This window comes from Streptomyces sp. ME19-01-6, assembly GCF_033793745.1.
GTDB lineage: Bacteria > Actinomycetota > Actinomycetes > Streptomycetales > Streptomycetaceae > Streptomyces.
The window spans coordinates 1-44,680 of the sequence record NZ_JARAXF010000051.1; the positions used below are offsets into that span (position 1 = coordinate 1).

Sequence of the window (44,680 nt, forward strand, 5' to 3'; positions counted from 1 at the left end):
TCACCGGAGCGTCACGCTCGCCGAGCCACCGCAGCAGGCCCTCCGACTGCGCGATCGTGAAGAGCGGATCCACCAGCAGCGCCTCTCCCCCGTTCGAGATGAGGATGCTCGACGTCGGCGACCAGGAACGCTCGCCCAGATCGGGCGGCACGTCGGAGTTGGTGGTCGGCATGCCGTCCGCGACGTGTACGGCGTAAGCCAAAGCGTTCGACGTCATTGGTGGACTCCTCGGTCACAAAGCGATGACATTGACGCAAGCATAGACCCTATGCTTACGTCATACTGCTCGCGTCGGCCAAGAATCTCGAGAGCCACTGGCTCCGATTCGTCGCCGCAGGAGAGCGATCGTCAAAGGAGACACGAGATGAACAGCCCAGCGACGAAGGCGCCGACCGCGGTGCTCGTCCACGGATACCTGGACGACGGCGCCATCTGGAACAGCGTCCGCGCCGTCCTCGACGAGCGGTCGATCCCCTCGATCGCGTTCGAACTCGCCGGCATGGGTGCGCGCGCCTCGGATCAGGGGCCGTTCACGCTCGCCCGCTGGGCCGATGACCTCGAGAGCCTCGTGCGCGCGGCGGAGGGCCCCGTCGTGCTCGTCGGCCACAGCATGGGAAGCCAGATCGCCGAGCTCGTCGCCGCCCGCCTGGCCGAGCAGGTGCGTTCGCTGGTCCTGGTCAATCCGATCCCGCTGGCGGGCACTCACCTGCCCCCGGAGCAGATCGCCCCCTTCCAGGCGCCGGATCTCGGACTCGACGCGCAGCACGCCTTCCGTGGTGCGCTCGCCACCGCGTTCCCGGCCGAGGAGAGTGACCGGCTCGCCCACGTGGCGCTGCACGTCGACCCGTCGACGATCTCCGACACGGCGACGGCATGGAACAACGGCCACCCGGACGGACAGCAGCCCAGCAAGTTCCACGGGAGCGTCACCGTCCTGCGCGGCGCGAACGACCCCTTCGTCACGGAAGAGATCGTCTCCGCGTATGTCGCGCCCCGCTTCCCCGGCGCCGCCTCGCAGACGGTCTCCGGCGCGGGTCACTGGGCGCACGTCGAGAACCCGGCGGCGGTCGCCGCCGTCATCGGCTCGGTCGTCGAGGCGACCGCGTCGGCCTCCGCCGACGGCCGCCCGGCCAAGGCCTGGACGGCCGCGTTCGAGCACCGCACCCAGGACTCCTTCGCGGCGGCGCTCTCGCCGAACGTGCGGATGGAGGCGAGCGCGCTCGCCAAGCCGCTGGAGCGCAAGGAGCAGGTCGAGGCCCTCATGGCCGGGGTGAGCTCCGTGTACGAGCGGCTCGAGTTCGTCCGGAAGGTGCAGGACGGCCCGCGGACGTATCTGGAGTGGGAGGCCGCCGCGTTCGGCGGCTTCGAGATGAAGGGGATCACGATCCTCACGCGTGATGACGAGGGGCTCATCACGGAGATCGCCATCCACCACCGCCCCCTCGGCGCCGTGGTGCAGATCAACGCGAAGGTCGGGGCAGCCATGACCGCGGCCGGCCTCATCCCCGCCGAGTACTTCAACTTCACGGAAGGCGAATGACCATGACAGAACGCATCGACGTAGAGTTCACGGCGGACGGGGGCGTGACTCTGCGCGGCTGGCTCTACCTGCCGGACGCCGAGGGTCCGCGCCCCGCGATCACGATGGCGCACGGATTCGGCGGCAACCGCGAGATGGGCCTCGACCCGTACGCGCGCAAGTTCGCCGACGCCGGCTTCGTGGTGCTCGTCCACGATCACCGTACGTTCGGCGCCAGCGACGGCGAGCCCCGCAACGACGTCGACCCGTGGCGTCAGATCGCGGACTGGCGCCGCGCGATCAGCTTCCTGGAGGCCCGGCCGGAGGTCGACGCGAACCGCATCGGGGTGTGGGGTACGAGCTTCGCGGGCGGTCACGCGATCGTGCTCGGCGCGACCGACGTGCGGATCAAGTGTGTGGTGTCGCAGGTGCCCACCATCAGCGGATTCGAGCAGTGGCAGCGCAAGGTTCCGCCGGAGCGCATCGCCGCCTTCGAGCTCGCCCAGGCCGACGACGAACGCGCCCAGGCCGCCGGCGGTGAACTGCGGTACCAGACCTCCATCGGCGACGATCCGGCCGACCCGGCCCTGTACCCCAGCCCGGACGCGCTGCGGTTCTACCGTGACCTGGTTCCGCCGGGCCGCGAGAACAACACGGTGACGGCGCGCTCCGGCCGGGCCGCGCGGCTGTACGAGCCGGGCGTATGGATCACTCGGGTCTCGCCCAAGCCGCTCATGATGATCGTCGGGACCGGCGAAACGGTGATCCCGGCCGACATCCAGATCGCCGCCTTCGAACGAGCGCTGTCCCCCAAGAAGCTGGTCCTGGTGCCCGGCGGGCACTTCGACGCCTACAAGGTGCACTTCGAGGAAACCAGCGGCGCCGCGCTGTCCTGGTTCCGCGCCCACCTCGACCCGGACGCGGCCTCGACCGGCTCGTGAAACGGAGGCGGTTCCGGCTGCTGCTGGAACCGCCTCCCCCAGGCGGGTGACCGCCACCTCTCTCCTTGGCGGAGCGCTTCCGGAACGTGGCAGCCAGGTTCACGCGCGACCTGGCACGGCCGGTCATACTCTCGGGCACCGCTCAACGAGGAGAGGGGACGTCCGATGCGACACGTCGACGAATCAGGCACGTCGGGACGAGTGGATACGCTGCCCGTTCCCGGTCCCGACGCCGCCGAGTGCCGCAGCCTGGACGCGGTGCCCGCCGTCGACCGGCAGGAGGTCTGGCAGGACATCCTCTCAACCATGCTGCTTCCCATGTCGGTTCGGCTGGCGCCGGAGACCCGGCCCGGCTTCCGGGGCCGGGTACGGCGGCACTGGCTCGATGACATGGCCCTCGTCGAATGCCGTACCGACCCGTTCACCGGCCGCCGTGGGCGTGCCGAGATCGCACCGGGTGACGACGAGTTCATCGCCGTGCTGCTGTACACCGCCGGGCACGAGTACATCAGCCAGCGGGACACCACGCTCGACGTCCGCTCGGGCGGTGGCGTCGTGCTCAGCAGCTCGTCCGAATTTCGCTTCGCGGTGCCCGTGCCCTACTACAAGCGGTGCCTCGTGATTCCTACCGCGGCTCTCGCCGAGGTCTCCGACCTGCCCAGGAGCGGCTGCGTCGAGCTGAACCATCGCGTTCCGGCGGTCAGCCTCCTGGACGGATACGTGGACACACTGGTTCGCACACTTCCAGCACTGTCGGACGAAATCCGCACAGCCGCCCGCAACGCCACGCTCGAGCTGGTGGCCGCCGTGCTGCGTGACGGTGGCATGGACACCAAGTGCGCCACGCCCGCCTTGCGAGCCAGCATGGATGCCTGGATCGAACGGCACCTGTGTGATCCCCGCCTGTGCCCGGACGCGCTGGCTGCGGCACATGCGGTGTCCGTACGCACCGTCCACCGGCTCTACGGCTCGGACGGCGACACATTCGGAGCCGTTGTCCGTCGGCGGCGGTTGGAGCGTGCTCGCCAGGAACTGATCAGCGGCGACCGGTCGGTCTCGTCCCTTGCCGCGCAGTGGGGCTTTGCCGACGCGAGTCACTTTTCGCGTAGCTTCAAGACCGCGTTCGGCATGTCGCCAAGGGATTACCGGGCCTCTGTGTCCGCCGGGCCGGCCTCATAACGCAACGCCCTCAGCGTTCAGCAGTGTCAACTGCGACGGTTGGGCACGCCATCCCACGATGACGCCGCTGCGGCTTGCTCGGTCCGTCCCGCTGCCCCAACGCGGCACCGTACGCCTGGTTGGCGTCGTCGACTTCGTACGGCCGACTTGCTCCCGATCTCCTGCCGCGGCGCATCCTGCTCAACGCCTGATGACGCCATGTGTGCCAGAGCTTGAATGTGCCCCTTTTCCGACCGGCACGGAGCTTCCAGAACCGGACAGTCAGATTCATGCCGCGACACGCACTGCCGCGGGATGGTCCTCCTGGCGGGTGCCCCATGGCACCGACGCCGTCATCGGGGATTGGAGGATGAGTGACTCGTCGTGAAGTTGCCTTCGACGCCGAGGGTGTGACGCTGCGCGGATGGTTCTACCCGGCGGAGGGGGCTTCCGGCCCGGCTCCCGCGATCGTCATGGCTCATGGCTTCTCCGCCGTGAAGGAGATGTACCTGGACCGCTTCGCCGAGGTGTTCGCCAGAGCCGGTCTGAACGCGCTTGTGTTCGACAACCGGAACTTCGGCGCAAGCGATGGGGAACCACGCCAGGAGATCGATCCGGTCGCACAGATACGCGACTATCGGCACGCCATCACCTGGGCCGGCGACCTGCCCGAAGTCGATCCGCTGCGGATCGGTGTCTGGGGCAGCAGCTACTCGGGCGCTCATGTGCTGGTCGTCGCAGCGATCGATCGCCGGGTGAAGGCGGTGGTCAGTCAGGTGCCGCTGGTCAGCGGGTCCGCCAACGTACGGGCCCTGGTGCGTGCCGACCTGATAGCCGGTCTGCGCGCCCTTTTCGACACCGATCGCGCGGCGCGGCTTCGCGGTGAAGCGCCGGCGATGGTGCCCGTCGTCACCGAGGAGTTGTTCGGTTCGGCGGCCCTGCCGACTCCGGACTCGTGGACGTGGTTCACCGAGACCGCCAAGCTCCGCGCGCCGGCCTGGCGCAACGAGGTGACGCTGCGCAGCGTCGAGATGTTCACGGAATACGAGCCGATCACGCACATCCCGCTGATCAGCCCGACGCCGCTGTTGCTCATGCCCGCGCGGGAGGACCACCTGACCCCGGCGCATCTGGCCATCGACGCGTTCGAGCAGGCCAGGGAGCCGAAGAAGCTGGTCATCCTGCCGGGCGGGCACTTCGACGCCTACGTCGACGGATTCGAGATCGCCAGCCGCGCCGCCCGTGACTGGTTCGTCGAGCACCTTGCCGGCTGACCCAACCCAGTTCTGTCACACACCGATGAGGAAGGACGGTCATTGCCATGCCCATGGTCGAGATCACCTGCGCTGAAGGCGCGCTGGACGCCGCCGCCAAGAAGGAGCTGCTGGGAACCCTCTCAGCGAAGTGCATGAGCTGGGAGGGCATCGAGATCAACGAGGACTCCCAGTCCATCGCCTGGGTGTTCCTGGACGAGCGGCCGAGGAACAGCATCTCGGTGGGCGGACAGCCACTGAGCCAGAACATCTACCTGGTCAACGTCAGTGTGATGGTCGGCTTCATGGACTACAAGCGGATCGAGGGAATGGTCAAGGAGGTCACCGAGGCCGTCCTCGCCGCTGACGGCACGGAGGGGACCGGGGTTCCCCGCGTCTACGTGATCATCAAGGAGGTGCCCAGCGGCACCTGGGGCGTCGAAGGGAAGGTCTGGCCCACGGTGTTCACCGCGGAGACACTCGGACTGGATCCCGAGCGGATCAAGCGGATGGACTCGGCGATCCAGGCCAACCCGCGAATCGACGTTCCGCTGGTCTAGGCATTTCACGCCACGGACGTTGCGCGTCGGCGGGATCGGCCGGAAGCGGCCTGATCCCGCCGGCGCGCCGTATCAGTCGTCGGGACAGGGGATGGCGGGCGGAGTCCGGTCCTGTGCGTAGCTCGATGGCCCGTGGCCGGTACGCCGTGTCGAGCAGGAGCGCCGCGATCAACGCTCCTCGGTCACTACGGCCAAGCTCTCCGCGCCGGCGACGTGAAACCCGACGTCGGTCGGCTTGCGTAAGCACATACCCGTCTCGCGTAACTCATCGACGCATGCGGATGCGTACGAACTCGCCCAGGCCACCCACCTGCGTCAAGCCCAACGTGCACACACACCGCTGGAGGCAACATGATTTCGCAGGATGCCGGCGACCGTTCGGTACCTCTGCTGAACGAGACCATCGGCTCCAACCTGGAGCGCACAGTCGCCGCTCATGCAGACCGCGAGGCGCTGATCGAGGTCGCAACCGGCCGTCGGTGGACGTGGAGCGAACTCAACCGGGAGGTCGACGACATTGCGCGTGGCCTCATCGCCTACGGCATCGAGAAGGGCGACCGCGTCGGTATTTGGGCACCGAACTGCGCCGAGTGGACGATAACCCAGTTCGCAAGCGCCAAGATCGGCGCGATCCTGGTCAACGTCAACCCTGCATACCGGGCCCGCGAGTTCGCCTACGCGGTCAACCAGTCCGGCATGAGGCTGCTTCTCGCGGCAAGCGGCTTCAAGGCCGGCGATTACCGGGCCATGGCCGAGGAGACCCGCCCAGGCTGCCCCGCACTGGAGCGAGTCGTGTACATCGACACCGACGACTGGGCCGATCTGGCCGCCGCCGGCAAGACACAACCGGTAAACGTCCTGGAGCAGCGTCAGCGCGCCCTCGACCCGCATGACGCCATCAACATCCAGTACACCTCGGGCACCACGGGAAACCCCAAGGGCGCGACCCTGAGTCACCTCAACATCCTCAACAACGCATACTTCGTCACCGAGACGATCGCACTCAGCCCTCAAGACCGGCTGTGCATCGCTGTCCCGCTCTACCACTGCTTCGGCATGGTGCTGGGCACCCTCGGCTGTGCCACGCACGGCGCAACGATGGTCCTTCCGGCCCCGGGGTTCGACACCGAAGCCACTCTGCAGTCGCTCCAGCACGAGCACTGCACGGCCGTCTACGGCGTACCGACGATGTTCATCTCGATGCAGAACCACCCGGACTTCGCCTCGTACGACTTGTCCTCCCTGCGCACCGGCATCATGGCCGGCGCGGTCTGCCCGGTCGAGGTAATGAAGCGCTGCGTCAGCGACATGCACATGAGTGAAGTGTCGATCGCCTACGGCATGACCGAGACCTCACCGATCAGCTGCCAGACCCTTATCGACGACGACCTCGAGAGGCGTACCACCACCATCGGCCGAGCCGCGCCACACGTCGAGATCAAGATCGTCGACCCCGAAACCGGCAAGACCGTGCCGCGCGGTGCGACCGGTGAATTCTGCACCCGCGGCTACTCGGTGATGCTCGGCTACTGGAACGACCCCGAGAAGACCGTCGAGGCGGTCGACCCCGACGGGTGGATGCACACCGGCGACCTCGCCGTGATGCGAGAGGACGGCTACTGCAACATCGTCGGTCGCATCAAGGACATGGTCATCCGTGGCGGCGAGAACATCTACCCGCGCGAGATCGAGGAGTTCCTCTACACCCACCCTGACATCGAGGACGTCCAGGTCATCGGGGTTCCCGACGAGAAGTACGGTGAGGAGCTGTGCGCCTGGATCAAGATGCGCGCCGGTGCCGAACCGCTCCACGTCCAGCAGGTGCGCGAATTCGCGGCCGCGGAGCTCGCCCACTACAAGATCCCGCGCTACGTCATGGTCGTCGAGGAGTTCCCCATGACGGTGACCGGCAAGATCCGCAAGGCGCAGATGCGGAAGGACTCCCAAAGGGCGCTCGGTCTGTAGCTCCGCGGTCACACCCGCAGGCGAGCTCCGCAGCGAGCCGCCAGATCCAGGATCATCCGTGGCTGCCCAGCCGCGCCCTGGCGCACCATGCCGGGATCCTGCTCACCCAGTAACCGTCATGACCCTGCCGCCCCAGGTTCGGCGGCAGTACTCCAAAGAAGGATCTTGATGGCCCGCTACGTCGACTACGCCCAGGCCAACGGCGCAGCCCGGATCACTCTGGTCGCCGACAACGACTCAGGGAACCCGATCAACACGACCTCCGCGCGCGAACTGCTCGACGCCGTACTCCGCGCGAAAGCGGATGACGCCCGTGTCATCGTTCTCGGCGCAAAGGGGCGGTTTTTCTCCGTCGGAGGCGACCTGTCCAGCATTGCCGCTGCCGAGCATCCCGACGCGATGTTGCTCGAACTTGCCGAACTCGCGCATCGCACGGTCACCGAACTGGTTCGCAGCGCTGCGATCGTCGTCAGCGCAGTTCAGGGCACCGCTGCGGGGATCGGTTTCCCCCTCGCCGCCGCGGCCGACATCATCCTCGCCGCCGACACCGCAAGGTTCAGCCTCGCCTACACCAAGGTCGGGCTCAGCCCCGACGGTGGCGGCAGTCTGCTGGTCAACACCCTCGGCCTCCACCGAGTGCTCCGCCTCGTCCTGGTCGGCGACCTCCTCACCGCACTCGAGGCCTACGAAGCAGGCCTTGTCGCTCGGGTTGTCCCCGTCGAGGGACTCGACACGGCCGTCGACGAGATGGTCTCCGCACTGCTCGCCGGGCCGCGCCTGTCTCTCGCAACGGCGAAGAGGCTGGTACGTGATGCCGCCGAGCCCTCCCCTGAGTCCGCCATGCGCAGGGAGGCCGAAGCGATCAGCCGCCTTGGCGGATCGGTCGATGGCCGCGAGGGCGTTGCCGCCTTCCTCGCCAAGCGGCGTCCCGAATTCAGCTGACCAGCGCCGGCCTGGCCGGAGCATCGGGCTGTCTTTCCCTCCAGGGCCTTTCCGCCGTCCCGCCCGTTCCGTACCGCCTCGTCACCCCTGTTTGCCGGGCCCGTTCCTGATCGGCGGCGGCTTCCCGGCTCCTGTAACAGCTGCCCCAGGAAGACGCGAACCATCGCCGAGCAGGTGCGTCAGGGGGCACCCCTTGCCTGCCCGCGACATGAAGCCAACGAGGCCAGTGACCGTGCCTCGATGCGGCATCGGCTCACCTGTGCAGGGACGCCGTGGGTCGCACGACGTACTGGCGCAGATACAGGTCGCGGTAGGTGACGGGGCCGCGGGGGCCGGGGACGCGGTCGATGTTGATGCCGGTTTCCGGCAGGCGCAGGAGTTTGAAGCCGTCGAGGAGGCGTGTGGTGGAGTTCCAGAAGACGCCTGAGCCACCGTAGGCGTCCATGAACCGGTCCGCGGTGTCCGGGTCGTGGGTGGCGATGGCGGCGGCCAGTTGGGAGGTCTCCTCGTTGGCGATCCGTGCGGCTTGGATGGGGCCGTCCGCCTCGTCGATCGTCACCGTTGCCGCATGCTCGGAGTCCAGGGACCACTCGTAACCGCGCGCGTGGGTGTGCGGCGGCAGCGATGCCGAAATGCCCAGCTCTTCGAGGGTCTTCAAAATACCCGGCAGCAGCTTGTCGTGGACAGCTCGGTCGATGAGGAGCAGATTGAGCCGGTTGCAGACGCCCAGCCGGTCCAGGCTGCTGGTGATCAGTTCGTGCACCAGCTTCTCGTCGGCGTCCGGGGCCACGTACAGCACTCCGCCGCCGTCCGCGTGGGCCAGCGTGCGCACACCGTGGCGGGCGGCCTCGCGGCCGAGGTCCCGGGTGCTGTCGCCGCTGCCGCGCAGGATGACCAGGGGGACGGTCTCGGGCAGCGACACCAGCGCGTATGCCGCCGCTCGGTCCTCGCTCGGCACCAGCTGGATGGCGTCCGGGTTCAGTCCCGCGTCGGTGAGAGCGGGCGTGATCACGTGAGTGACCAAGGCCTGGGAGGAGCGCAGGGCCGCCGAACCGGTGCGCAGCACGCCGCCGTTGCGGGACTTGAGGAACTGGGAGGCGACGTCGAGTGTCACATTCGGACGCGCCTCGAAGTTCGCGCCGATGACCCCCACCGGGCGGCGGCGCTCCAGCAGGACCAGGCCGTCGGGACGCTCCTCGAGGACGGTGTCCCGCGGCTCGTGCGGCACGTCCGCCAGCGTACGCAACGCCACGGCCATGTCCTCAAGGCGTGGGCCGGTCAGCCGCAGGCGATCCTGCAGTGCCGCCGACATCCCGCTTGCGGCGGCCGATCGCAGGTCGTCCTGATTCGCCGCTGTCAGGACGTCGCGTGCCATGTGCAGCCGCTCCGCCATGGCCCGCAGCCCGGTGTCGATCTCCACGTCCGACGCCCGGGCCAAGTCCGCCGAGCCCTGCGCCGCCCGGACTGCGCAGGCCTGAACCGCCTCCTGGACGGAGCGGGGCACACTCATCTCGTTCCTGCTCACATGGGTCCCTTCATGATCCAGGCGACACTACGCGTCGGGTGACAGGAGGATCGTTCAACAATCTCCGGGCGGTGTCACCGTAAACCGCTCGGTTTCCGCGGGGCAAGGGAAAGAGTGCCGGCTTGAGCATGACCCCGCTCTCGCTGTCCTCGAAGGCCTGGTTGATGTCCTCCAAGTCGTAGTGCTTGATGAGTCTGTCGAACGGGAACCTGCCGGCCTCGTAGGAAGCGATCAGCTGCGGAATCAGCACCTGAGGCACGGCATCGCCCTCAAGGACGAAGGTCACGCTGGCGCCGGTGAGCATCGGGCTGCCGATGTCGACGGGCGACTCGGTACCGGGCTTTGCCAAGCCCACGATGGCGGCGTGGCCGAGCAGGCCCATCGAGTCGATCATCTGGCGGAAGACGACCTTGTGGCCGGTTGCGTCCAGCGCGTAGTCCGCGCCGCCTCCGGTGATCTCCTTGATGCGGGCGACCGGGTCCTCGTTCCTGCTGTTGATCGTGTGCGTGGCGCCGACGCTCTTGGCGAACTCGATGCGACTGTCGACGATGTCGACGGCGATCACTGTCGTGGCGCCTGCGGCCACTGCCGCAAGCAGGCCGGAGAGACCGACCGCGCCCGTACCGAAGAGCACGAAGCTCGAGCCGGGCTTCGGCTTGAGTACGTTGAGCACAGCGCCCGCGCCCGCCACCCTCTATCGGCGCTGGCCGTCCAAAGAGGTCATGGTCGTCGACGCCGCCGCCGCGTACGCCAAGGAACTGACGGCGCAGCCGGACACCGGCACACTCGAAGGCGACCTGCGCCCCCTGCTCCGGGACAAAGCAGCTTCCCTGACCGGCAACGAGGGAGGGGTGCTGCGCACCCTGATCGGCGAGGCCGCGTACAGCCCCTCCCTGGCCGAGGCCCTCACGAACGCCTTCATGGTGCCCGTGCGCGAACGCATGGAGGAAATAACGCAACGCGCGGTGGACCGGGGTGAGATCCCGCCGGTGGAGCACGCCGAGCTGCTCGGCGATCTGGTGATCGGTCCCATGATGAGCAGGTTCTTCCTCACTCCCCTGCCACCGAACCAGGTCGACGCCGCCACCGCGGAGGAGACCGCCGACCACATGCTGCGCTTCCTTCTGCGCGCCTTCGGACACCAGGGGCACGGTGGCGAGCGAGACGTGGCTGCCCGCACGATTTCGAGCTTTCCCAGAACGCGTCCGGAATCCCCGAGCCCGACGGCGGCCCCTCGAGGAGAAGCACCAGGAGAGGACCGGTCGGCGGACGCATTGGACGAGTGACGCGCACGCCCGCCAGGTCAGCGGCCTGTGAAGTCGACTGGCGCCGGCGGGCGCGGTCCATCAGCCGGGCGTGTTCGGCGGTCAGCTCCCGGGCGGCGTTGCTGACTGCGGTCACCCTCGAAGGTCATGTACGTCTGCTCGTACGCGGAGATGTTGACGAAGACCAACAGGCCGACAGAGAAAGCAAGAGTGATGGGTCAGTTGTTCAGAAAGCTCAGGATATGATCGGCGACCGTCTTGGGCTGCTCAAGGTGGAGGAAGTGCCCGGCACGGGGGACGACGACGCGTTCGAAGCCGTTCTTGAACACGGCGTCCATGCCGTCGCTCACCTCCACGGAAAAGCAGTTGTCGTCGGCACCGTGGAGGTACAGCGACGGGACGGTGATGGCACCGCTCGCCCGGGCCTCCAGGGCTCGCGCCGCCTCATCAGCGGGGGGTGAGAACAGCTGGCGGTAGTAGCCCAGAGTCTCGGTCAGGACTCCTGGCGCACGGAGGGTTTCCTTGAGCGCGGTCCGCTCCGCATCCGGCAGCTCGTAGCCGGGCGACCACTCCTGCCAGAGCCGGTCGATGAAGGCGAAGTCGTTGAGCTCGACGGCCGGCTCCGCCAGGGCCGTCTGGAAGAAGAACATGTACCAGCTGCGTCGCTGCTGGTCGCCGTTGGTGAGCCAGGCGGTTCGCAGTTGCGGGCCGTAGGGAACCGCCATGCCGACAAGCTTGCGGACGCGGGTGGCGTCGAGGCTCGCCGCCGCGTACGCCGCCCGGGCGCCGAGGTCGTGACCGACGAGATCCGCCCGATCGCGCCCGAGTGCTTCGATCAGGTCCAGGACGTCCTGCCCGGTCGCTGACGCGCGATAGGAGCCGTCGGGCGCGGCGCCAGCCGGCCAATATCCGCGCTGTGCGGGAGCGACTGCCCAGTAGCCGTCCTTTGCGAGGCGGTCGAGCATCCCCGCCCAGGAGCCGGCATGGTCGGGAAAACCGTGGAGGCACAGGACGAGCGGCCCGCTGCCGGCCTCCAGGATCGGAACCTCCAGTCCGCCTGCCTGAATCGTCCGACGACGGATACCGTCACCTGCGGAGAACTTATCTGTCGTCGAGTCCTTGCCGGACGGACGCGTCGGCGGTCGCTGTGTCTCGGGTGCCATGCGTTCAACCTCCAGGCCGCTTTCGCGGCGTCGCGGACCGGCGCGGCCCGGACCGAGTAGTGAGTCCTGACGTCATCGAGCGGGGCCACGACGACGTCATGCGGGTCGGCCTTTCGCCGGAGCCCTCTCAGGGGGCAACAACCGTATGACTTTCGCTTATTTCAACACAAGCGAAATCCGTGCTCACCACCGAAAGGAGCAGAATCACCATGTTGATTTCACTGGAGGCCCCCGCCGGGCGGCCGACCCGGAGGACTTCTACGACCCGGCGGTACGGACACGCTGACGGGCCCGGTGAGCACGCAGGTTCTCAGGGTTGCCGCAGGTCTTGGTGGAGTGCCATACACCGCTGTTGTTGCGGGAGCGGTCGAAGAACGCCGTTGTGCAGCGCGTATTGCGGCAGATCTTGAGTCGGCGCCAGACGTCCGCCTGCTGAGCCTGGAACACCTCGAGGAGCACCAGGGCGGCCACATACCGCCGGCCCTGGCCGCGCGGCTCCAGGACAGCCCGTCCGTTGCGGTCCATCCGCACGGCCGCCGCCGCGACATGAACGGCGGGCGCAACGGTCTGGTCGTCGACGCCCGCGGCGTCGTCGTGCCGTGAGGCGAGAATCCGCCGCAACTCAGCACGCAGGCCGCGCAGTTCCTCAAGCTCACTCTCGGCGAGATGCACCTGTGCGGGGGCCTGCCCCCTCTCATGTGCCCAGCAGTCCAGCGCCTGATCGACCCAGGCCTGTGCGTCGGAGAGGCCGTCCAGGAGGTCGGCCGCCCGGGGCCGGCCGGCAGAAATGGTGTTGAGCAGGTCGTGCACGATTGCCAGCCCGACCGGTGCCGGTTCGACCTCGTACCGCGTGGACGCGGACCACACCATGACCCTGCCTCCCTTTCGCTGATCGTTCGGCTCTACCGACATGACCGTGACCGTTTGGCCACTGGCTCAGGGTACGACACTGTCGCCCTCTTGTAGTGAAAGAGGTTAAAGGCGTAAGGTCCTTTCATCTTGATTGGTGACGCAGCCACAGGAAGGGTGTCGCTCATGAGCTCGTCCGGCCCCCAGAGTCCCGGACCGCTTGCGGCCATCACCACGACCCATGGCTACGGCGGAGGGGTCCGCAAAGCCCGCGTGCTACCGCTCGCCGACCTCTTCGCCGAGGCGAGGGTCACCGCGCCGCCGCACGACCCGACGAGCGGGCCCGAGGTCGACGCCGCCAGGAGCGGGCTGTGGGGCACCTGCCACGCCGGGGGGCCACGCACTCGTCCTCGGCGGCGTCGATCAGCGACTACGCGCCCTCGCCCAGGTACCCACCACACACTCAGGCCGCGGCAGGCGTCTTTCCTCATGATCGTCGGCAACGACGACCACCCGATCCCCACCGACCTCGCACTGACGGCCCGCGAACGAGCCCTGGAACCCAAGCGGCTGACGTTCATCGACGGTGGCCACTACGCCCCGTACAGCACGCGGTTCCCCATCGCCGCGCAGTCCGCCCTGGACTGGTTCCACCAGCCCCTCACCTGACCGACGGCGAGCCCGTCCGCACTGTCCCGAGCCAAGGAAGTCCCATGTCCGTTCTCACCCACTCCCTCGACGGCGACGTCGCCACGATCGTCCTGGACAACCCCCCACAGAACCGCTTCGCACCCGAGTTCACCCAGGAACTCAGCGACATCGTCGACGCCATCACCCGCAGCCCGGCCCGCGCCGTCGTACTGCGGGCCGAGGGACCCGACTTCAGTCACGGCGGCGACTTCCGCCCCTGGGTCGGCGCCGACCGCACCAGCCTGCGGGCCGACTTCGACCACGCCCTGGCCGTGATCAACCGGTTCGAACAGCTCCCGATCCCGGTCGTGGCCGCGGTGCAGGGGCTGTGCTACGGCGGCGGGTTCGAACTCGCGCTGCGCGCCGACATCATCCTCGCCGCCGAGAGCGCCCGCTTCGGCCACCCCGAGCAGTCGCTCGGCATCGTCACCCTCCTCGGCGGGATCCACCGCGTGGCCGAACGGGCCGGCCGGGCCCGCGCCTTCGAATGGGCACTGACCTCCGAGCAGGTACCCGCCACGGTCATGGCCGAGGCCGGCGTCATCAACCGCGTCGTCCCCGACGACGAACTGCGCACCGAAACCGAGTCCTTCGCCCGCAAGATCGCCGCAGGCCCCACCCGGGCGCACGTGGTGCACAAGGCGCTGCTGCGCTCCTGGGCCACGGGCGGCATCCCGGCCGCCGACCAGCAGCTGTTCGACCTCGCCGTCCCGCTCTTCGAGACCGAGGACGTCAAGGACGGCATGGACTCCGCCGCCAAGGCCCTCAAGGAGGGACGCCCCCGCCCCGTACTGCCCTTCAAGGGCCGCTGACCCTCTGACTCCCCCCACTCGCCAAAGGACACCACATGATCATCGACTCCGCCGACCTGGACGCCAAGTCCGCCTACAAGCTGCTCATCGGCAGCGTCATCCCTCGCCCCATCGCCTGGGTGAGCACCCTGTCCACCGAGGGTGTGGGCAACCTGGCCCCCATCTCCTTCTTCACGGTCGTCGGGCGCAAACCGCCCCGGATCTCACTGTCGTTCCAGCCGCGCTCGGACGGCATGACGCTCAAGGACAGCTTCGTCAACATCCGGGACACCGGTGAGTTCGTGACCAACATGGCCACGCTGCCACAGGTGGAAGGGCTGAACCGCAGCGCCTTCGAGTTCGAGCCCGATGTCGACGAGTTCGACGCGGTCGGCCTGGAGAAGGTGCCGTCCGAAGCCGTTCGTCCGCCGCGCATCAAGGGGGCGCCCATCGCGTTCGAGTGCACCGTCGAGCACATCTTCTCGGCGCCCGACGGACTCAACAACGCCGTCTGGGGCAACGTGGTGCGCTTCTACATCCGAGACGACCTCTACGTGGGCGGCCGAATCGACTTCGGCGCCATCGCTCCGGTGGGACGGCTCGCCGCCGAATACACCCTGGTGAACAACGCGTTCGAGACGCCGCTCGACGCCGAAGTGATCCAGGAGCGCGCCAGTCGCCGCATGGTGCGTCTGGACCGCAAGGACACGTACTACTCGCCGATCGACACACCGGCCTGGTCGCCGTCGGGCTCCACAACGACACTCGACTGACCGTCAGGACGCGACAAGGTGACACCCCTCAGAGGTCTGGCTGACCGACTGTCCGACACTTCGAGTCCGGTTCGGGCCGCGACGACCCACCGGTGTGTCACCTCACACCCCTCCGCTCAATTGCATGTGACGCCGTAAGCGTTCGGTTCAGAAGGCCCATTACTGCCGTATTCACCCGCCCGACCGCGCAGCCGCCCATCAGAACGGCTCCGAGTCACCCGTTCTCAATGAGGAGAGCACGTGTCACGGAAGAACTCTTCCACGAATCCAGACGAGCCCAGAGACGACTCCAGGTACGACTACGACGTAATCGTCGTCGGTTCCGGTTTCGGCGGATCCGTCACCGCCCTCCGGCTCACCGAAAAGGGTTACCGCGTAGGCGTGTTGGAAGCGGGCCGCAGGTTCACCGCTGACTCGCTGCCCAAGAACTCCTGGGACGTCAGGAACTACCTCTGGGCACCCAAGCTCGGCCTGTACGGCATCCAGCGCATCCATCCGCTGGGCAACGTGGTGGTACTGGCAGGGGCCGGGGTCGGGGGTGGCTCCCTCAACTACGCCAACACCCTGTACGAACCGCCGAAGCCGTTCTTCGACGACCCGCAGTGGAAGGACATCACCGACTGGGAAGGGGAGCTCAAACCGTACTACGACCAGGCCCGGCGCATGCTCGGGGTGCGCCTCAACCCAACGACGACCCCGGCGGACGTACACCTTCAGGCGGTCGCCGAGCAGATGGGCGTGGGTGAAACCTTCCACATGGCCCCCGTGGGGGTCTTCTTCGGCGACGGCCAGGACGCCGACGGGACGACGAAGGCCAAGCCGGGAGAGGAGGTGGCCGACCCGTACTTCGGTGGCGTCGGCCCGGCCCGCAAGGCCTGTGTCGAATGCGGTGAATGCATGACGGGCTGTCGCCGCGGCGGGAAGAACAGCCTCAACGAGAACTACCTCTATCTCGCCGAGCAGGCGGGCACCGTCGTCCACCCCATGGCGACCGTCGTCTCGATCACGGACGACTCGCCGGACGGGTACACGGTCAGGACCCAGCCGACGGACCGGAAACGCAAGAGCGTCGGCCGCACTTTCAGGGCGCGGAACGTGGTCATCGCGGCTGGCACCTACGGTACGCAGACGTTGCTGCACCGGATGAGGACGGGCGGGCAACTTCCGCACATCTCCGAGCGGCTGGGCGATCTGACCCGCACCAACTCCGAAGCCCTGGTGAGTGTGCACGCAGGCGTCCGGTGCCATCGCAAGGCCGCCGGAGGGCAGCGCATCGACTTCACGCGCGGTGTGGCGATCACATCCTCGATCCACCCCGACGAGAACACCCACATAGAGCCCGTCCGCTATGGCAAGGGATCCAACGCGATGGGCGCCGGGTTCGTCCTGCAAGTCCCGTACGCCGAGGGCTCGTCGAGGTTCCTGGGCTGGCTGGTGAACGTGGCGAAGCACCCGGTGCTCATGGCCCGCTCGCTCTCCAACCGCCGTTGGTCCGAGCGGACGATCATCGGTCTGGTGATGCAGTCGCTGGACAACTCCCTCACGACCTATCTGAAGCCGAAGGGCGTGGGCAAGGGGTCGTTGATGTCCCGTCAGGGCCATGGGGCGCCCAACCCCAAGCAGATCAAGGCGGCTTCGGAGGCCGCCTCGGTCATCGCTGCCGAGGTCGACGGTTTCGCGGGCAGTAATGTGGGCGAGTTGATGGGTATGCCGCTCACCGCTCACTTCCTGGGCGGCTGCCCCATCGGCGACACTCCCGAGACCGGCGTGATCGACCCGTACCACCGGCTGTACGGACACCCCGGCATCTCCGTCGTCGACGGAGCGGCGATCTCCGCCAACCTCGGAGTCAACCCGTCCCTCACGATCACGGCCCAGGCCGAGCGCGCGATGTCGGCCTGGCCCAACAAGGGCGAGGAGGACCCGCGTCCGGCGCAGGGAGAGGCCTACCAGCGCCTGACGCCTGTGACGCCCCAAAGCCCGGCAGTCCCGTCCGATGCCTTCGGCGCCCTCAAGTTGCCCTTCCTGGGGATGCCGACGGTGCCGCCGAAGGGGTAGCTGCACCGCACCGCCCGAGCAGGGGCTCGGGCGGACACGGGAAGCCGTGGGCGTTGACCAGGCCCACAGCGGGCTCGCGGGCGCTTGTTGCAGGCCGGCCGCTGCGGCACCTACGAGGAAATCCCGTGCGAGTAAGCATGCGGGAAGCGCAGCTGGCGGGGCTCGCAGGGAAGCCCGGCATCGCCTGAGCCGGCGCCGACGTCACCAGCTCGGCATCGGTCAACCGCGGCAGGAGCCCACCGCGATGTCTCCACACGGTCATCTACATGCACGTGAAGCGCCATCAAGAGTGGGCCGGATCAGTCGCGAGGTGCGTCAACGCACGCCTGCACTGTCGAGCAGGACGCTCACGGTGGGCGCGATGAGCCCAGCCAGGTTCTCGGCCTTGCTGCCCGCGCGGGCTACTGCGCCGTCGAAGGTGAGGCTGAGTTGCCTGGCCAACAGGTCGGGATCGCTCGCCCCACCCCGTTCGGCCTCGGTACGGAAGAAGGCCGTCAGATTGCCCTTGGCCCGGCGGACCACCTGGCTTGCGGGATGGCCCTCATCCTTGAGCTCGATCTGCACGGCAAGGTAGCGGCAGCCTCGGAATTCCGGCGCGCCCGCCCGGGACTCCACTTGCTCGAACACGTGCAGGATCCGCTCGCGCGGCGGGCGACCATCGTCCGCTGCAGGCAGGAGTCGCGCCGCGAAGGCAGTGATGCGTTCCTCCAGGCTCGCCGTCAGGAGTTCGTCCTTGCTTTCGAAGAGCTGGTACAAGGAACGCTTCGACACCCCTGCGGCCTTGCACAGCGCATCGACACCGACGCCGACGCCTTCTTGGTAGGTGAGCGTGGCGGCTGCCTCCAACAGCCGCTCGCGGGGAGTCACCTTCGCCTGAGTTGTCATAGTTAGAGGTTAACTCCATTCCAACGAAAAGAAAACCGATCGGTTTCCAGGGTGGAGCTCGGGTGATGGCGGGTGCCAGGCTTCATGACCGAAGGGCATCCGAGTCCGAGCGGAGGGCTCGGCGGCGGCTGCGTGAGTACCGCCGCCGAGCCCTTGGGGTGTGCACGCCTCCCGTCCCCACGAAGCGACGCGCACTGAGGGCCACTCCGCACAATGGCCCCGTCTTTGGTGTCGTGAGCACGGTCCGCTACGCCGGGACGGCAGGCTCCTTGTGCTTCGCCTCCGCGGCGGTGGTGCGGTGCAGCCCCTTGCGGTCGTACCAGCCCGTCACACCGAAGCCGAACAGTGCGGCTGCCGCGAGGCCGACGGCCATCATGACCCAACCCCGGGTCAGGCCCGCGTCGCCCTGGGCGTCGTAGTAGAGGATCGAGCGGACGCCGCCGGTGATCTGCCGCAGCGGCTCGAACTCCGCGAGGAAGCGGTAGAAGCCGGGCAGCGACTCGATCGGGGTGGTGGCGCCGGCCGTCGGCACGGCCATCGCGATGAAGACCAGCGTGACCACCAGCATGCCGGGCGTACCGAAGACGGCGAGCAGAGTGAGGGCGCCGATCCCGGCGACGGCGATGGCGGCCACCGAGTACAGCCACAGCAGCGGCAGATGGGAGGCGTCCATGCCCATGATGCCGATGGCTCCCACCATGACCAGGGTGCCCATCAGCAGGGACAGGGTCGCCATGAGGGTGCTGCTCATGGCGAGGCTCTGCACGCGGGTGGCCCGGGTCAGCGGGCGGTGGATGCGCAGGGGGCCCATGTCGTTGTGGGTGTAGCCGAGGGCGTGGTCGACCTGGCCACTGATGACGTTGGCCGAGAGCATGCCGCAGACCACGAGGACGAGCGCGTAGTAGAACGCCGACATGCCCAGGCCGCTGTGTGAGTCGAGTGGATGCCCGTCCTTGACGGTCACCGTGGCCGGATCGGCCAGCAGGACGCGGGCCGCGGCCGGCAACTCGGCCTGCTGGGCCTGGGTCTGAGCGGTCAGCTGCTTGCCCACTTGGAGCGAGGCGCTCTCGGCCGCCGTCGTCGCCGCCTGCCGGGCGATGTTGGAGCCGATGCTGCCGGCGGACTGGTTGGTCAGCACCGTCAGCTGCGGGCGAACCGGATTCTCGGTCGCCGAGGATCCGGTCAGCGCGGCGACGGAAGAGGTGAAGTCAGCGGGTACGACCAGCGCGCCGAACAGCTTGCCCTTGCCGAGCTCCTTCTTCGCCTCCTTCTCGCCCATCACCTTCCAGTCGATCTTGTCTCCGCCCGCGGTGGACGTCTTGATCGAGCCGGTGATCTGCGCCCCGAGATTGAGCGGCTTGCCGCCGACACTGGCCCCCTTGTCGGAGTTGACCAGGCCGACCGGCAGATTCTTCGTATGGCCGGCCGGATCGATATTGGGGCCGACGTAGAAAATGCCGAACAGCAGCGCGAGCACGCCCGTGATGACGCCGCTGGCTATCCAGAGGGGTCTGGCACGCAGCAGGCGGAAGGGGTGCATTCCATTCATGACTTACTCCGGTCTGGACAACACAGATACATCAGAAGGAGACCGGACGGCGCCGTTGCAGGCCGGGAGCTCTCTGGGGTTCAACCCTCGGCCTGTACAGCCGCAGGGGAACTCGGTGACTGCTCGGCGACCCCACTGGATCACGGTCGTGACCGCCCCCTATGGGAAACCAGCCAGCTTCATCACTATTGTAAACCGGTCGGTTTCAAGCCGCCAAATCGAGAGGGCACTCCCGAGGGGCGGCGGTGGGCAGTTCACCGCTGCGAGCGATCGGTCGGCGTCGCCTGTGGTCCGGAGCAGGTCAGTGACCAGGCCCACTCGAGCGCATCTGCCACTGGGTCATCGCGCCGAAGGCCAGAACGTTGGCTCGGCGGGTGGTGAAGCGCGAGGTCAGGGTCATCACCCAGTTGAATGTGCCGGAGACGACGCTGGGCGGCGGGTTGCGCCGGTCCAGCGTGCGCAGCGCGGTCGTGACCACCTGACTCGGCGTCTGCAACCGGACACCGCGGGCCATGTCGTCGGAGCCGGCCGTGTCGAAGAACTCGGTGCGGGTCGGACCCGGAGAGAGAGCGAGCACGCGCAGCCCGGTCCCTCGCGATTCCTGCCACAGCGCCTCGGTGAAGCTCAGCACGAAGGCCTTGGTCGCCCCGTAGACGGCGGCGTTCGGCCACGGCTGGTACCCGAGGGAGCTGGCGACGTTGACCAGGACACCGGTCAGCTGGCCGATGAACGCCCTGGTGACGTCGACCAGGCTGGCCACGTTCAGGCCGATCTCCTGCTGGACCCGTGCCGGGTCCTCCTGGCGGAACGGGCTGTGGGTGCCGAAGCCGGCGTTGTTCACGAGGCTGGTGACGGTGATCCCACGCTGGGCCACCTCCTGGGCCAGCGCTTCGCCCGCGGCCGGCACGGTGAGGTCGAAAGGCACCACCGTGATGGTGACCTTGTACTTCGCGGACAGCTCGTCGGCCAGGGCCTGAAGCCGGTCCGCTCGGCGGGCGACCAGCACGAGGTCCGAGCCGCGCGCGGCGAACTGGCGGGCGAACTCCGCGCCGAGTCCGGCACTCGCCCCGGTGATCAATGTGGTCTGGGTGCGGTAGTCGATCTTCTTCATGGCGGTCAGGGACACGGTGCCCTCGCGGGCACCTCCTCCCCTTCTCCTTTCAATCCTTGCGACGGTCGGCGACCGTCATCGAGTGCTCATCTGTTGCCGAGGCGGGCTCGGAGCCGGCCTCGGCGATGGTCGTGACGTTTGAGGTGTCCCCGGTGACGACCTCGGCGCCCCATGCCCGCACCTCGGCCGCGCGGTCGTCCTCGCGGCGGATCCGCGCGGACCGGCACGTTCTGGGCGCGCAGCCGCTCGGTGACGAGGCGGCCCATGCCGCCGGCGCCGGTGACGAGAACGAGGTCGTGATCAGCCATCGGGGGCCTCCTTGCGGAGGTGTGCGCCTCGGCCAGGCCCTGGCCGCTGCACGGGCGGTAGTGCGTCCTGGCGTTCGACGCCGCCGCTCGGGGTGAACACCCTTTCCGCCGATCCTCTGATCGGTCTCGCCGAACGGGCGGCCGCACTTGTGTGGGGGGTGCTGAGGAGCGGCGGGCGCCGGTGCTGCCCCCTTCACCGGAGCAGGAAGTTGAGGAGGGTTTCGGTGCGCTTGTTGAAGGGGGCGCGCAGCATGCGGGTGGCGTTCCAGCGTCCTTGTTCGTAGATGCCCTTGGGGTGGCTGAGTGTGCGGAAGCCTTCGATGCCGTGGTACTTGCCCATCCCACTGGCGCCGACGCCGCCGAAGGGGAGGTCGTCCTGCGCGACGTGCATGATGGTGCCGTTGACGGTGACGTTGCCGGAGGTCGTACGGTCGAGGACCTTGCGCCGCTCGGGGCCGTTGTCGCCGAAGTAGTAGAGCGCGAGCGGCCGCGGTCGTGCGTTGACGTAGTTGATGGCGTCGTCGATGTCGCGGTAACCGAAGATCGGCAGGATGGGACCGAAGATCTCCTCGTGGGCGATGCGCATGTCGTCGGTGACGCCGAGCACGACGGTCGGTGCGAGGGTGTGCGGACGGCGGGCCGCGTCGCCCGGCCGGTGTCCGACCTCGATGATCCGCGCCCCATGAGCGCGGGCGTCCTCTATCAAGTCGGTGAGGATCTTGTACTGCTTGTCGTCGATGATCGACGTGTAGTCGTCGCTGGTGGGGCCGTCGGGGTAGGCGGCCTTGACCAGTCTGTCGTAGGCGGCGATGAAGGCGTCGATCTCGGATTCGTGCACCAGGGCGTAGTCGGGGGCGATGCAGGTCTGCCCGCCGCTGAGCAGCTTGCCGAAGACGATGTCGGCCACGGCCCGGTCGTGGACGTGTCCCTTGGCCACGATGGTCGGGGACTTGCCGCCGAGTTCCAGCGTGACGGGGACGAGGTGGTCGCTGGCCGCCTGCATCACGGCTCGCCCGACCTCGGTGCTGCCGGTGAAGACGAGATGGTCGAACGGCAATGAGGAGAACGCGGAGCCGTCGCCGCTGACCATCGTGACCTGCTCCGGCGGGAAGAGCTCGGCGAGCATCGACGCGAGCACCGCGTTCGTCGCCGGGGTCAGCTTCGACGGCTTGAGCATGACGCGGTTGCCGGCGGCGATCGCGGTGACGACGGGCATGAGCGACAGGTTGACCGGATAGTTCCACGGCGAGATGACGCCGACCACGCCGAGCGGCTGGTACTCGATGCGGTTGCTGCCGAAACGCAGCGCCAGCTCGATGTGCCGGTGGGTCGGGCGCATGAACCGGCGAAGGTTGCGCCGCAGGTAGTCGATGCCCTGCACGACACCCACGACTTCCATCAGCGCACTCTCGTGCCGCGAACGATGCCCGAAGTCGGCGCCGATCGCCTTCTCGATGTCGCCACGCCGGGCGATCAGCGCCGCCCTGAACCGGGTCAGATCGCTTCGCCGCGCCTCCAAGGAAGGCGCTCCATCGCGCAGGAAGGCGGCGCGCTGGGTCTGGAGTATGTGATGGAAGCGCTCCGCGTCGGTGGGCTGTGTGGTGACGTCGGTGATGGTCATGATCGCGTTCCTTAGCTGTTGATGAGGGCGGCGGGGACGGAGTCGACGTCGCTCATGGCATTCACTCTACGCACTCCTTTGCACTGAGTGCAAGTGGGTGCATCGCGTGAGACGAAGTACCATCGGTGCATGACTCAGAAACCCGCCCCCATCCGGGAACAGACCCGCTCCGTCGTCCGCTCCCTGCTGGCCCGAACCGCCATCGAGCTGTTCGCTGCCAAGGGCTTCGACAGCACGACCCTCGATGAGGTCGCCGCCGCCGCGGGCGTCTCCCGGCGGACCCTGTTCAACTACTTCCGCAACAAGGAAGACCTCGCGCTCAGCGGCCTGGACGAACAGGGCGAACTGATCGCCGCGCGCCTCGCCGAGCGCCCGGCCGACGAGGACGCCTGGACGGCGCTGCGCGCGGCGTTCCAGGTGCTCGAGGAGATCGACATAACAGCCGAAGGGCGCCTGGAGTTCATCACCCTGCTGTTCGGCAACGATTCCCTGCGCGCCGGACACACCGAGAAGCAGGCCCGCTGGCAAGACCTGTTCGCACCGCACATCGAGCCGCGACTGCCCGACTCCGACCACCGCACCCTGCAAGCCCGCGCGATCGCAGCCGCAGCGATCGTCTGCATGCAGGCAGCCAACGAGGAATGGGTACGCCTGGGGGGACAGGCCGACATGTTCGACCTCTACGACACCGCCGTACAGGCCATCCGCCGCCCCACCTGAAACCAGCCGCATCCAGCTCCACCACGCTCGCCGGCGTGGGATCACGGCCCGAACCGCCTGACCGCACCCGGCAAGACCGAACAATCCGGCCTGGGTGTCGTAAGAGTTGCCGTTGGCGTGGCGGCTGGGCCAGATGTGTGCCAGCAGGTCGTCATCAACGGGTCGGCCGGCCCGGCGCAGCGCGGTGACTGCGAGGCCGTAGTACTCGGTGGTCCAGATGACGATCGCGGTAGTGGCCAGCGTCAGGCACCACATCTGCTCGGTTGCTGCTCGCAGTGCTGGCGCCGGACCCGCGCCCTCGCCGACGTAGGCGAGTTCCCGGCGCAGGGCGTGCAGGTTCTCGCCCTTGTTCAGCTGCCGGGCGATTCGCCGCCGGTACGACTCGTCGGCCAGATAGCGGGCCGCGTCCACGGCAAGACTCCCGCCGGCGCTCAAGAAAGCGGGCCAGCCGGCTACGGGAGTCCTTCATCGTGTTTTCGTGCTCGGTCGGTCGGTGGCGTCCGCCAGGGTGCGGGGTCGAGGCACCGTGAGCCCCAGGTCGAGGCGCTTGTCCACGTCCAAGCGGAAGGTACCGTGACGACGCCCCGCCGACGGGGACGGGAACACCATGCCGCACATGACCACCTTCGCCAGGAACCAGTGGTTCCCGACAGGAGCAGGCAGCGAGACGCTCTCGCCAGTGATCACTTCTAACAGGCTCCGCTACCGGACGCACCATAGGTGATCGAGGATCAGCCGAAGCGGGTCCGGCAAGGAGACACCTGCGTCGCTACTGGTCACCGTCGGTGACCAATGCGGTCATCAGTTGACGGCCAGGGGGAGCCGCCATGGTGACAAGCTTGCGGACACGCCTCGCATCGAGGCTCGTAGCCGCGTACGCCGCTGCGGCGCCGAAGTCGTGGCCGATGAGATCCGCCTGCTCGCGCCCGAGCGCTTCGATGAGGGCGAGGGCGTCCTGGCCGGTCGAGGCAACGCGGTAGGAGCCGTCGGGGGCCGCGCCGCCGGGCCAGTATCCGCGCTGTGCGGGCGCGACCGCCCAGTACCCCTCCTGCGCGAGGCGGTCGAGGATCCCTGTCCAGCTGGCGGCATGGTCGGGAAACCCGTGGAGGAACACAACGAGCGGCCCGCTGCCGGCCTCAAGGATCGGCACCTCCAGTCCGCCTGCCTGAACCGTCCGATGACGGACGCGGTCGCTCGCCTGGAACCCCCTGGCCGGGGAGTTCTCGCCGAAGGGCGGTCGCTGGGTCACCTGTGTCATGAGTTCAACCTCCAAGCCGCCTTCGCGGCGTCGCGCTCCGGCAAGCCAGGACCAAGCCGGTCCAGCGAGCTCAGGACGGTTGTGTACTGAACAGTCGGAAACCTAGGCGGTTCTGTACTGAGTTGTCAAGAACAGTGGGTCGGCCGTACCTTCTGTGTATGGCGAGACCACGAAGCTTCGACCGCGACCACGTCCTGCATGCCGCCGAGCGGCAGTTCCGCGCCTCGGGCTACAACGGCACGAGCGTCGACGACATCAGCGCCGCCACCGGCCTGGGCCGCGGCAGTCTCTATGCCGCGTTCGACGGCAAGCACGGCGTGCTGCTGGAGGCGATGGGCGGCTACTTCGCCCGGCTGGGGCAGGGTCCGCGGAAGGCGCTCGCCGGACCGGACGAGGGCGCCCTGGAACGACTTCACGCGTACTTGCTGCGCGCCGTCCACGGGGTGCCGCTCGCCGCCGACGTACCCCCCGCGTCTGACCGGGCGGGGGCGGCCTGCTTCGCCGCCAAGATGGCCCTGGAGGTCGGCGCCTCCGACCCCGAGGTGAAACGCCTGGCCAACGAGTGCTTCTCCGTGGTCGCGACGGCGGTGGCCGAGTGTGTGCGAGCGGCGCAGCGCAACGGCGACATCGACCCCGACGCGGATCCCGACGACCTCGCGTACCTTCTGCTGACCATCATCCGCGGGAGCGATGTCGTCGGCGCGTACGGCCACAGCCCCGACCGCCTGACCTCGATCGCGGAGAGCGCGTTCGCCCTGCTGCCCCGCCCACGCCACCAATGAGAAGGGCACGGCCGGCCTCGTGGCACAGACGTCTGACGCGGTCGGCCCACTTCGACGCCGCGGAGGCACGGCCCGAAGGTTTACACGCCGCCGGGCGGTCGTCTGGGCGGTTGGCGAAGAACTGCGCTTGCATCCAGGCGAGTTGCTCCACCGCATGCGCGGTGTCGCCGGGCTTGAACTGCACGGTCAGTCGCCGAACGCCTGGCCGCCAGCAGACGGTGGTACTTCGGCCGCCGCTCCGCCAACTCGGACGGGTGCGGATCCCTTCTGGAAGAAGGGCGTTGATCAGGCGCCGAGTTGGTAGTCCCGCTGGTCGGGCTAGGTGCACTGGTGCTCGCGGTGTGGTGGTAGGTGAGGTAGTCGCCGAGGTCACCGTTGGCGTGGACGGCGCGGAGTTTGAGTACGGCTTCGGCGCTGTCGAGGCCCCAGCGGGCGCCGGTGATATCGAGGCGGTCGCCCACGAGGTGGCGGCAGGCTCCCTCGACGGAGCCGGTCGCGATCGGCCACCCGTTCTTCAGTGCGATGTCGTAGCGGAGCCGGGCGAGGTGCCCGGTCACGTAGCGCACACAGGTGTCGACGGCCTCGCGCTTGGAGCCGGCGGCGCCGGTGGGCCGGTGCAGCAGATTGCCGGCGCTCACAGACGGTCAGCCGAACTCCGGGTCGTTGCCTTCCAGCGCCTGGTGCTCGGAGTCAGCTTTCTGGCGCAGATCCAGGAAGCAGCGCAGCCGGACACCGGGCTCGCCGGGCGGCTCCGACTGACGCCGGCAGTGCGCCAGGCGCGCGGCGCGAACGGCGGAGCAGGGCACGCGCGGGGCTACTCAGTGAAGGCGCCCATTGCGCGGTCGAGCAGCACGGCCATTGGGACAGTTCCCTCGCAGGCCACCCAGCCCGTCGAAGCCGCGTCCGCGCAGGCGAGGGCGGCCGCGACCAGGGCAGTCGGCCTGGGATCCTCGGGGTGGTCGGGGCCGGCCCCCAGTCGCCGTGCGATCTCCGGGACCATCATCTCCTGCCAGCCCAGCTGCTTCTCGAAGTGCCGGGCGCGCAATGACGGTGTCTCCTGGAGCATCCGCAGATAGCCGAGGGTCCGCTCGGGTGCGGTCTCGTGTATCCGCATCATCACGTCGAAGGCCCGGCGCAGCGCCTCCCAGGGCCGCTCCTCGTCGGGCCGGGCGACGAGCGCGTCGGCGATCTGGCGGCCGATCTCCTCCAGGTCGACCAGAACGATGTCCTCCTTCGTGCCGAAGTGCCGGAACAGGCTGGCGCGCGACAGCCCGGCCTCGGCGGCGATCTGGTCGACGGTCGTGCGGTCGAACCCCTGCTCGATGAAGAGCCTGAGCGCCACCTCCGTCACTTCCGCCCGGATGGTCGCGCGCATGCGCTCGCGCAGGCCGGGCTTGGCCGTGGAGCGGGTGGGAGTACCGGAGGAGTCAGTCATGCCTCAAGAATACACGGCAGCTCAATTTGATACTGAGTCTCATGCGGGTGTACGGTCTCTCCATAATCCCTCGTTTCGAGTAGGAGTGTTTCCATGAGCAAGATCTGGTTCATCACGGGTTCCTCGCGCGGTTTCGGCCGCCAGTTCGCCGAGGCGGCCCTTCAGCGCGGCGACAAGGTCGCGGCCACCGCCCGCAACACCGATTCCCTCAAGGACCTGGTCGCCGCCCACGGCGAGGCGATCCTTGCGCTGCCCCTGGACGTGACGGACAAGGCCGCCGCCACCGAGGCCGTGCAGCGGGCGCACGCCCACTTCGGCGGCCTGGACGTCGTCGTCAACAACGCCGGCTACGGCCTGTTCGGCGCTGTCGAGGAACTGACCGAGCAGCAGGTCCGCGACCAGATGGAGACCAACTTCTTCGGCGCCCTGTGGGTGACCCAGGCCGCGCTGCCGCTGCTGCGCGAGCAGGGCAGCGGCCACATCGTGCAGATCTCCACCATCGGCGGCGTGACCACCTTCCCCAACCTCGGTGGCTACCACGCCTCCAAGTGGGCCCTGGAAGGACTGACCGAATCCCTGGCCAAGGAGGTCGCCGCGTTCGGGATCAAGGTCACCCTGGTCGAGCCCGGCGGCTTCGCCACCGACTGGTCCGGCGCCTCCGCGAGCTTCGCCGAGCAGCTGCCCGTCTACGACCAGGTGCGCGCGGCCGTGGCCGAGGGCTGGCGTGACATGAAGATCGGCGACCCCGCCGCGGCCGGACCGGCGCTTCTGCAGATCGTCGACGCCGACACCCCGCCCCTGCGCGTCTTCTTCGGCACCGCGGGCCTGGACCTGCTTCCCCCTGTGTACGCCGAGCGCCTCAAGACCTGGCAGGACTGGGCCGACGTCTCCGCGCTGTCCCAAGGCAACCCGGCGGCCTGAACCGAGCGGCGGTAAGCACGCGTCTGGCCGTGGACCCTCACCGCCGGGCACACCCGTCACAGCAGGGTCCGCGGCGTGCGTCGCCGCCGGTCTGTGCAGCCGCCTCCGACCCGACCGGGCCTTCGACGCCCTCATCAAGCGCGATTGCGGTGCGCCGGCCGGACCACAGATCCCCGGCCAATTTCCACACAACACCACCCGAACCGCAACGGATGAAAGGAAGAAATCATGACCAACAACAGCGCCCGCCCCAAGGCACTCATCGTCGTCTCGTCCGGATCACAGCTGCCGCTGACCAAGCCGGAAGGCGGCCGCAGCATCACCATCGGCTGGTTCCTCGTCGAGCTGGCCGCTGTTCTCGCCCAGTACGAGGACACCCACGACTTCGTCCTCGCCACGCCGGACGGCAAGCTCCCGACGCTCGACATCAACGGCATGGCGCTCGCCATGCACGGCGGCGCCAACCTCGGCTCGGACCTCATGCGGGTAGCCATGCAGAACGAGCAGTACGGCGTCGAAGAGGTGCGCGAGAAGAACCCCGAGCTGGTCGCCCGCCGTGACAGCGAGCTCGCCCTTCTGCGGCGCCGCCTCGGCCGGATGCCGGTCTCCCCGGTCCTGCCGAACACCGACAAAGGAGGTTCGCTCCATCCGTGAGGAGCTCGTCGCCGGCCTGGAGGCCCTGCCGGAGCAGAAGTGGTACTCCATCGAGGAACTGCTCGCCCGGCACCGCGACGCAACCGACGACTTCTCGCTTGCCGGCTTCGATTTCATGCACGCGCCGGGCGGCCACGCACCGATGATCGACTTCCACGACAACCCGGTGGTCGGCGAGCTGCTCCACCAGCTGCGGGAGAACGACGTCCCGATCTCGCTGATCTGCCACGCGCCCGTCGCGATGACGGCTGCCAAGTACCGTGTCGACGCCGACGGCAAGGTCAGCGTCAACGAGGACCACGCGTTCAAGGGCGCCCACATCACCACCGTTCCCGACCACGGCGAGCTGCAGATGCTCGACGGCGGCTACCCGAAGATCCCCGGCGAGGAGACCCGCCTGGAATTCTTCGTCGACGTGGTGCTCAAGGACGCCGGATACAAGGTCGACACGACCGAAAACATGGCCGAGGTTCTGGTCATCTGGGACGAGACCCACGGTGTCCTGACCGGCAACGGGCCGCATGCCGTCGATGAGCAGACCGCGCGCCTGAACGAGATCGTGCAGGGCCGCAAGAGCGCGGCCGCACGGTCCTGACCAACGCACTGGCCGGTTGCGTGTCGACCAGCCAGGGCGGAGATCCGGCGGTCCCCCGGGGCGATGGGCTGGGCGCCCATCGCCCCGGCGGCCACGCCGCCCACCCCAAGGGCTTGCAGATCATCAACACGCCGTCGAATCGCTGACCCGACTGAACCCGATCGCGACAGCCGGATCAGCACAGAGCTCGTCATCCGCGCATCCACGTCCGCTCCGTAACCCCCACCACCTGGCCAAAGGATGAACCAATGACCGACATCAGCTCAGACCAGTGGCAATCGCTGAAGGAACACGCGACCGAAGCGATGCGGAAGGCATACGTCCCCTACTCCCACTTCCCCGTCGGGGTCGCCGCGCTGACCGATGACGGGCGCATCGTGACCGGCGCGAACATCGAGAACGCTTCCTACGGAGTGGGCCTGTGCGCCGAGTGTTCCCTGGTCTCCAACCTCGTCATGACCGGCGGAGGCAAGCTGACGGCGTTTGCATGCGTCGACGGCGACGGTGAGCGCCTCATGCCGTGCGGGCGCTGCAGGCAGCTCCTCTTCGAACACTCAGCACCCGGAATGCTCCTCGACACCATCAGCGGCATCAAGACGATCGAACAGGTACTGCCTGACGCCTTCGGCCCGCGCACACTCGACGCGTACCGGCGGACCCACACAACGTAGCGCGACGCCCCCGACCCCTTCGCGAGTCTCGAGGCGCCCTCAGGACGCTTGACGTGCATCCAATATGCGGGCCTGGCCGGGGCTCATAGGGGCCAACGGCTCACGCAGATCCTGCGTGCCGAGATCGCCGCCTTCGTCGACACCGCCGCTGTTCGTGGCCGACGTGGTGCGCTGGATCATCGGGTGCCCCGCTGGTCGCCGGGACCCGGCACCCGCACCACGGGGTGACTCTCGGCCAGCTCGTTGAGAGCGGACCGACCATGTCGCTGCGGCGCAGCCCAAACTGGAGGCACGTGGCAGCTACAGAAACTCCGACCAATCGATCACGGACTCCTACCGGTGTGACACCCCGACTGGCCTTGACCGCGGTCGGGTCCGCTCGGCAGCCTCACCGAATGCTCAACCATTCCGCAGGTTCGCATAACCACGTTCGCCAGTAAACGGGCCGTCGCTCGGCGGCTACGGGGCCGTCGCGATGAACGCCGCACTCACGGCGTCGATGACCAAGTTGCCCGAGCAGTTGCGCAAGACCCTGACGTGGGATCGCGGGCAGGGGCTTTCGGGCCACGCGCAGTTCGCGCTGGAGACCGGGACGCGGGTGTTCTTCGCTGACCCGCACGCACCGTGGCAGCGCCCGACGAATGAGAACACAAACGGTCTGCTGCGGCAGTACTTCCCCAAAGGCACCGGCCTGTCGCGCTGGTCCGCTGACGAACTCGAGGCCGTCGCTCACGCGCTCAACAACCGGCCACGAAAGATCCTCGGGTGGAAGACGCCCGCTGAAGTCTTCGAAGAGCAACTACGCTCGCTTCAACAAGTCGGTGTTGCATCGACCAGTTGAACTCGCCCAATACACGTCCGAGGCGTTCGCCGGGGCCTGCCGGAAGCACGGGATACGCCGCTCGATGGGCCGGGTCGGATCAAGCTACGACAACGCGCTCGCGGAATCCTTCTTCGCCAGCATCAAGCGCGAACTCCTCCATGGAGAATGGTGGCTGACCAATTCCGAGGCCCGGATGGCCCAGCGGAGTTCGAACGCAAATCGATCAACTCAGGTAGCCTGAACTTGGCCGCACGGGTCGCAGGTGTCCACATAGCGGGGCAAAGCACAAACTCCACATCGCCCCACGGCGCGACCACTTCGGCCTGTTCGGGGAACCCAGGACGTGCTCGGCGATGCGGATGCGGAGCAGGACTCTCCATGAGAAGCAAAGGCGCAGTGGAGTGGCCCAGGAACGTTTGCGCTGACCTTGCTTGTCATGGTGTACGGCACTCGCGGCCGCCTACTTGCCCGCCGCATCGCCACAAGGTTCATCGGGAACAAGCGCTTCAGGTAGTAAATGTTCCCGCCCGACCCTCCCAGCCGACATGATCCGTTCCACAGGGAGACACACCGGACGATACTTCCAGCTGCGTCCGGGGCTTTCCGTCCTGCTGTTCTCCGAGATCCGACGGCTCCCGCACCCACGGGTTGCCCGTTATGACCCGCATGTCCATCTCCGGAGCGGTTTATTTATCTACAAAACATGGCTCTGACCTGCGAAAATATAGAGCGGCAGACGAGTCAGGCTGTACGCCGGGTTCTGTCACCCGGTCGCCTCACGGCGGCCGGGGAGACGGCCATCCATCTAGGACCGACGTTGCCGCCGGTCTCGTGCGGTCTACCCGCGGACTCGGGCGGAAGCCTCGCGGCTCCCGGCGGTCTGTTTTCTGTGGCACTGTCCCGCGGGTCACCCCGGGTGGGCGTTACCCACCACCCTGCCGTATGGAGCCCGGACGTTCCTCGGCGGGATCCCGAAGGACCCCGACGCGACCGCCCGGCCGACTCGCCCGCCGTAGCGACCATGGTACCGGGGCCGTGCGGTGCCCCGGACAGCGGCGGGGATCACAGGAAGTCGGCGGTCTCATGCGTATGCCTCACTCGATCGTGGCGCAGAAGCCCGTGCGCGGGGCCGTAGGCTGCCACGGGCTCGCCCGGACCCGTGAAGCGAAGGAGAGAAGACCGTGCTCGTGCTGTTGCCGCCGTCGGAGGGAAAGGCCCCGGCCGAGTCGGGGAGCCCGCTGGACCCGCGGGCGCTGTCGCTGCCGGGGCTGGGCGGGGCGCGGGCGGCGGTGCTCGATGAGTTGGTGTCGCTGTGTTCGGGCGACGCGGGGAAGGCCGCCGAGGTGCTCGGGCTGAGCGAGGGGCTGCGGGGCGAGGTGGCGAAGAACGCGGGGCTGCGGGAGGCCGGGACGCGCCCGGCCGGGGAGATCTACACCGGCGTGCTGTACGACGCGCTCGGGCCGGCGACCCTGCCCGCCGCCGCCCGGCGCCGTGCGGAGCGGTCGCTGCTGGTCTTCTCGGGGCTGTGGGGCGCCGTACGGATCGACGACCGGATTCCGTCGTACCGCTGCTCGATGGGGGTGAAGCTGCCGGGGCTCGGCGCGCTCGGGGCGTTCTGGCGGGCGCCGATGAGCGAGGTGCTGCCCGAAGCGGCCGGGGGCGGGCTGGTGCTGGATCTGCGGTCGGCGGCGTACGCCACGGCGTGGAAGCCGAAGGGCGGGGTCGCGGAGCGTACGGCGACCGTGCGGGTGCTGCAGTCGAAGATCGTGGACGGGGTCGAGAAGCGGTCGGTGGTCAGCCACTTCAACAAGGCGACCAAGGGGCGGCTGGTACGGGATCTGTTGGTGGCGGGGGCGGAGCCGAGCGGGCCCGGGGAGTTGGTGGAGGCGCTGCGGGGGCTCGGCTACACCGTGGAGGCGTCCGCGCCGGGCAAGCCCGGGCGGGGCTGGGGGGTGGATGTGGTGGTCACCGAGGTGTAGGCCCCGCGGGCCCGGATGGCTGGGTGAGCTGTGTCTCCGCTGGCTGTGGCCCGCGTGAGCCGCCGGCCTCCGCGAGCCGCCGGCCTCCGCGAGCTACAGCCCGGAGGAGCCGCTGGCTTCCACGAGACGCAGGCATGCGGGACGCAGGCATGCGCCAGCCGTGGGCCTCCGTGACATGTACGTCCGTGAGCTGCAGGACTCCGCCGGCCGTCGGCCCCGGCAAGCCGCCCCACCTCCCGCCATTGCGCCACGCGCAACAGCCGTTGCGGCAGGTGTCCGGCAGCGGCAGGATGGCCGGCGTGACTAGCGCTGCCCTCTCCGCCACGCCCTCCGGCTCCCCCTCCGTGCTCGACCTCGCCCCCGTCATTCCCGTCGTCGTCATCGACGACGCGGCCCAGGCCGTGCCGATGGCCCGCGCGCTCGTCGCGGGCGGGCTGCCCGCGATCGAGGTGACCCTGCGTACCCCGGCCGCACTGGACGCCATCCGGGCCATTGCCGAGGAGGTGCCCGAGGCGGTCGTCGGTGTCGGCACGGTGCTGACACCCGAGCATGTGGCGGCCTCCGTCGCGGCCGGGGCGAGGTTCCTGGTCAGCCCGGGGTGGACCGACCGGCTGCTGGGCGCGATGCGCGCCTCGGGCCTGCCGTTCCTGCCGGGGGTCTCCACCACCTCGGAGGTCGTGGCGCTGCTGGAGCGCGGGGTGACCGAGATGAAGTTCTTCCCGGCGGAGGCGGCCGGGGGGACGGCCTATCTGCGGTCGCTCGCCTCCCCACTCCCCCAGGCCCGCTTCTGCCCCACGGGGGGCATCGACGCCTCCCGCGCCCCCGGCTATCTGGCCCTCCCCAACGTGGGTTGCGTCGGCGGCACTTGGATGCTGCCACCGGACGCGGTCGCCGCGCGCGACTGGGCCCGGGTGGAGGGCCTGGCGCATGAGGCGGCGGGCCTGCGCGGCTGACAACGGGCGCCGTCAGGCGATCGCCGGTGCGGGCTTGCGGGGCGGGGTGAGCCGGCTGCGGACCCAGGACGCGGCCGCCACGGTCGGCCAGAGCCGGGTGGCCATGTTGCGCGCGGCGACTCCGGCGCGGGTCGCGGGGACCATCAGCGCGGCGGCCGTCGCGACGTTTCCCTGCCGGGGGTCGACCAGGGTGCGGTGCCTGGTCTCGTAGCGCGCGAAGGCCGTGTGCGGGTCGGTGGGGGTGGCGGCCAGTTCCTCGGCGAGGGTGTGGGCACCCGCCATGGCCAGGGTGGAGCCGTCGCCGAACAGCGACACCGAGGAGGCGGCGTCGCCCAGCAGCGCGATGCGGCCGTTCGCCCAGGAGTCGAGCCGTACCTGGCTGACGGAGTCGAACCAGAGGTCCTCGGCGGCGCGGGCCCGGTCCAGCAGTTCGGGCACGCGCCAGCCGTCGTCGGCGTAGGCGTCGGCGATGATCCGCTTGTGCTGGGCGAGGTCGCGGTGGTTGAAGTCCGCCACCGCCGGGTGGCGGAAGATGAAGGCCGCCAGGGCGCGGCCGTGGACGGGGTGCAGGGAGACCATCCGGCCGGGGGCGTTGTGGATGACGACGTCCTGCAAGCTGTCGGCCGGGCCGTCGAGCGGCATCGTCGCGACGTAGAGGCCCATGTGGCGGACGAAGTCCGACTCGGGTCCGAAGGCCAGCCGACGGGTCGTCGAGTGGAGCCCATCGGCCCCGATGACCAGGTCGAACCGGCGTGGCGCGGCCTTTTCGAAGGTGACGTCCACGCCGTCGCCGTCCTGGCTCAGCGCGGTCATGGTGTCGCCGAACAGAACCTCGGCGGAGTCCTGGCTCGCCTCGTAGAGGATCTCCGCCAGGTCGGTGCGCGTCACCTCCACCTCCCGGCTGTCGGACGCCCGTCGCAGGGCCCGCATGTTGACCCGGCCCACCTGACGGCCGGAACCGTTGACGAAGCTCATCGCGGTCACCTGGGTGGCGGCCTGGCGCAGCCGCGGCATCACGCCCATGCGCTCGGCCACCTCCACGGCCGGGCCGCGCACATCCACCGGGTTGCCGCTGGAGCGCAGGCCCGCGGCGCGCTCGACGATGGTGGGCCGGAATCCGTGCCGCGCCAGCCAGTACGCCAGCGTCGTGCCGGCGATCCCGGCTCCGGAGATCAGGACTGTCGGGTTGGTCTTGGTGTTCATCTCTCGCTCCTGTCGCAGGGGTTGGCCGGAGTGGCCGTCCGCCGCCTCGACATGACCGTATGACGAATTTCGAAAGTTAGTCAACAGACAGAGGTGACCCTGGCGGTAATTGACCAGATCTCACATCTGGTCATACGGTCTCTCCATGAGTGCGAACACCGGCCGACTCCGCGACCCCCAACAGCGCGCCGAGCGCGCCACGCGCATCCTCGATGTGGCTGCCGACCTGCTGCTCCGCCACGGCTACCGGCGGGTGACCATCGACGATGTGGCCGCCGGAGCCGAGATCGGCAAGGGCACCGTCTATCTGCACTGGAAGAACCGCGAGCAGCTGTTCGGCGCGGTCTTCGAGCGGGAGGTGCACTACGCGATGGACGAGCTGCGGCAGGCGCTGCGGCAGGACCCGCGGACCTGCCTGCTGCACCGCTTCGCGCGCGCCTACTTCCTGGCCATCATCGGCCGCCCGCTGCTGCGCGGGTTCCTCCTGGACGACCCCGACCTGCTCGGCAAGCTGGCCGGCTCAGCCGACACCGCCCGCGACGAGCGGCACAGCACGATGGCGCGCGGATACTTCGCGCTGCTCGCCGAGCACGGCCTGCTCCGCGACGACATGGCCGTCGATGAGGTCGGCTACGCCTACCAGGCGACCTTCGAGGGCTTTCTCCGGGCCGAGGGCGCTTCCGACCAGCGAGCCGACCTGCTCGCGCGGACCGTTCAGCGCGCGTTCGAGAGCGAGTCGGCGGCCTCTGATGAGGCCCTTCGGGAGGGCACCGCGCCGCGGGACGACGCCACACTGCGGGAGATCGCCGCCGCCACCGTCGTCTTGCTCACCGAGCTGATCGACGCCGACCGCGCCGAGGCCGGCATCCCCGAGGCCTGAGAGCCGAGGCCCGACGGCTACCGCAGGTGTGCCGTGTCGTTCAGCAGGCGCAGCGACGCGTTGCCGTCCGCGTAGTACGCCAGCGCAGACAGCGACGCCGCGGAGAGCTCCATCCGGAACAGCGACTCCGGCGGCGCGCCCAGCGCCAGCCGGACCAGGGTCTTGATCGGCGTCACATGCGTGACCAGCAGCACCGTGCGGCCCGCATACCGCGCGAGGAGCTGGTCGCGGGTGACCGCGACCCGGCGGGCGACCGCCGCGAAGCTCTCGCCGCCGCCGGTGGGGGCCGCCTTCGAGGAGGCGAGCCAGGCCTGGAGGTCGTCCGGGTAGCGCTCCCGTGCCTCCGCGAACGTCAGGCCTTCCCAGGCCCCGAAGTCGGTCTCGCGCAGCCCCTCTTCGATACGGACGTCGACACCGATGCGGGACGCCACCGCCTCGGCCGTCTCGACGCAGCGCCTGAGCGGCGAGCTGACCACCACCTGGATGGTGCCGCGCGCCGCCAGCGCCGCCGCCACGAGCTCGGCCTGGCGGCGGCCCACGGGTGAGAGCTCGGGGTCGCTGCCGCCGCTGCCGGAGAAGCGCTTCTCCGGGGTCAGCGCGGTCTCGCCGTGCCGGAGCAGGACGAAGGTGGCAGGGGTGCCCATGTCGGCCGGGACGGCCCACCCGGGGGGCGCGACGGCCGGGGCGGCGGTCTCGGCGGGCGCCTCGAGGACGTCGTCGGCGGACGGCGTGACCCCCGTGCTCGGCCGCCACTGCTCGCCCCGCGCGCCCGCGTCCATCGCCTCGTTGGCGAGCAGGTCCGCGTGCTTGTTCCGCTCGCGCGGGATCCACTCGTACGACACCTGCCCGGGTGGGAAGACCTCCTTGGCCTCGGCGGCGAGCGGGCGCATGCCGGGATGCTTGATCTTCCAGCGGCCCGACATCTGCTCGACCACGAGCTTGGAGTCCATCCGGACCTGGACCTCGGCCTCCGGGTCGAGGGCGCGCGCCGCCCGCAACCCGGCGATCAGGCCCCTGTACTCGGCGACGTTGTTGGTCACGGTGCCGATGTACTCCGCCGCCTCGGCGAGGGTCTCGCCGGTCTCCGCGTCGCGGACGACCGCGCCGTAGCCGGCCGGCCCCGGGTTGCCCCGGGAGCCGCCGTCCGCCTCGACGACGAAGCGACGCGCCATCGGCCTACAGCCCCGATTCGGGCGTACGGACCAGGATGCGGCGGCAGTTCTCGCACCGCACCACGGTGTCCGGGGCCGCCGCCCGCACCTCGTTCAGCTCGGTGATCGCCAACTCCTGGCGGCAGCCGTCACAGCGCCGCTGGTAGAGCCGCGCCGCGCCGACGCCGCCCTGCTGCCCGCGCAGCTTGTCGTACAGCTTCAGCAGGTCGGCGGGGATCGTCCCGGCGATGACCCCGCGCTCCTTGGTGACGGTCGCCACCTCGGTGTCGATCTCACCGGCCGCCGTGTCCCGCCGGATGGTGGCGTCGCCGATCTTGGCCTGCAGCGACTCCACGCGGCCGGTCAACTCGGCCACCCGCTCCTGCGCGGACTCGCGGCGCTCCATGACCTCCAGGACGACGTCCTCCAGGTCGCTCTGGCGCTTGGCGAGGGAGGCGATCTCGTGCTGCAGGTTCTCCAGATCCTTCGGGGAGGTGACGGCGCCGGAGTCGAGGCGCTTCTGGTCGCGGGCGGCGCGCTGGCGCACCTGGTCCACGTCCTGCTCCGCCTTCGTCTGCTCGCGGGCGGTGTCGCTCTCCTCGGTCTGCGCCGCCACGAGGAGGTCGCGCAGCTGGGTGAGGTCGGCGTTCAGGGTGTCCAGCTCGGCGTGCTCGGGCAGCGTCCTGCGCTTGTGGGCGAGTTGGGAGAGCCGGACGTCGAGGGCCTGGACCTCGAGGAGGCGGATCTGGTCGGCGGGCGCGGCGTTCAGCGTGGGGCTCCAGGGGTGGTGGTGGACGGGACGTGAGCGGTGGTGGGCGCGTGCGCGGCGGACGCGTGCGCGGCGGACGCGTGCGCGGTCCAAGGGTCGGTGACCCTACGGGAGATGTGGGTGCGCAGACCCCAGCCGTGCCGGTCGGAGATCTCGTCGAGCTGCGCGGCGGCCTGCTCGACCCACGGCCACTCGGTGGCCCAGTGGGCGGCGTCCAGCAGCGCGAGGCCGTCCCCGCCGGGGGACATCGCCGCGGCCTGCTGGGCCTCGGAGGCGGGGTGGTGGCGCAGGTCGGCGGTGAGGTACGCGTCGACTCCGGCCGCGCGCACCTCCGCGAAGAGGCTGTCGCCGGAGCCGCCGCAGACGGCGACCGTACGGATCAGCCGGTCCGGGTCGCCCGCGACGCGGATGCCCTGGGCCGTGGCGGGCAGCCGGGCCGCGGCGCGCTCGGCGAAGTCCCGCAGCGCGACGGGGTGGTCCAGCTCGCAGACCCGGCCGAGCCCGCGGCGCCCGGCCGGGTCGGTGGGGTCGGGCACCAGCGGACCGGTGATCCGCAGATCGAGGGCGCCGGCGAGGGCGTCGGAGACGCCCGGGTCGGCGCGGTCGGCGTTGGTGTGCGCGACGTGCAGCGCGATGTCGTTCTTGATCAGGGTGTGCACCACCCGGCCCTTGAAGGTGGAGGCCGCGACCGTGGTCGTACCGCGCAGATAGAGCGGGTGGTGGGTGACAAGCAGGTCGGCGCCCAGCTTCACCGCCTCGTCGGCGACTTCCTGGACCGGGTCGACGGCGAACAGAACGCGGCCGACCTCGGCGCCGGGGTCTCCGCAGACCGTGCCGACGGCGTCCCACTGCTCCGCCCGCTCGGGCGGCCAGAGTGCGTCGAGTGCGGCGAGGACGTCAGAGAGTGCGGGCACGGGGCAAGGCTACCTCCCGGACCACCCACAAGCCTTGCCCCTGCCTTCACTCAGCGCTACGCAGCGCGACGCCGTGGTCGGGTAGCGCCAGCCGGGTGGCAGCAGGTGGTCCGGCGCGCAGCACAGCCCGGCACGACTTCTCAGGCGAATCGGGCAACAGACACACTTACGTGTGAAGCGAGCCGATTTCGGTGTTCGGCAGGGAGTGCGATAACTACGTTCAGTGGCCGGAGGTGACTGAATGACGACAGCCTGTGCCTTCGATGCCGCGCTCGCCGCAGGCCCCACCGGTGCCCAAGGCACCGCACACCGGCGCCGAGCGGCGTTCACGATCGCCGCGGACGGTTCGTACGGCGCCCGGCTCGCGCTCAGCGGCGAGTCGGGCTGCTGGTTCCCCGAGCGCTGGACGCTCGACGGACCCGAGCCGTACGCGGTGCCGCTGCCCGCGGCCCAGCCCGAGGAGCCGGACAGCGAGGTGCTGCCCCTGGCCGACGGGCAGGTGCTCATCCGCCGCCGGGTGGCCGGCCGCCACACCCTCTCCCTGCTCTACCCCGCCGGCCCCGGCACCGGCGAGCGGCCGCTGGGCGCCATCGAATGCGCCGAACTGTCGCTGCTGCCGCCCGCGCCCGGCGGCTCGGCCGCCTTCGCGCTCGGCCACGGCGAGCGGTCGACCTCCGTCTGGCTGGTGCACGGCGGCGGCTTCGGGCCGCAGCACCTGGCCGAGCTGCCCGGCCGCTGCACGGGAGGCATCTGGCTGGACCGTACGGGACGGCTGCTCGCCCTCGACCGGCGGCTCGACGGCCGCACCAAGACCGTGGTCGTCGACCTGCGGCGGGACGGCGAGACCAGTCCGCTGCTGCAGATCACCGACGACAGCGACGACCGGCTGCTGCTGGCCGACCCGGACAGCGGCCTGCTGCTCGTACGGTCCGACGCGCCCGGGGACGAGCGGCTGGGGTGGGGCGTGCTGGGCAGCGCCCGCCCCGTCAGGTTCCCCGACTGCCTCCGGCCCGCCCAGGCCGAGGCGACACCCTTCGCGGTGCAGCCGGGACAGGTCCTGACCCCGGAGGCGTGCGCGGTGGCCTTCCGCATCGACCGTCCGACCGAGCGGCCGTGGGTGGGCTTGTGGCGGCCGTCCGAACGGCGGTTGCAACAACTCCCGGCGCCGGAGGGCTGGCTGGCGGGCGCGGGCCTGTGGACCCGCGACGGCGAGCTGCGGCTGCCGTACGCGACGGGGCAGGTGCCGTGCGGGCTGGCGCGGCTGCGGATGCCCGAGCCGCCGGAGCCGCCCCGGGTGGCGCGGGTGGCGCGGGTCGCACAGGTCACGCGGGTGGACCGCGTGGTGGGGTCCCTGGATCTGCCGCGACCCCTGGGGCTGGTGGGGCCGGGACGGCCGTCGCCGTCCCTGTCGCCGGCCCTGTCGGCGGGGGCCGCGATCGCGTCGTGGACCCGGGTCTCGCCCGCGGGGGCCGCGGCCGCCCCCGCGGGCGAGACCGGGGTCGAGCCCTGGGCCGGGACGGGTTCCTGGGCCGGGGTCGAGCAGGAGACCGGCCCGGAGGCGGAGCCCGGACGTGAGGCGGCGACGGAACCCCGGCGCGGGGGCGGACCGGACTCCGGGCCGCCGCCTGGGACACCGGCCGCTTCGGTGCACGAGCGGGAGCGCGTGCCGGAGCGGGCGGCCATCGCCGTACGGGAGCCCGGCCACGGGACCGAGCACGGGACGGGCCACGGGCCCGAGCGCCTGCCCGCCCACCGGCTCAGACCCGAGCCCGCACCCGAGCCCGCCTCCAGGCAGGAGTCCGGCACCGCCGCGCGCCCCGTACCGCTGCAGCAGGCACCACTCGCCCACCTGGGGCAACTCCGCGAATCCCCCCAGTCCCCCCTGCCCCACCAGCCCCGTCAGCCCCGTCCACCCCGCTGGGTCCGCGATCGACGCTCTGGTTAGACTCCTGCGGGGGCTGCGGCAGCCGTGCGTTCCGTTCACCCGCGGGGCGCTTACGTGGCACGTATTGACGTCGTCTTGACGTCGTGGCGAGTTGACTTCGTGGCCGGCCTCCCGTGCACCGTACGCAGCGATTTGACGGGGTGACTTCCCACATGTCCCAAACCCGCACCAACACGACCGACGCGCGCCCGCACGAGGCGGCCGGGGCCAACGACCCCCACGGCAAGCACCGCGGCCAGGCCGCGCCTGACGACACCCAGACCCCGCCCCACGGCCGCCACCGCCGCCCCGACCAGGCGGCAACCGCCTCCTGAGCTTCACGCCCCAGGAGACATCCGCGCCTCACGCACCGCCGTGCGTTGCGGATCCGCCCGCTTCCCAGCGGGCGGCCTCCTTTACTGCCGGTCGACGATGCCGCCCTTGGCCGCGTAGTTCGGCCGGCCCGGCGAACGGCCAAGCGATCAGCCTTCGTCCGTGACGCCACCGGCGGCGTCGGCGATGCGGGTGCCCTGTTCGGTGAGTTCCAGAGGCTATCCGGCCTTGTGGCGCTGGTAGTGGCGGGCGACGCGCACTCGGTTGCCGCAGCGTGCGGCCGAGCACCAGCGGCGGCGCGGATGGGCGGGCAGGAAGAGCAGCACGCACTCGTCAGCCTCGCACTCCCGGATCCTGGTGACCGCCGGATCGGCCAGCAGTTCGGCGGCGGCCTCCGCGAGGCAGGCGGCCAGCCGCCGACCCGGTGAGCCGTCGCGTCGGCGCGTGGCGGCCACCGCCGACCCGTTCCACGCCAGCTCGTTGAACGCCGGCGCGGCACGCTGCGCCTGGTTGAGCGCCTCCAAGTCGGCAGCCAGAGGCTCGTCACCTCGGCGGACCTGATCGAGGGCGCGGGCGGCGTGCTCCCGTACGGCCTGCACGGCGGCCAGATCCGCGGCGGTGACCTCCTGCGGCACCTCGTCCGGGAGGCGGTCGGCCTGGAGGGCCCACCAGGCCCGCAGGTCACCCGGGGTCGCGAGCAGGTCACCGATGGCCGGACGGGTGTTGACCAGGTCCAGCGCCAGCGGTTCTCCGGTCAGAGGCACGAGATCACTCATACGACTAATGGTACATCCACGCGTTGACATGTTAGCCAGATCCGCCTATACCTAATGCGTTAATCGGCAAACAAAGGATTAGCCATGCTTGCTCCAGCCGCCCGCACCGCCCATCGCCACCTAGATGTCGACGGCGTCCGCGTCTTCTACCGCGAGTCCCTCCCCGATCGTGCCGACGCGCCCGTACTGCTGCTCCTGCACGGCTTTCCGTCCGGCTCTCACCAATTCCGCAGCCTCATCGACCTGCTCGGCTCGCGCTACCGCCTGGTCGCCCCGGACTACCCCGGCTTCGGCCACACCCAGGCACCGGACGGCTTCACCTACTCATTCGACCGGCTCGCCGACATCACCGAAGGCTTCATCCAGCGCCTCGGCCTGGACCGGTTCGTGATGTACGTCTTCGACTTCGGCGCACCCATCGGCTTCCGCATCGCCGAACGCCATCCCGAGTGGATCGCGGGGCTGGTTGTGCAGAACGGCAACGCTTACGAGGAAGGGCTCTCAGACGCGGCCCGCGACTTCATCGGCCTGACCCCCGAGACCTCCGGCGCCGAGGACACCATCCGGGACATGCTCACCCTCGCCGGCACCCGCAGCCAGTACGAGACCGGCGTCACCAGCCCCGACCTGATCGCCCCGGACGGCTGGACCCTCGACCAGCACTTCCTGGACCTGCCGGGCCGCAAGGAGGCCCAGCAGGCACTGCTCTTCGACTACCACTCCAACGTCGAGCGCTACGGCCATTGGCAGGCATGGCTGCGCCGGCACACCCCACCCGCTCTCATCACCTGGGGAAGCCGCGACCCCTTCTTCCCCGAGTCCGGGGCCCGCGCCTACCTCCGCGACCTGCCCGACGCCGAACTCCACCTCTTCGACACCGGCCACTTCGCCCTCGAGACCCATCTGCCCGAGATCGCCCCGCTGATCGCCGACTTTCTCGACCGCGCCTGGACGTCATCACAGGCCCGGACAAGGCGCTGAAGGACCGCCGCGACGAAGTGGTACCGGCGGCCAAGGTCCACTTCGGGCGCGGCGTGACCGTGTGCCGCCGTCGTGGGATCCGAACCTCGGGGTGCGGGGTGGACTTCGGCGGGAGAGCGGAAGGGGTTCTTCCGGCTGGGGTGGGGCGGTTCTTGCCCCGCTTTGGCCGGTCGGGGTGCGGCAGGTCGACCGCGATCCGGCCGCTCGGGGTGGGGCGCAGGGTCGGGGCGTGCAGCACCGCGTCCGGCTCGACGGTGGCGGGCAGGCGCAGGTCGAGCATGTGATCGGTTCAAGGAGCCGAGGCAGTAGGGGCGTTGTGCAGATCGACCATCGTGCGCACGGGAGGAGGCAGCCAGCCTTCGGACGATGAGTCGTTCCGGGAGAGTTGTTCGAGTACCTCGGTGGGGGTTGGACGGCGACTTGGGTCATGGTCGAGGCACCGGGTGACGACGCCGAGGAGGCGGGACGGCAGCAGGGACTCGAGGGACTCGCTGTCTTCCGTAAAGGGCTCGGCTCCGGCGCTGCGACACAGCACCACGCCAAAGGCATAGAGGTCCACAGCAGGCGTGATCGACGCGCCGGGGCGCTGTTCCGGCGCGCGGAACCCATCTGTGCCGACGACGTGGTTGGCGCGGGTGAGCGCGGTGCTGTCAACCGCTAGGGCGATTCCGAAGTCGATGACGCGAGGGCCTGCGTTGGAGACGATGATGTTGCTGGGCTTGAGGTCACGATGGATGATGTCGCGGGCATGGATGTGCTCGAGCGCCTCGGCGACGCCGGCGGCGAGGGTGTACAAGGTCTTGGTGGGCAGGGCGCCGTGCTGATCGAGGACGTCCTGCAGCGAGGGGCCGGGGATGTACTCGGTGGCCAGCCAGGGTGGGTCGGAATGGGGATCGGCGTCGACCACCGACGCGGTGTGGATTCCGCTGACACTGTGTGCGGCTTCGATCTCACGGGTGAATCGTTGCCGGGACGTGGGATCGGCGGCGAACTCCGCCTTGATGACCTTCACCGCGACCAGGCGCTCTCCGGGGGATCGACCGAGATACACGGTCCCCATCCCTCCTTGACCCAGTCGAGCCGTCAGCTGGAAGCGGCCGATACGGCGAGGATCGTCCTGCCTCAGTGGCTGATGTCCGGGCCGTGGATCCACCCGGATGTGCGACGGCGGTGTGCTGCTCGCCCCGTTGTCGCGAGCCAGGATGGCGGCCACTTCGCGCTGGGTCTCCGCTTTGAGCAGTGCGGCTTGCTTCTCGCCTTCGGCCTGGAGGATCGCCACGCGCCTGTCATGGTCGGCGCGCCTCTGCCTCTCCATCGAGTCCTGGATGGAGAGCGGCGGCTCGATGGCCTTGAGCTCGACGCGGGTGACGCGGATGCCCCACTGACCGGTGGCCTCGTCGAGCACGCCGCGCAGCGCCCAGTTGATCTCCTCGCGGGAGGTCAGGGCGCGCTCCAGGTGCATGCCGCCGATGATGTTCCGCAGGGTGGTGACGGTCAGCTGCTCGATCGCCTGGATGTAGCTGGCGACCGCGTAGGTGGCGGCGCGGGCGTCGGTCACCCGGTAGTAGATGACGGTGTCGATGTTCACGGCCAGGTTGTCCTGGGTGATCACCGGCTGCGGCGGGAACGGCGCGACCTGCTCACGCAGGTCGACGCGGTTGTGGATCGAGTCGATGAACGGCACGACGATGTTGAGGCCCGCGTTCAGGGTGCGGGTGTAGCGGCCGAAGCGTTGCACAATGGCGGCGCTCTCCTGCGGAATGACGTGGATCGCCTTGATGAGTGTGGTGAAGACGAGCACCACCAGCATCATCAGGACGATGATGATCGGTTCCACAGCGGCTCCCCCTGCCCCTCGGGCATCCCCGCACCCACGTCAGAATGCTCCCGTGCTGGAGTCTTCCAGATTCAACCCAGGAGTGGGTGAGCCTGAACCGTTCCTAAAGACTGAGCATGAGTTGCACATGTTCAGCCGGGCGGCCCGAACGGTGTTGGGCGTCCTGGTCGACCGCGTTCCTGTCGCGTTCGGCGC

42 protein-coding genes, 1 other RNA gene and 6 pseudogenes are annotated in these 44,680 nt (G+C 69.3%); 26 read left to right on the top strand and 23 right to left on the bottom strand.

Annotated features, from left to right (window positions below; translation table 11 throughout):
* Positions 1-217 (bottom strand): annotated as a pseudogene (locus tag PV419_RS50130) (hypothetical protein); the annotation flags it as partial.
* A 147-nt stretch (positions 218-364) separates the two neighbouring features.
* On the opposite strand from PV419_RS50130, the gene PV419_RS50135 reads away from it, so the two are divergent.
* The 7 genes from PV419_RS50135 (at position 365) to PV419_RS50165 (ending at position 8,338) form a co-directional block, all read left to right on the top strand.
* Positions 365-1,540 (top strand): alpha/beta hydrolase, encoded by a 1,176-nt coding sequence (locus tag PV419_RS50135; RefSeq protein WP_319700764.1) that lies wholly within the window; start codon positions 365-367, stop codon positions 1,538-1,540.
* A gap of 2 nt (positions 1,541-1,542) precedes the next feature.
* Entirely contained in the window at positions 1,543-2,460 is a 918-nt protein-coding gene (locus PV419_RS50140; RefSeq protein ID WP_319700766.1) for an alpha/beta hydrolase, read from the top strand.
* 201 nt (positions 2,461-2,661) lie between these two features.
* Complete coding sequence (locus tag PV419_RS50145; RefSeq protein ID WP_319700768.1) at positions 2,662-3,639, top strand: helix-turn-helix domain-containing protein; 978 nt, start codon at positions 2,662-2,664, stop codon at positions 3,637-3,639.
* A gap of 389 nt (positions 3,640-4,028) precedes the next feature.
* Entirely contained in the window at positions 4,029-4,892 is an 864-nt protein-coding gene (locus tag PV419_RS50150) for an alpha/beta hydrolase (protein WP_319700809.1), read from the top strand.
* A gap of 47 nt (positions 4,893-4,939) precedes the next feature.
* Positions 4,940-5,431 carry a hypothetical protein gene (locus PV419_RS50155; protein WP_319700771.1) on the top strand — a complete coding sequence of 164 codons (492 nt, stop codon included), beginning with the start codon at positions 4,940-4,942 and terminating at the stop codon, positions 5,429-5,431.
* A gap of 351 nt (positions 5,432-5,782) precedes the next feature.
* On the top strand, positions 5,783-7,396 hold the full coding sequence (locus PV419_RS50160) for an AMP-binding protein (RefSeq protein WP_319700773.1): 1,614 nt from the start codon (positions 5,783-5,785) through the stop codon (positions 7,394-7,396).
* A 168-nt stretch (positions 7,397-7,564) separates the two neighbouring features.
* A complete protein-coding gene (locus PV419_RS50165) occupies positions 7,565-8,338 on the top strand; it encodes an enoyl-CoA hydratase/isomerase family protein (RefSeq protein ID WP_319700775.1) in 774 nt (257 codons plus the stop codon).
* Between the two features lie 253 nt (positions 8,339-8,591).
* Here PV419_RS50165 and PV419_RS50170 read toward each other — a convergent pair whose 3' ends face one another.
* Together PV419_RS50170 and PV419_RS50175 are read right to left on the bottom strand one after the other, a co-directional pair.
* Positions 8,592-9,848, bottom strand: coding sequence for an aldehyde dehydrogenase family protein (locus PV419_RS50170; RefSeq protein WP_319700776.1), 1,257 nt, complete (start codon positions 9,846-9,848; stop codon positions 8,592-8,594).
* Positions 9,849-9,873: 25 nt separating this feature from the next.
* Positions 9,874-10,536 (bottom strand): zinc-binding dehydrogenase, encoded by a 663-nt coding sequence (locus tag PV419_RS50175; protein ID WP_319700777.1) that lies wholly within the window; start codon positions 10,534-10,536, stop codon positions 9,874-9,876.
* Here PV419_RS50175 and PV419_RS50180 point away from each other — a divergent pair.
* Entirely contained in the window at positions 10,529-11,149 is a 621-nt protein-coding gene (locus PV419_RS50180) for a TetR-like C-terminal domain-containing protein (protein WP_319700779.1), read from the top strand. The genes PV419_RS50175 and PV419_RS50180 overlap by 8 nt on opposite strands.
* Positions 11,150-11,346: 197 nt before the next feature.
* On the opposite strand, the gene PV419_RS50185 is transcribed toward PV419_RS50180, so the two are convergent.
* Positions 11,347-12,291, bottom strand: coding sequence for an alpha/beta hydrolase (locus PV419_RS50185; RefSeq protein WP_319700780.1), 945 nt, complete (start codon positions 12,289-12,291; stop codon positions 11,347-11,349).
* A gap of 258 nt (positions 12,292-12,549) precedes the next feature.
* On the bottom strand, positions 12,550-13,161 hold the full coding sequence (locus PV419_RS50190; RefSeq protein ID WP_319700781.1) for a CGNR zinc finger domain-containing protein: 612 nt from the start codon (positions 13,159-13,161) through the stop codon (positions 12,550-12,552).
* A gap of 468 nt (positions 13,162-13,629) precedes the next feature.
* On the opposite strand from PV419_RS50190, the gene PV419_RS50195 reads away from it, so the two are divergent.
* From PV419_RS50195 to PV419_RS50210, 4 genes are all read left to right on the top strand, one after another.
* Positions 13,630-13,809 carry a hypothetical protein gene (locus PV419_RS50195; protein WP_319700782.1) on the top strand — a complete coding sequence of 60 codons (180 nt, stop codon included), beginning with the start codon at positions 13,630-13,632 and terminating at the stop codon, positions 13,807-13,809.
* 44 nt (positions 13,810-13,853) lie between these two features.
* A complete protein-coding gene (locus tag PV419_RS50200) occupies positions 13,854-14,642 on the top strand; it encodes an enoyl-CoA hydratase/isomerase family protein (protein ID WP_319700783.1) in 789 nt (262 codons plus the stop codon).
* A gap of 35 nt (positions 14,643-14,677) precedes the next feature.
* Positions 14,678-15,394 (top strand): flavin reductase family protein, encoded by a 717-nt coding sequence (locus PV419_RS50205; RefSeq protein ID WP_319700784.1) that lies wholly within the window; start codon positions 14,678-14,680, stop codon positions 15,392-15,394.
* Positions 15,395-15,634: 240 nt separating this feature from the next.
* A complete protein-coding gene (locus tag PV419_RS50210; protein ID WP_319700785.1) occupies positions 15,635-17,452 on the top strand; it encodes a GMC family oxidoreductase in 1,818 nt (605 codons plus the stop codon).
* A 315-nt stretch (positions 17,453-17,767) separates the two neighbouring features.
* Here the strand turns inward: PV419_RS50210 and PV419_RS50215 are convergent, their stop codons facing one another.
* The 5 genes from PV419_RS50215 to PV419_RS50235 form a co-directional block, all read right to left on the bottom strand.
* On the bottom strand, positions 17,768-18,337 hold the full coding sequence (locus tag PV419_RS50215) for a TetR/AcrR family transcriptional regulator (RefSeq protein ID WP_319700786.1): 570 nt from the start codon (positions 18,335-18,337) through the stop codon (positions 17,768-17,770).
* A 247-nt stretch (positions 18,338-18,584) separates the two neighbouring features.
* Positions 18,585-19,886: a DUF3533 domain-containing protein gene (locus PV419_RS50220; RefSeq protein WP_319700787.1), complete on the bottom strand. Its 1,302-nt coding sequence runs from the start codon at positions 19,884-19,886 to the stop codon at positions 18,585-18,587.
* Positions 19,887-20,187: 301 nt separating this feature from the next.
* A complete protein-coding gene (locus tag PV419_RS50225; RefSeq protein ID WP_415925548.1) occupies positions 20,188-20,997 on the bottom strand; it encodes an SDR family NAD(P)-dependent oxidoreductase in 810 nt (269 codons plus the stop codon).
* An 86-nt stretch (positions 20,998-21,083) separates the two neighbouring features.
* Positions 21,084-21,305 (bottom strand): hypothetical protein, encoded by a 222-nt coding sequence (locus PV419_RS50230; RefSeq protein WP_319700789.1) that lies wholly within the window; start codon positions 21,303-21,305, stop codon positions 21,084-21,086.
* A gap of 193 nt (positions 21,306-21,498) precedes the next feature.
* The gene (locus PV419_RS50235) at positions 21,499-22,926 is read right to left on the bottom strand and encodes a coniferyl aldehyde dehydrogenase (RefSeq protein WP_319700790.1); all 1,428 of its coding nucleotides are present in this window, start codon (positions 22,924-22,926) and stop codon (positions 21,499-21,501) included.
* Between the two features lie 129 nt (positions 22,927-23,055).
* Between PV419_RS50235 and PV419_RS50240 the strand changes: the two genes are divergently transcribed.
* Positions 23,056-23,646, top strand: a complete 591-nt coding sequence (locus tag PV419_RS50240; RefSeq protein WP_319700791.1) for a TetR family transcriptional regulator — start codon at positions 23,056-23,058, stop codon at positions 23,644-23,646.
* A 126-nt stretch (positions 23,647-23,772) separates the two neighbouring features.
* Here the strand turns inward: PV419_RS50240 and PV419_RS53640 are convergent.
* Together PV419_RS53640 and PV419_RS50245 are read right to left on the bottom strand one after the other, a co-directional pair.
* Positions 23,773-24,057, bottom strand: a pseudogene (locus tag PV419_RS53640) (Tn3 family transposase); the annotation flags it as partial.
* Positions 24,058-24,415: 358 nt separating this feature from the next.
* Positions 24,416-24,904 carry an alpha/beta fold hydrolase gene (locus PV419_RS50245; protein WP_319700792.1) on the bottom strand — a complete coding sequence of 163 codons (489 nt, stop codon included), beginning with the start codon at positions 24,902-24,904 and terminating at the stop codon, positions 24,416-24,418.
* 158 nt (positions 24,905-25,062) lie between these two features.
* Between PV419_RS50245 and PV419_RS50250 the strand changes: the two genes are divergently transcribed.
* The gene (locus tag PV419_RS50250) at positions 25,063-25,686 is read left to right on the top strand and encodes a TetR/AcrR family transcriptional regulator (RefSeq protein WP_319700793.1); all 624 of its coding nucleotides are present in this window, start codon (positions 25,063-25,065) and stop codon (positions 25,684-25,686) included.
* Between the two features lie 285 nt (positions 25,687-25,971).
* Here the strand turns inward: PV419_RS50250 and PV419_RS50255 are convergent.
* The 3 genes and pseudogenes from PV419_RS50255 to PV419_RS50265 all read right to left on the bottom strand — a co-directional run.
* Positions 25,972-26,279 (bottom strand): annotated as a pseudogene (locus PV419_RS50255) (ISKra4 family transposase); the annotation flags it as partial.
* Positions 26,280-26,330: 51 nt separating this feature from the next.
* Positions 26,331-26,492, bottom strand: coding sequence for a DUF6207 family protein (locus PV419_RS50260; RefSeq protein ID WP_319700794.1), 162 nt, complete (start codon positions 26,490-26,492; stop codon positions 26,331-26,333).
* A gap of 8 nt (positions 26,493-26,500) precedes the next feature.
* Complete coding sequence (locus PV419_RS50265) at positions 26,501-27,121, bottom strand: helix-turn-helix domain-containing protein (RefSeq protein ID WP_319700795.1); 621 nt, start codon at positions 27,119-27,121, stop codon at positions 26,501-26,503.
* Positions 27,122-27,214: 93 nt separating this feature from the next.
* Here PV419_RS50265 and PV419_RS50270 point away from each other — a divergent pair, with 93 nt between their 5' ends.
* From PV419_RS50270 to PV419_RS50295, 6 genes and pseudogenes are all read left to right on the top strand, one after another.
* Positions 27,215-28,042: an SDR family oxidoreductase gene (locus tag PV419_RS50270; protein ID WP_319700796.1), complete on the top strand. Its 828-nt coding sequence runs from the start codon at positions 27,215-27,217 to the stop codon at positions 28,040-28,042.
* Between the two features lie 228 nt (positions 28,043-28,270).
* The gene (locus PV419_RS50275; RefSeq protein ID WP_319700797.1) at positions 28,271-28,696 is read left to right on the top strand and encodes a hypothetical protein; all 426 of its coding nucleotides are present in this window, start codon (positions 28,271-28,273) and stop codon (positions 28,694-28,696) included.
* On the top strand, positions 28,599-29,291 hold the full coding sequence (locus PV419_RS50280; protein WP_319700798.1) for a hypothetical protein: 693 nt from the start codon (positions 28,599-28,601) through the stop codon (positions 29,289-29,291). The genes PV419_RS50275 and PV419_RS50280 overlap by 98 nt, the downstream gene beginning before the upstream one ends.
* A 248-nt stretch (positions 29,292-29,539) precedes the next feature.
* Positions 29,540-29,962, top strand: coding sequence for a cytidine deaminase (locus PV419_RS50285; RefSeq protein ID WP_319700799.1), 423 nt, complete (start codon positions 29,540-29,542; stop codon positions 29,960-29,962).
* Positions 29,963-30,401: 439 nt separating this feature from the next.
* A pseudogene (locus PV419_RS50290) lies at positions 30,402-30,803 on the top strand (IS30 family transposase); the annotation flags it as partial.
* Between the two features lie 4 nt (positions 30,804-30,807).
* Positions 30,808-30,981, top strand: a pseudogene (locus tag PV419_RS50295) (integrase core domain-containing protein); the annotation flags it as partial.
* A gap of 537 nt (positions 30,982-31,518) precedes the next feature.
* Here PV419_RS50295 and rnpB read toward each other — a convergent pair.
* An RNA gene (gene rnpB, locus PV419_RS50300) (RNase P RNA component class A) lies at positions 31,519-31,791 on the bottom strand.
* Between the two features lie 175 nt (positions 31,792-31,966).
* On the opposite strand from rnpB, the gene yaaA reads away from it, so the two are divergent.
* On the top strand, positions 31,967-32,764 hold the full coding sequence (gene yaaA / locus PV419_RS50305; protein WP_319700800.1) for a peroxide stress protein YaaA: 798 nt from the start codon (positions 31,967-31,969) through the stop codon (positions 32,762-32,764).
* Positions 32,765-33,054: 290 nt separating this feature from the next.
* Positions 33,055-33,717 carry a bifunctional 4-hydroxy-2-oxoglutarate aldolase/2-dehydro-3-deoxy-phosphogluconate aldolase gene (eda, locus tag PV419_RS50310; protein ID WP_319700801.1) on the top strand — a complete coding sequence of 221 codons (663 nt, stop codon included), beginning with the start codon at positions 33,055-33,057 and terminating at the stop codon, positions 33,715-33,717.
* Between the two features lie 12 nt (positions 33,718-33,729).
* Here the strand turns inward: eda and PV419_RS50315 are convergent, their stop codons facing one another.
* The gene (locus PV419_RS50315; RefSeq protein ID WP_319700802.1) at positions 33,730-34,920 is read right to left on the bottom strand and encodes an FAD-dependent monooxygenase; all 1,191 of its coding nucleotides are present in this window, start codon (positions 34,918-34,920) and stop codon (positions 33,730-33,732) included.
* A gap of 145 nt (positions 34,921-35,065) precedes the next feature.
* Here PV419_RS50315 and PV419_RS50320 point away from each other — a divergent pair, with 145 nt between their 5' ends.
* Positions 35,066-35,800 carry a helix-turn-helix domain-containing protein gene (locus tag PV419_RS50320; RefSeq protein ID WP_319700803.1) on the top strand — a complete coding sequence of 245 codons (735 nt, stop codon included), beginning with the start codon at positions 35,066-35,068 and terminating at the stop codon, positions 35,798-35,800.
* Between the two features lie 17 nt (positions 35,801-35,817).
* Here PV419_RS50320 and PV419_RS50325 read toward each other — a convergent pair whose 3' ends face one another.
* Genes PV419_RS50325 through PV419_RS50335 form a run of 3 tightly spaced genes read right to left on the bottom strand, consistent with a single transcriptional unit; the run spans position 35,818 to position 38,634 of the window.
* Entirely contained in the window at positions 35,818-36,972 is a 1,155-nt protein-coding gene (locus tag PV419_RS50325; RefSeq protein WP_319700804.1) for a bifunctional RNase H/acid phosphatase, read from the bottom strand.
* Between the two features lie 4 nt (positions 36,973-36,976).
* Entirely contained in the window at positions 36,977-37,720 is a 744-nt protein-coding gene (locus tag PV419_RS50330) for a zinc ribbon domain-containing protein (protein ID WP_319700810.1), read from the bottom strand.
* Positions 37,717-38,634: a Nif3-like dinuclear metal center hexameric protein gene (locus tag PV419_RS50335; protein WP_319700805.1), complete on the bottom strand. Its 918-nt coding sequence runs from the start codon at positions 38,632-38,634 to the stop codon at positions 37,717-37,719. The genes PV419_RS50330 and PV419_RS50335 overlap by 4 nt, the downstream gene beginning before the upstream one ends.
* 241 nt (positions 38,635-38,875) lie before the next feature.
* On the opposite strand from PV419_RS50335, the gene PV419_RS53645 reads away from it, so the two are divergent.
* Positions 38,876-40,579, top strand: coding sequence for a hypothetical protein (locus PV419_RS53645; protein ID WP_415925547.1), 1,704 nt, complete (start codon positions 38,876-38,878; stop codon positions 40,577-40,579).
* 152 nt (positions 40,580-40,731) lie between these two features.
* Positions 40,732-40,893, top strand: a complete 162-nt coding sequence (locus tag PV419_RS50345) for a hypothetical protein (RefSeq protein WP_319700806.1) — start codon at positions 40,732-40,734, stop codon at positions 40,891-40,893.
* Positions 40,894-41,109: 216 nt separating this feature from the next.
* On the opposite strand, the gene PV419_RS50350 is transcribed toward PV419_RS50345, so the two are convergent.
* Positions 41,110-41,667 (bottom strand): CGNR zinc finger domain-containing protein, encoded by a 558-nt coding sequence (locus PV419_RS50350; RefSeq protein ID WP_319700807.1) that lies wholly within the window; start codon positions 41,665-41,667, stop codon positions 41,110-41,112.
* 84 nt (positions 41,668-41,751) lie between these two features.
* Between PV419_RS50350 and PV419_RS50355 the strand changes: the two genes are divergently transcribed.
* On the top strand, positions 41,752-42,648 hold the full coding sequence (locus PV419_RS50355; RefSeq protein ID WP_319700808.1) for an alpha/beta hydrolase: 897 nt from the start codon (positions 41,752-41,754) through the stop codon (positions 42,646-42,648).
* Positions 42,649-42,937: 289 nt separating this feature from the next.
* Here PV419_RS50355 and PV419_RS50360 read toward each other — a convergent pair whose 3' ends face one another.
* Positions 42,938-43,861 (bottom strand): serine/threonine-protein kinase, encoded by a 924-nt coding sequence (locus tag PV419_RS50360; RefSeq protein ID WP_319700811.1) that lies wholly within the window; start codon positions 43,859-43,861, stop codon positions 42,938-42,940.
* A pseudogene (locus PV419_RS50365) lies at positions 43,844-44,485 on the bottom strand (SPFH domain-containing protein); the annotation flags it as partial. The gene PV419_RS50360 and the pseudogene PV419_RS50365, both read right to left, overlap by 18 nt.
* Positions 44,486-44,680: the final 195 nt, after the last annotated feature.

What these genes read in the sequence shown, in the direction of transcription:
- PV419_RS50135 (WP_319700764.1), top strand. Translation starts at nt 365, where the DNA reads ATGAACAGCCCAGCGACGAAGGCGCCGACCGCGGTGCTCGTCCACGGA.
- PV419_RS50140 (WP_319700766.1), top strand. Translation starts at nt 1,543, where the DNA reads ATGACAGAACGCATCGACGTAGAGTTCACGGCGGACGGGGGCGTGACT.
- PV419_RS50155 (WP_319700771.1), top strand. Translation starts at nt 4,940, where the DNA reads ATGCCCATGGTCGAGATCACCTGCGCTGAAGGCGCGCTGGACGCCGCC.
- PV419_RS50160 (WP_319700773.1), top strand. Translation starts at nt 5,783, where the DNA reads ATGATTTCGCAGGATGCCGGCGACCGTTCGGTACCTCTGCTGAACGAG.
- PV419_RS50165 (WP_319700775.1), top strand. Translation starts at nt 7,565, where the DNA reads ATGGCCCGCTACGTCGACTACGCCCAGGCCAACGGCGCAGCCCGGATC.
- PV419_RS50170 (WP_319700776.1), bottom strand. Translation starts at nt 9,848, where the DNA reads ATGAGTGTGCCCCGCTCCGTCCAGGAGGCGGTTCAGGCCTGCGCAGTC.
- PV419_RS50185 (WP_319700780.1), bottom strand. Translation starts at nt 12,291, where the DNA reads ATGGCACCCGAGACACAGCGACCGCCGACGCGTCCGTCCGGCAAGGAC.
- PV419_RS50190 (WP_319700781.1), bottom strand. Translation starts at nt 13,161, where the DNA reads ATGGTGTGGTCCGCGTCCACGCGGTACGAGGTCGAACCGGCACCGGTC.
- PV419_RS50195 (WP_319700782.1), top strand. Translation starts at nt 13,630, where the DNA reads ATGATCGTCGGCAACGACGACCACCCGATCCCCACCGACCTCGCACTG.
- PV419_RS50200 (WP_319700783.1), top strand. Translation starts at nt 13,854, where the DNA reads ATGTCCGTTCTCACCCACTCCCTCGACGGCGACGTCGCCACGATCGTC.
- PV419_RS50205 (WP_319700784.1), top strand. Translation starts at nt 14,678, where the DNA reads ATGATCATCGACTCCGCCGACCTGGACGCCAAGTCCGCCTACAAGCTG.
- PV419_RS50215 (WP_319700786.1), bottom strand. Translation starts at nt 18,337, where the DNA reads ATGACAACTCAGGCGAAGGTGACTCCCCGCGAGCGGCTGTTGGAGGCA.
- PV419_RS50220 (WP_319700787.1), bottom strand. Translation starts at nt 19,886, where the DNA reads ATGAATGGAATGCACCCCTTCCGCCTGCTGCGTGCCAGACCCCTCTGG.
- PV419_RS50225 (WP_415925548.1), bottom strand. Translation starts at nt 20,997, where the DNA reads ATGAAGAAGATCGACTACCGCACCCAGACCACATTGATCACCGGGGCG.
- PV419_RS50230 (WP_319700789.1), bottom strand. Translation starts at nt 21,305, where the DNA reads ATGGCTGATCACGACCTCGTTCTCGTCACCGGCGCCGGCGGCATGGGC.
- PV419_RS50235 (WP_319700790.1), bottom strand. Translation starts at nt 22,926, where the DNA reads ATGACCATCACCGACGTCACCACACAGCCCACCGACGCGGAGCGCTTC.
- PV419_RS50240 (WP_319700791.1), top strand. Translation starts at nt 23,056, where the DNA reads ATGACTCAGAAACCCGCCCCCATCCGGGAACAGACCCGCTCCGTCGTC.
- PV419_RS50245 (WP_319700792.1), bottom strand. Translation starts at nt 24,904, where the DNA reads ATGACACAGGTGACCCAGCGACCGCCCTTCGGCGAGAACTCCCCGGCC.
- PV419_RS50250 (WP_319700793.1), top strand. Translation starts at nt 25,063, where the DNA reads ATGGCGAGACCACGAAGCTTCGACCGCGACCACGTCCTGCATGCCGCC.
- PV419_RS50265 (WP_319700795.1), bottom strand. Translation starts at nt 27,121, where the DNA reads ATGACTGACTCCTCCGGTACTCCCACCCGCTCCACGGCCAAGCCCGGC.
- PV419_RS50270 (WP_319700796.1), top strand. Translation starts at nt 27,215, where the DNA reads ATGAGCAAGATCTGGTTCATCACGGGTTCCTCGCGCGGTTTCGGCCGC.
- PV419_RS50275 (WP_319700797.1), top strand. Translation starts at nt 28,271, where the DNA reads ATGACCAACAACAGCGCCCGCCCCAAGGCACTCATCGTCGTCTCGTCC.
- PV419_RS50285 (WP_319700799.1), top strand. Translation starts at nt 29,540, where the DNA reads ATGACCGACATCAGCTCAGACCAGTGGCAATCGCTGAAGGAACACGCG.
- eda (WP_319700801.1), top strand. Translation starts at nt 33,055, where the DNA reads ATGGCCGGCGTGACTAGCGCTGCCCTCTCCGCCACGCCCTCCGGCTCC.
- PV419_RS50315 (WP_319700802.1), bottom strand. Translation starts at nt 34,920, where the DNA reads ATGAACACCAAGACCAACCCGACAGTCCTGATCTCCGGAGCCGGGATC.
- PV419_RS50320 (WP_319700803.1), top strand. Translation starts at nt 35,066, where the DNA reads ATGAGTGCGAACACCGGCCGACTCCGCGACCCCCAACAGCGCGCCGAG.
- PV419_RS50325 (WP_319700804.1), bottom strand. Translation starts at nt 36,972, where the DNA reads ATGGCGCGTCGCTTCGTCGTCGAGGCGGACGGCGGCTCCCGGGGCAAC.
- PV419_RS53645 (WP_415925547.1), top strand. Translation starts at nt 38,876, where the DNA reads ATGACGACAGCCTGTGCCTTCGATGCCGCGCTCGCCGCAGGCCCCACC.
- PV419_RS50345 (WP_319700806.1), top strand. Translation starts at nt 40,732, where the DNA reads ATGTCCCAAACCCGCACCAACACGACCGACGCGCGCCCGCACGAGGCG.
- PV419_RS50350 (WP_319700807.1), bottom strand. Translation starts at nt 41,667, where the DNA reads ATGAGTGATCTCGTGCCTCTGACCGGAGAACCGCTGGCGCTGGACCTG.
- PV419_RS50355 (WP_319700808.1), top strand. Translation starts at nt 41,752, where the DNA reads ATGCTTGCTCCAGCCGCCCGCACCGCCCATCGCCACCTAGATGTCGAC.